The sequence below is a fragment of the Sciscionella marina DSM 45152 genome, from assembly GCF_000379465.1.
Classification (GTDB): Bacteria; Actinomycetota; Actinomycetes; order Mycobacteriales; family Pseudonocardiaceae; genus Sciscionella; species Sciscionella marina.
In genome coordinates, this window is sequence record NZ_KB905383.1 from 1 (window position 1) to 57144 (window position 57144).

At 67.6% G+C, this 57144-nt stretch carries 55 protein-coding genes and 1 tRNA gene; 25 read left to right on the plus strand and 31 right to left on the minus strand.

What is annotated here, in order from left to right:
- The 4 genes from A37U_RS0111110 to A37U_RS0111125 all read right to left on the minus strand — a co-directional run.
- Window positions 1-670, minus strand: a 670-nt coding sequence (locus A37U_RS0111110) for an IS3 family transposase (protein WP_020496718.1), incomplete at its 3' end; no start/stop codon positions are given.
- On the minus strand, window positions 667-975 hold the full coding sequence (locus tag A37U_RS52855; RefSeq protein ID WP_026197096.1) for a transposase: 309 nt from the start codon (window positions 973-975) through the stop codon (window positions 667-669). The genes A37U_RS0111110 and A37U_RS52855, both read right to left, overlap by 4 nt.
- 302 nt (window positions 976-1277) lie before the next feature.
- A complete protein-coding gene (locus A37U_RS0111120; protein WP_020496720.1) occupies window positions 1278-2369 on the minus strand; it encodes an inositol-3-phosphate synthase in 1092 nt (363 codons plus the stop codon).
- Window positions 2359-2925 carry a PadR family transcriptional regulator gene (locus A37U_RS0111125; RefSeq protein ID WP_026197097.1) on the minus strand — a complete coding sequence of 189 codons (567 nt, stop codon included), beginning with the start codon at window positions 2923-2925 and terminating at the stop codon, window positions 2359-2361. Before A37U_RS0111125 ends, A37U_RS0111120 begins: the two co-directional genes overlap by 11 nt.
- A 269-nt stretch (window positions 2926-3194) precedes the next feature.
- Here A37U_RS0111125 and A37U_RS0111130 point away from each other — a divergent pair, with 269 nt between their 5' ends.
- The 3 genes from A37U_RS0111130 (at window position 3195) to A37U_RS0111140 (ending at window position 8392) form a co-directional block, all read left to right on the plus strand.
- Window positions 3195-3611 carry a DUF5318 family protein gene (locus A37U_RS0111130; RefSeq protein WP_026197098.1) on the plus strand — a complete coding sequence of 139 codons (417 nt, stop codon included), beginning with the start codon at window positions 3195-3197 and terminating at the stop codon, window positions 3609-3611.
- 295 nt (window positions 3612-3906) lie between these two features.
- Window positions 3907-6651 carry a transglycosylase domain-containing protein gene (locus tag A37U_RS43165; RefSeq protein WP_020496723.1) on the plus strand — a complete coding sequence of 915 codons (2745 nt, stop codon included), beginning with the start codon at window positions 3907-3909 and terminating at the stop codon, window positions 6649-6651.
- A 205-nt stretch (window positions 6652-6856) separates the two neighbouring features.
- Complete coding sequence (locus A37U_RS0111140; RefSeq protein WP_240437546.1) at window positions 6857-8392, plus strand: glycosyltransferase family 87 protein; 1536 nt, start codon at window positions 6857-6859, stop codon at window positions 8390-8392.
- Between the two features lie 166 nt (window positions 8393-8558).
- Here the strand turns inward: A37U_RS0111140 and A37U_RS0111145 are convergent, their stop codons facing one another.
- On the minus strand, window positions 8559-9014 hold the full coding sequence (locus A37U_RS0111145) for a hypothetical protein (protein ID WP_020496725.1): 456 nt from the start codon (window positions 9012-9014) through the stop codon (window positions 8559-8561).
- A 490-nt stretch (window positions 9015-9504) separates the two neighbouring features.
- Between A37U_RS0111145 and A37U_RS48220 the strand changes: the two genes are divergently transcribed.
- From A37U_RS48220 to A37U_RS43175, 3 genes are all read left to right on the plus strand, one after another.
- On the plus strand, window positions 9505-10254 hold the full coding sequence (locus A37U_RS48220; RefSeq protein WP_157182752.1) for a ParA family protein: 750 nt from the start codon (window positions 9505-9507) through the stop codon (window positions 10252-10254).
- Window positions 10229-10621, plus strand: coding sequence for a hypothetical protein (locus A37U_RS0111155; RefSeq protein ID WP_157182753.1), 393 nt, complete (start codon window positions 10229-10231; stop codon window positions 10619-10621). The genes A37U_RS48220 and A37U_RS0111155 overlap by 26 nt, the downstream gene beginning before the upstream one ends.
- Before the next feature lie 71 nt (window positions 10622-10692).
- Window positions 10693-11943, plus strand: a complete 1251-nt coding sequence (locus A37U_RS43175) for a glycosyltransferase 87 family protein (protein WP_020496728.1) — start codon at window positions 10693-10695, stop codon at window positions 11941-11943.
- On the opposite strand, the gene A37U_RS0111165 is transcribed toward A37U_RS43175, so the two are convergent.
- On the minus strand, window positions 11839-13194 hold the full coding sequence (locus A37U_RS0111165) for a glycosyltransferase family 87 protein (protein ID WP_240437547.1): 1356 nt from the start codon (window positions 13192-13194) through the stop codon (window positions 11839-11841). The two genes, A37U_RS43175 and A37U_RS0111165, sit on opposite strands and share 105 nt — an antisense overlap.
- Window positions 13166-13933, minus strand: coding sequence for a deoxyribonuclease IV (locus A37U_RS0111170; RefSeq protein ID WP_020496730.1), 768 nt, complete (start codon window positions 13931-13933; stop codon window positions 13166-13168). The genes A37U_RS0111165 and A37U_RS0111170 overlap by 29 nt, the downstream gene beginning before the upstream one ends.
- Before the next feature lie 140 nt (window positions 13934-14073).
- Here A37U_RS0111170 and A37U_RS0111175 point away from each other — a divergent pair, with 140 nt between their 5' ends.
- The 9 genes from A37U_RS0111175 (at window position 14074) to A37U_RS43185 (ending at window position 21605) form a co-directional block, all read left to right on the plus strand.
- On the plus strand, window positions 14074-15063 hold the full coding sequence (locus A37U_RS0111175) for a hypothetical protein (RefSeq protein ID WP_020496731.1): 990 nt from the start codon (window positions 14074-14076) through the stop codon (window positions 15061-15063).
- A 59-nt stretch (window positions 15064-15122) separates the two neighbouring features.
- On the plus strand, window positions 15123-15974 hold the full coding sequence (locus tag A37U_RS0111180) for a hypothetical protein (protein WP_020496732.1): 852 nt from the start codon (window positions 15123-15125) through the stop codon (window positions 15972-15974).
- A gap of 119 nt (window positions 15975-16093) precedes the next feature.
- Entirely contained in the window at window positions 16094-16417 is a 324-nt protein-coding gene (gene rpsF, locus A37U_RS43180) for a 30S ribosomal protein S6 (protein WP_040587378.1), read from the plus strand.
- 2 nt (window positions 16418-16419) lie between these two features.
- Window positions 16420-16917, plus strand: coding sequence for a single-stranded DNA-binding protein (locus tag A37U_RS0111190; protein WP_020496734.1), 498 nt, complete (start codon window positions 16420-16422; stop codon window positions 16915-16917).
- A gap of 41 nt (window positions 16918-16958) precedes the next feature.
- Complete coding sequence (gene rpsR, locus A37U_RS0111195) at window positions 16959-17198, plus strand: 30S ribosomal protein S18 (RefSeq protein ID WP_020496735.1); 240 nt, start codon at window positions 16959-16961, stop codon at window positions 17196-17198.
- A gap of 14 nt (window positions 17199-17212) precedes the next feature.
- Window positions 17213-17677: a 50S ribosomal protein L9 gene (rplI, locus tag A37U_RS0111200; protein ID WP_020496736.1), complete on the plus strand. Its 465-nt coding sequence runs from the start codon at window positions 17213-17215 to the stop codon at window positions 17675-17677.
- 393 nt (window positions 17678-18070) lie between these two features.
- Window positions 18071-19444: a replicative DNA helicase gene (dnaB, locus tag A37U_RS0111205; protein ID WP_020496737.1), complete on the plus strand. Its 1374-nt coding sequence runs from the start codon at window positions 18071-18073 to the stop codon at window positions 19442-19444.
- A 128-nt stretch (window positions 19445-19572) separates the two neighbouring features.
- Complete coding sequence (locus tag A37U_RS0111210) at window positions 19573-20115, plus strand: TetR/AcrR family transcriptional regulator (RefSeq protein ID WP_020496738.1); 543 nt, start codon at window positions 19573-19575, stop codon at window positions 20113-20115.
- Window positions 20112-21605, plus strand: a complete 1494-nt coding sequence (locus A37U_RS43185; protein WP_020496739.1) for an MFS transporter — start codon at window positions 20112-20114, stop codon at window positions 21603-21605. The genes A37U_RS0111210 and A37U_RS43185 overlap by 4 nt, the downstream gene beginning before the upstream one ends.
- A 55-nt stretch (window positions 21606-21660) precedes the next feature.
- On the opposite strand, the gene A37U_RS0111220 is transcribed toward A37U_RS43185, so the two are convergent.
- A complete protein-coding gene (locus A37U_RS0111220) occupies window positions 21661-22140 on the minus strand; it encodes a GNAT family N-acetyltransferase (protein ID WP_020496740.1) in 480 nt (159 codons plus the stop codon).
- Complete coding sequence (locus tag A37U_RS0111225) at window positions 22137-22802, minus strand: DedA family protein (protein WP_240437555.1); 666 nt, start codon at window positions 22800-22802, stop codon at window positions 22137-22139. Before A37U_RS0111225 ends, A37U_RS0111220 begins: the two co-directional genes overlap by 4 nt.
- A gap of 703 nt (window positions 22803-23505) precedes the next feature.
- Here A37U_RS0111225 and A37U_RS0111230 point away from each other — a divergent pair.
- From A37U_RS0111230 to A37U_RS0111240, 3 genes are read left to right on the plus strand one after another with little or no spacing between them, the layout of a single operon-like run.
- Window positions 23506-24639 carry an AI-2E family transporter gene (locus A37U_RS0111230; protein WP_020496742.1) on the plus strand — a complete coding sequence of 378 codons (1134 nt, stop codon included), beginning with the start codon at window positions 23506-23508 and terminating at the stop codon, window positions 24637-24639.
- 2 nt (window positions 24640-24641) lie between these two features.
- Window positions 24642-25820 (plus strand): MacS family sensor histidine kinase, encoded by a 1179-nt coding sequence (gene macS, locus A37U_RS43190; protein ID WP_020496743.1) that lies wholly within the window; start codon window positions 24642-24644, stop codon window positions 25818-25820.
- On the plus strand, window positions 25813-26463 hold the full coding sequence (locus A37U_RS0111240) for a response regulator (protein ID WP_020496744.1): 651 nt from the start codon (window positions 25813-25815) through the stop codon (window positions 26461-26463). The genes macS and A37U_RS0111240 overlap by 8 nt, the downstream gene beginning before the upstream one ends.
- Window positions 26464-26523: 60 nt before the next feature.
- On the opposite strand, the gene A37U_RS0111245 is transcribed toward A37U_RS0111240, so the two are convergent.
- The 3 genes from A37U_RS0111245 to A37U_RS0111255 form a co-directional block, all read right to left on the minus strand.
- Window positions 26524-27729: an IS110 family RNA-guided transposase gene (locus A37U_RS0111245; protein WP_020496745.1), complete on the minus strand. Its 1206-nt coding sequence runs from the start codon at window positions 27727-27729 to the stop codon at window positions 26524-26526.
- Between the two features lie 419 nt (window positions 27730-28148).
- Entirely contained in the window at window positions 28149-29093 is a 945-nt protein-coding gene (locus tag A37U_RS0111250; RefSeq protein ID WP_020496746.1) for a D-alanine--D-alanine ligase family protein, read from the minus strand.
- Window positions 29094-29108: 15 nt separating this feature from the next.
- Window positions 29109-30428: an aminotransferase-like domain-containing protein gene (locus tag A37U_RS0111255; protein ID WP_020496747.1), complete on the minus strand. Its 1320-nt coding sequence runs from the start codon at window positions 30426-30428 to the stop codon at window positions 29109-29111.
- 143 nt (window positions 30429-30571) lie between these two features.
- On the opposite strand from A37U_RS0111255, the gene A37U_RS0111260 reads away from it, so the two are divergent.
- Window positions 30572-31216, plus strand: a complete 645-nt coding sequence (locus A37U_RS0111260; RefSeq protein WP_026197100.1) for a GCN5 family acetyltransferase — start codon at window positions 30572-30574, stop codon at window positions 31214-31216.
- A 20-nt stretch (window positions 31217-31236) separates the two neighbouring features.
- Here A37U_RS0111260 and A37U_RS0111265 read toward each other — a convergent pair whose 3' ends face one another.
- From A37U_RS0111265 to A37U_RS43195, 10 genes are all read right to left on the minus strand, one after another.
- The gene (locus A37U_RS0111265; RefSeq protein ID WP_020496749.1) at window positions 31237-32382 is read right to left on the minus strand and encodes an N-acetylmuramoyl-L-alanine amidase; all 1146 of its coding nucleotides are present in this window, start codon (window positions 32380-32382) and stop codon (window positions 31237-31239) included.
- Between the two features lie 296 nt (window positions 32383-32678).
- Window positions 32679-33005 (minus strand): thioredoxin, encoded by a 327-nt coding sequence (gene trxA / locus A37U_RS0111270; RefSeq protein WP_020496750.1) that lies wholly within the window; start codon window positions 33003-33005, stop codon window positions 32679-32681.
- Window positions 33006-33043: 38 nt separating this feature from the next.
- Window positions 33044-34069: a thioredoxin-disulfide reductase gene (gene trxB, locus A37U_RS0111275; RefSeq protein WP_020496751.1), complete on the minus strand. Its 1026-nt coding sequence runs from the start codon at window positions 34067-34069 to the stop codon at window positions 33044-33046.
- Window positions 34070-34282: 213 nt separating this feature from the next.
- Window positions 34283-34891 (minus strand): lytic polysaccharide monooxygenase auxiliary activity family 9 protein, encoded by a 609-nt coding sequence (locus tag A37U_RS0111280; RefSeq protein ID WP_020496752.1) that lies wholly within the window; start codon window positions 34889-34891, stop codon window positions 34283-34285.
- 115 nt (window positions 34892-35006) lie between these two features.
- Complete coding sequence (locus A37U_RS0111285) at window positions 35007-35798, minus strand: hypothetical protein (protein WP_026197102.1); 792 nt, start codon at window positions 35796-35798, stop codon at window positions 35007-35009.
- Complete coding sequence (sigM, locus tag A37U_RS0111290; protein WP_020496754.1) at window positions 35795-36424, minus strand: RNA polymerase sigma factor SigM; 630 nt, start codon at window positions 36422-36424, stop codon at window positions 35795-35797. The genes A37U_RS0111285 and sigM overlap by 4 nt, the downstream gene beginning before the upstream one ends.
- 28 nt (window positions 36425-36452) lie before the next feature.
- Complete coding sequence (locus A37U_RS0111295) at window positions 36453-38000, minus strand: protein kinase family protein (protein WP_026197103.1); 1548 nt, start codon at window positions 37998-38000, stop codon at window positions 36453-36455.
- Window positions 38001-38237: 237 nt separating this feature from the next.
- The gene (gene murJ, locus A37U_RS0111300) at window positions 38238-40358 is read right to left on the minus strand and encodes a murein biosynthesis integral membrane protein MurJ (protein WP_157182755.1); all 2121 of its coding nucleotides are present in this window, start codon (window positions 40356-40358) and stop codon (window positions 38238-38240) included.
- A 6-nt stretch (window positions 40359-40364) separates the two neighbouring features.
- Window positions 40365-42578 carry a DUF6049 family protein gene (locus tag A37U_RS0111310; RefSeq protein ID WP_157182756.1) on the minus strand — a complete coding sequence of 738 codons (2214 nt, stop codon included), beginning with the start codon at window positions 42576-42578 and terminating at the stop codon, window positions 40365-40367.
- A 17-nt stretch (window positions 42579-42595) separates the two neighbouring features.
- A complete protein-coding gene (locus A37U_RS43195) occupies window positions 42596-43117 on the minus strand; it encodes an NUDIX hydrolase (RefSeq protein WP_040587354.1) in 522 nt (173 codons plus the stop codon).
- A gap of 54 nt (window positions 43118-43171) precedes the next feature.
- Here A37U_RS43195 and A37U_RS0111320 point away from each other — a divergent pair, with 54 nt between their 5' ends.
- Both A37U_RS0111320 and A37U_RS0111325 read left to right on the plus strand, forming a co-directional pair.
- A complete protein-coding gene (locus A37U_RS0111320) occupies window positions 43172-44623 on the plus strand; it encodes a CCA tRNA nucleotidyltransferase (protein WP_020496760.1) in 1452 nt (483 codons plus the stop codon).
- A gap of 260 nt (window positions 44624-44883) precedes the next feature.
- The gene (locus A37U_RS0111325) at window positions 44884-45465 is read left to right on the plus strand and encodes a YqgE/AlgH family protein (RefSeq protein ID WP_020496761.1); all 582 of its coding nucleotides are present in this window, start codon (window positions 44884-44886) and stop codon (window positions 45463-45465) included.
- Window positions 45466-45603: 138 nt separating this feature from the next.
- Here the strand turns inward: A37U_RS0111325 and A37U_RS43200 are convergent, their stop codons facing one another.
- A complete protein-coding gene (locus A37U_RS43200) occupies window positions 45604-46032 on the minus strand; it encodes an SdpI family protein (protein ID WP_020496762.1) in 429 nt (142 codons plus the stop codon).
- Between the two features lie 186 nt (window positions 46033-46218).
- On the opposite strand from A37U_RS43200, the gene leuS reads away from it, so the two are divergent.
- The gene (leuS, locus tag A37U_RS0111335; RefSeq protein WP_020496763.1) at window positions 46219-49071 is read left to right on the plus strand and encodes a leucine--tRNA ligase; all 2853 of its coding nucleotides are present in this window, start codon (window positions 46219-46221) and stop codon (window positions 49069-49071) included.
- 145 nt (window positions 49072-49216) lie between these two features.
- Here leuS and A37U_RS0111340 read toward each other — a convergent pair whose 3' ends face one another.
- On the minus strand, window positions 49217-49627 hold the full coding sequence (locus A37U_RS0111340; RefSeq protein ID WP_020496764.1) for a DUF3151 domain-containing protein: 411 nt from the start codon (window positions 49625-49627) through the stop codon (window positions 49217-49219).
- Window positions 49628-49747: 120 nt separating this feature from the next.
- Window positions 49748-50782, minus strand: coding sequence for a class II fructose-bisphosphate aldolase (gene fbaA / locus A37U_RS0111350; RefSeq protein WP_020496765.1), 1035 nt, complete (start codon window positions 50780-50782; stop codon window positions 49748-49750).
- Window positions 50783-50919: 137 nt separating this feature from the next.
- On the opposite strand from fbaA, the gene A37U_RS43205 reads away from it, so the two are divergent.
- On the plus strand, window positions 50920-51180 hold the full coding sequence (locus A37U_RS43205; protein ID WP_020496766.1) for a DUF427 domain-containing protein: 261 nt from the start codon (window positions 50920-50922) through the stop codon (window positions 51178-51180).
- Between the two features lie 3 nt (window positions 51181-51183).
- Here the strand turns inward: A37U_RS43205 and A37U_RS0111360 are convergent, their stop codons facing one another.
- On the minus strand, window positions 51184-52026 hold the full coding sequence (locus A37U_RS0111360; RefSeq protein ID WP_026197104.1) for a TIGR03620 family F420-dependent LLM class oxidoreductase: 843 nt from the start codon (window positions 52024-52026) through the stop codon (window positions 51184-51186).
- A gap of 73 nt (window positions 52027-52099) precedes the next feature.
- On the opposite strand from A37U_RS0111360, the gene A37U_RS0111365 reads away from it, so the two are divergent.
- Window positions 52100-53035: an aldo/keto reductase gene (locus tag A37U_RS0111365; RefSeq protein WP_020496768.1), complete on the plus strand. Its 936-nt coding sequence runs from the start codon at window positions 52100-52102 to the stop codon at window positions 53033-53035.
- Here the strand turns inward: A37U_RS0111365 and A37U_RS0111370 are convergent.
- Window positions 53032-53889, minus strand: coding sequence for a TIGR03620 family F420-dependent LLM class oxidoreductase (locus A37U_RS0111370; RefSeq protein WP_020496769.1), 858 nt, complete (start codon window positions 53887-53889; stop codon window positions 53032-53034). The two genes, A37U_RS0111365 and A37U_RS0111370, sit on opposite strands and share 4 nt — an antisense overlap.
- Before the next feature lie 104 nt (window positions 53890-53993).
- Between A37U_RS0111370 and A37U_RS0111375 the strand changes: the two genes are divergently transcribed.
- Complete coding sequence (locus tag A37U_RS0111375; protein WP_020496770.1) at window positions 53994-54896, plus strand: SDR family oxidoreductase; 903 nt, start codon at window positions 53994-53996, stop codon at window positions 54894-54896.
- A 55-nt stretch (window positions 54897-54951) separates the two neighbouring features.
- Here A37U_RS0111375 and A37U_RS0111380 read toward each other — a convergent pair whose 3' ends face one another.
- The 4 genes from A37U_RS0111380 to A37U_RS50915 all read right to left on the minus strand — a co-directional run bounded on the left by A37U_RS0111380 (window position 54952) and on the right by A37U_RS50915 (window position 57082).
- Window positions 54952-55911: a sigma-70 family RNA polymerase sigma factor gene (locus tag A37U_RS0111380; protein WP_020496771.1), complete on the minus strand. Its 960-nt coding sequence runs from the start codon at window positions 55909-55911 to the stop codon at window positions 54952-54954.
- A 98-nt stretch (window positions 55912-56009) separates the two neighbouring features.
- A tRNA-Ser gene (locus A37U_RS0111385) sits at window positions 56010-56094 on the minus strand.
- Between the two features lie 41 nt (window positions 56095-56135).
- The gene (locus A37U_RS50910; RefSeq protein ID WP_020496772.1) at window positions 56136-56600 is read right to left on the minus strand and encodes a nucleoside deaminase; all 465 of its coding nucleotides are present in this window, start codon (window positions 56598-56600) and stop codon (window positions 56136-56138) included.
- Window positions 56597-57082, minus strand: a complete 486-nt coding sequence (locus tag A37U_RS50915; RefSeq protein ID WP_026197105.1) for a tRNA adenosine deaminase-associated protein — start codon at window positions 57080-57082, stop codon at window positions 56597-56599. The genes A37U_RS50910 and A37U_RS50915 overlap by 4 nt, the downstream gene beginning before the upstream one ends.
- Window positions 57083-57144 lie beyond the last annotated feature (62 nt).

Consider the following 57144-nt stretch of genomic DNA (forward strand, 5'->3'; position numbering starts at 1 on the left):
TGTCACCGGCTGAGCCGACCTGGCCCATCGAGCCGCGAATCTGGTGGCGCCACAGCGATTGTTGCGGCTTGCGCGAGCGAAATTGACCTCCTCGGTCGCTGTGCAGCGTGCACTCGGCGACGGTGCCGCCGCGTCGGGCGACGGCGGATTCCAGGGCGTCGAGGGCGAGCTGGGCGCTNATGCGGTCAGCGATAGAGTAGCCGACGATCCGGTTGGACCACACGTCCTTGACCGCGCAGAGGTAGACCTTGCCTTCGTTGCTCGGGTGTTCGGAGATGTCTGTCAACCACAGGCGATTCGGCGCGTGGGCGGTGAACTCCCGACGCACCAGATCATCGTGTGCGGGCGCGCTGGGCCGGGACTTGCGGCCGCGACGTTTCTTCCCGAACACGCACCACCACTGGTTGGTCGAGCAGATCTTCCACACCGTGCGGTCGGACACCTGGTGCCCAGCAGCGGTGATCTCGTCGCGCAACAGGCGGTAGCCGAATTCGGGGTCCTCGTGGTGGGCGTCGTAGATCGCGTTGGCCAGATACGCCTCGGCCAGCTCGGTGTCGGTGACCGGTCGGGCAAGCCAGGCGTAGTAGTGCTGGCGGTGGAGTTTCAGCACCCGACACGCGACCGCCACCGGCACCCGGATGCGGGCACCGGCAGCGACCAACTCCTTCACGAGCGGGTAGAACCTTTTCCCGGCAGATTGCCCTGCGACAAGTACACCGCCGCCCGGCGCAACACCTCGTTCTCCTGCTCCAACAGGCGATTACGACGTTTGAGTTCGCGCAGCTCGGCCACCGCATCGGAGCTAACACCAGGTTTCACGCCGTCTTCGACGTACGCCTGACGCAACCACTTCTGCACCGTGATTGGGTGAACACCGAAGTCCTTCGCGACCTGCTCGATCGTCACACCGGACTCGCGGTTGCGCGCGACCCGCACGACGTCCCCACGAAACTCACGAGGATAAGGCTTGGGCACAGCAACATCCTTCCACGCCTGCCTCTCGGCAAGCGAACTCGGATGTCACAGATCTATACAGCAGCCCCGTGGGCCACACAGCCGTATTGACAGAGGCTTGCCACCGGCAAAGAGACACGCTGACACGCCAGTGCGTGGCGGCCCGCCGATCGCCTACGACGACGGCAGACCGCCACGCCCAAGAACCCGGCAGATGCAACAGCGCTAGCATCGAGCAAGGTTTTCCGCAGGTCACAAATAGGTCACTAAATAGGTGTCCACCCTGACCAACACAACCACGCACGAGCACCCGTTTGCCCAGGTCAGCGTTCCAGGTCGCCCTGGATGAAGCGGTTGACGGCGTCGCGGGCTTCGGAGTCGGAGTACTGCACGGGCGGGGACTTCATGAAGTACGAGGCCGCGGAGAGGATGGGTCCGCCGATACCCCGGTCGAGGGCGATCTTGGCGGCACGAACGGCGTCGATGATGATCCCCGCGGAGTTGGGGGAGTCCCAGACCTCGAGCTTGTATTCGAGGTTGAGCGGCACATCCCCGAACGCACGCCCTTCGAGGCGAATGTAGGCCCATTTACGGTCGTCGAGCCACGGCACGTAGTCCGAGGGCCCGATGTGCACGTTCCGCTTGCCGAGGTCCCGGTCGACCTGGGAGGTGACCGACTGGGTCTTGGAGATCTTCTTGGACTCGAGCCGGGACAGCTCCTTCATGTTGAGGAAGTCCATGTTGCCGCCGACGTTGAGCTGCATGGTGCGGTCCAGCTGCACGCCGCGGTCCTCGAACAGCTTGGCGAGCACCCGGTGCGTGATGGTCGCCCCGACCTGGGACTTGATGTCGTCTCCGATGATCGGCACCCCGGCCTTGGTGAACTTCTCCGCCCATTCCGGGTCGGAGGCGATGAATACCGGAAGCGCGTTGACGAAGGCCACGCCCGCGTCGATGGCCGCCTGCGCGTAGAACCGGTCGGCCTCCTCGGATCCCACCGGGAGGTAGGAGACGAGTACATCGGCCCCGGAGTCGCGCAGCGCCTGCGCCACGTCGACCGGCTGCTCGTCGGACTCCTCGATCGTGTCGGTGTAGAAGGCACCGAGCCCGTCGAGGGTGTGCCCGCGCTGCACGGTCACGCCGAGCGGTGGCACATCGGCGATCTTGATGGTGTTGTTCTCGCTCGCCAGGATCGCCTCGGAGAGGTCGTTGCCGACCTTTTTGGCATCCACGTCGAACGCGGCGACGAACCGTACGTCGCGCACGTGGTAGTCGCCGAACTGCACATGCATGAGCCCGGGAACGATGCTCTCCGAATCGGTGTCGGCGTAGTAGTGCACCCCCTGCACAAGCGAAGCCGCACAGTTTCCGACTCCGACGATCGCGACCTTCACCCCGGGGGTGTTAGCGCCCATGACCGGATTCCTCACTTTCTTCGGTTTCCTGCTCCGCACGTTCGTGCGCGATCAGTTCGTTGAGCCAGCGCACCTCGCGCTCACTCGTCTCGAGCCCCTGTTTGTGCAGCTCACGGGTATAACGGTCGATCTGCTCTCCGGCACGGGCCAGCGCGCTGCGCAGTCCCTCGCGCCGCTGCTCGACCCGCCTGCGGCGCCCCTCGAGGATGCGCATGCGCGCGCTCGCGGAGGTGCGGGCGAAGAACACCATGTGCACGCCGAAGCCTTCGTCGTCGCAGGAGCTCGGGCCCGCGTCCTCGGCGAGTTCGGCGAACCGTTCCTTGCCCTCCGCGGTGAGCTCGTAGACCTTGCGCGCCCGTCGCTGCTGGCTCCGCGCACCCTCCTCCGGATCCCGCTCGGCGATCAGTCCGCGGCGCTGCAACCGGCGCAGCGTCGGGTACAGCGAGCCGAACGAGAAGGCCCGCAGCGAGCCGAGCAGTTCCCGCAAGCGTTTGCGGAGCTCGTATCCATGCATCGCCGAGTCGTGCAGGATGCCGAGCACGGCGAATTCGAGCATCGACACCTCCAAGGCGATCACGGCGGTTATATATCGGGACGATACATCGGCTCGAGTGGTCCCCAGCAGCGAAAGCGAACCTTCTCACACGTCAACGCCACAACCCCCGAAATACGTCCCGATCACCCGAAAAATCGCACACGAAGCGTGCCCGAGCCGGCACGAATCCACCCCGGATGCGCTCCCGGTTCAGCGAAACCGAATGCGAATCGGACCATAAATCGAATCGGCCGGTTCAGATCACAGGATGGACACGTACCCTGTAGATCGTGCGAACCCAACGACAGCTGGTGGACTACGCGCTGCGCCGCCGCGCGCTGCTCGCGGAGGTCCGTGTCGGCCGCACCTCGACCATGGATGTCTGCGATGCGAACCCCTACCTGCTGCGGGCCGCTCGGTTCCACGGCGAGCCGGGCCAGCAGCCCTGTCCGCTGTGCGACGGCGAGCTGGTCAACACCAACTGGATCTTCGGGGACGTGCTCGGGCCCGCCTCCGGCTCCGCACGCTCACGAACCGAGCTCGAGAAGATGACCGAGCTGTTCAGTGAGTTCAACGTGTACGTCGTCGAGGTCTGCCCGAGCTGTCATTGGAACCACCTCGTACAGTCATACGTCCTCGGGACCGGTGCCACCTCGGACGGTGAGCGCGGTACCAGGAACCGGAAACGGAAGACGGCGGGACAGTGATGCCACGAAGTACGCCACGAAAACCCGTCGCCGAACACCAGGGCGCCGGCTGCCGGACGGGTGAGCCGCCCATGGAGGTCAACTCGTGAACGACCAGCGTAGACCGTCTTGGCCGGGTGACGATCCCGACGGAAGGCAGGGACGGCCGGCCGCTCAGAACTCCGGCGGCGCGCACCGACATCGCAGCGAGGAACCCCAACCCGGCGCCGGTACCCATGGTTCCATCCAGAACGTTCTCGGTGGTGGAGCCACGCCGAATGGAAACGGGTCGAACACGCAGCAACCGGGACGGCCGGTGCGCCAGCCGGTGCCCACGAGCGCCCGCCCGGTGCCGCCGCCGTGGCAGCGCCAGGCCGGGCCGACCGGTCAGCAGCAGCCGCCGCGCGGACCCCAGCAGCCACCGCGGCCCGGGGGGCGGCCGAACAACTACGCCCCACCGCCGATCCCGCCCGTCGAAGGGGAGACCGAGCTGCTCCCGCTGGTCGACGAGGACAAGCACTACGACGACTACCGCGAGCCGGAACTGCTCACCCACCGGGACGGTTTCGACGACTTCGACGAGGAACCGCTCGAGACCGACGGCCGGCTGAACACGCACTACCTCGCCGAGGAGGACGAGTACGCGGACGAGGAGCCCGAGCCGGAAGCGGGGGACGATCGCGAACCGCCGCAGCGACCCCGCTCCACCAGCCTCGAGCGGGCCCGGATGCGGCGCAAGCGGCGGTGGAAACGCATCCGCCGGGGCATCTACATCGCCGCGGCCGTGCTGATCATCGGGCCGATCCTCGGGTTTTTCATCACCTATCAGGTCGTGGACGTGCCCTCCCCCGAGGAGGCACAGGCCAAGCTCGCGCAGCCGGTGAACTACTACTTCGCCGACAAGTCGGTGATCACCACGGACAAGACGGACGGCGGCAACCGCACGATTGTCAAGCCGAACCAGATCACCGACACGGTCAAGCACGCCACCGAGGCCGCGGAGGACGCGAGCTTCGAGACCAACTCCGGTTTCGATATCAAAGGCATCCTCGGCGCCGTGTGGAAACAGGTGAGCGGGCGCCAGGGCGGTGGTTCGACCATCTCCCAGCAGTACGTCAAACAGGCCACCGGTAACGACCAGCACTCGTACTGGCGCAAGGCGATCGAGCTCGTCCAGTCCTTCAAGATGACCAACGAGCAGTCCAAACAGGACATCATCACCGCGTACCTGAACACGATCTATTACGGGCGCGGCGCCTACGGCATCCAGGCCGCGGCCAAGGCCTACTTCAACACCGATGCCGAGAAGCTGACCAAACCACAGGCCGCCGTGCTCGCCGGGTTGATCCAGGGACCGGGCCGTTCGGAGAACGAGAAATACCGGGCGGATCGCGCGAACTACGTGATGGACCAGATGGTCGACCACAAGTGGATGACCAAGGAGGAGCGGTCCCAGGCCGTGGTGCCGACGCCGATCGAGGCGGGGAGCAACAAACAGGAGACCCAGCTCCAGAAGAATCCCTATCTGCTCGCGGTCAAGCGGCAGGTCGACAGCGAGCTCGAATCGAAGGGACTCGACGCCAACCAGCTGCGGCACTCCGGCGCGAAGATCTATACGACCATCAACCCCAAGGTCCAGCAGATGGCCGTTGATGCGAACAACAAGATCATGAGGGCCAACAAGAACGACAAGAACCTGGTCAGCGGGCAGGTCTCGGTCAACCCGAAGACCGGGAGCGTCCTCGCCTACTATCCGGGGCAACGGGACAAGTCGCAGTACGACCAGGCCGCCCAGGCGCACCAGCCAGGGTCCTCGTTCAAGCCGTTCACCTTCCTTTCTCTGCTGGAGAACCGACCGGGGGCAGGGCTGGGAAGCACCTTCGACGGCACCGACAACCAGGTGATCAAGGGCACCAGGGTGCACAACGCCGATGAAGAGAGCTGTGGCACCAGCTGCACGGTCAAACAGGCCATGACCGAATCGGTGAACACCGTCTTCTACAACATCGCCGCCCAGATCGGCACCCAGAAGGTACGCGACGCCGCCTGGCAGGCCGGCATCTCCAAGAGCACGTCGCGGGCGGGCTGCGAGAACGTCCCCAGCCTCACCGAGGTCGACCCGAAGACCTGTAAGCCCAAGGAGATCGGCGGCGGTATCGCGCTCGGCCAGTACCCGGTCTCGGTCAAGGACATGGCCCAGGCCTATGCCACCTTCTTCAACAACGGCACGTTCATCCCCGCGCACTTCGTCAGCAAGGTCACCGACTCCTCCGGCGAGGACACGCTTTACCAGGCGCAGACCACGGGCAAACCGGCCTTCGACAAAAACGACCCCAAGCGCAACGCCCAGCTCTCCAGCACCGTCCTCGACTCGATGAAGGACGTGCTCGGCTACAGCGGCGGTTCGCTCGGCGGCCGGCCGAACGCGACCAAGACCGGTACCGCGCAGGCCTACGCCGCGGGCGACGAGGGCAGCAACACCGCCGCCTGGATGGTCGGCGGCACCCCACAGGTGGTCAGTGCCGTCTACGTCGGGGACAAGCGCAACAGCGGTAAGGCCATCCACGGCAACTACTCCAACCCCAAGGGCAGTTCGACCAACTACGACATCTACGGTCGTGAGGAACCGGCCTTCATCTGGCAGGAGTTCTCCAAGGACTACCTGCAGGGCAAACCCGTCGAGCAATTGAGTGAGATCCCGCCGATGGGGGAGCAGTCCGACTACTCGTACTCCACCTACACCCCGCCCACGCAGACGAACTCGTCCAACGATCAGACCGATGCGACCGACGAGACCACGCGTAGCAGGCACCGGCGCACGACCCAGCACACCACCCATAACCAGGACACCAGCGAACCGGACAACAACACCGGTTCGAGTCCACCGACACATGGGGGCGGTGGCGGCGGCACCGGAGGCGGTGACACCGGCGGTGGCGGAGGTGGCCACGGCGGAGGCACCGATGGTGGCGGCACCGGCGGTGGCGGCGGTGGCGGTGGTGACACGCCGGGTGGCCACTCCGGAGGCGGCCACACCGGTGGCGGCGGCACCGGCGGCTGACCCGAACAACCCGCTCTGACCAGGTTGAACAGGCCCTTGTGAGTGGTTGTGTTGGTTCTAACCAACACAACCACTCACAAGGGCCTTCTGGCGTTGCTCGTACCATGCGGCGGTGACCGATAGCGCCGAGTCAGACACCGAATCGGGCGAGCCAACGCGAACGGTGCGGAAGGGTTCGCGAGGGGGCACTGAGGACACGGACTCGTTGACGCCGGACGAGCGCGTGATCCCGACCTGGACGCAGACGATCGCGCGGCAGGCGTCGGCGGTGATCGGCGGACCCCTCGGCAGACATGCGGCGATCGGCCGGCACTGGTTCTTCTCTCCGCTCCGGGTGGTGCTCGCCATCGGGATCCTGGCGCTGCTGCTTTCCTGGTGCGGGAAGGCCGCGTGCATCCAGTCCAACGATCAGGGCACCGGGCTCGACTGGTCGGGACACCGTCAGTACGTGTCGATGTGCTACTCGGACATCGTGCCGCTTTACGGGAGCGAGCAACTGGACAAGGGCGCGTTCCCGTACCGCGACTCGTGGGCCGAGGAGACCACCGATGACTCCGGCAAGCAGGTCACCGAGCGGCGTTATATGGAGTACCCGGTGCTCACCGGTCTCTTCCAGTGGGTCAACGCCAAGATCGCCGACCTGTGGACGAGCCTCGCGCACTCCGGAATACTGCCCGCCGCGCTGCCGGTCGCGGTGTATTTCAACGCATCGGCACTACTGCTCGGGCTCGCCTGGCTGGTGACGATCTGGGCGGTCGCCCGCACCGCGCGCCGCCGAGCGTGGGATGCCGTGCTCGTCGCGGCTTCTCCACTGGTGCTGGTACACGCCTTCACGAACTTCGACACGCTTGCGACCGCGTTCGCCGCGACCGGGCTACTCGCCTGGGCGCGCAGAAAACCCGCGCTCGCCGGGATACTGCTCGGACTGGGCGGGGCCGCGAAGCTCTATCCGCTGTTCCTGCTGTTCCCGATTCTGTTGCTGTGCCTGCGATCCGGGAGACTGCGAGACGGTCTGCGCACCACGGGCACCGCGGTGCTCGCCTGGTTCGTGGTGAATCTGCCGATCATGCTCGCCTATCCGGAAGGCTGGGCGCAGTTCTTCCGGCTGAACGCTTCGCGGGCGGCGGATCCGGACTCCCTCTACAACGTCGTCTCCGGCCTCACGGGCTGGACCGGGTTCCCCAGCGTCGAAGCGTTGAACGGGTTCAGCGGTGTCGTACTCGCCCTCGCCTGCGTCGCGATCGGCTGGCTCGCCCTCTGCGCGCCGACCAGACCGCGGCTCGCACAGCTGTGTTTCCTCCTCGTGGCCGCGTTCCTGCTCACCAACAAGGTGTGGAGTCCGCAGTATTCGCTCTGGCTCGTCCCGCTCGCCGTGCTTGCCCTGCCGAACTGGAAGCTGCTGCTCGGCTGGATGGCGATCGACGCACTCGTCTGGGCGCCGCGGATGTTCATGTACCTGGAGCAGGAGACGATCAAGGCAGGCGAACCGGATCGAGGCCTGCCACCGCAGTGGTTCCTCGGCGCCGTCACGGTTCGCGATCTCGCGGTACTCGGCCTGTGCGCACTGATCGTGCACCACATCCTGCACCCGCAGCGGGATCCCGTCCGGATCAGCGGGGACGACGACCCCAGCGGTGGGCCGGTCGCGCAACGCCTCGACCGCTTCCTCCTACCGAGCCTGCCGAAGCTGCTCTCCGCACGCGGGAAAAGCGGAACGACACCACAGTCCAGTTCGGACTGAAGAGCCGGTCCAGACACTGAAACGCCGGGTGCGCCGGACACAGTGACTGTGTCCGGCGCACCCGGCAGATTTCCGTTCAATTAGCGGTGACGGTGGTGATCGCGCGATTCAGGGCCCATGATCCGCTCCGGCCCACCGGTTTCGCCAACAGACCTCAACGGGTCACTCAGTTGGTGGCCGGCTCGTTGCCACGCTGCTGGTGGTCGGTCACCGAGACCGGACCCGGGTATGCGGGCACGAGAGCGTGCACGCCCTTCAGGCCTTCGGCAACCGGGTTCGCCACAACACCGGTGAACGCCCCGGCGACGACCGAGCCCGCACCGGTGCCAACGCCCTGGAGCGCCTCGGCTGGCTTGCCTTCGAGCAGCTTGCCGGCCTGCCCGATCTGCGTGCCACCACGGATGAAGTCCTTGTGCGCCTGCTCGTAGGAGGGCACAACGTTGCACGGTGAGTTGGTGGTGCCGTCGTCCGGCCCGTTGGTAGTGCTGCTGGTCTGCGAGCAGAACTGGTCCGGGCTGGCGGTGTCCATGGTGGACGCAAAGCTGCTGGCGGTGCCGCCCAGGAGGGCGAGTCCAGCGGTGGCCGCGGCGACCGTGATGGCCCGCTTCATGAAGGTCTTCATGTGGAAATACTCCCGTTCGTTTCTTGATAAAGCGCCGCTGGTGTTAACCCGCACGCAAGTAGCTATTTCGTTCTTCGGTTCCTCGAGGTTCGATCCGCGCAGATCAGGAATTCCGTAATGAACATTAAACACGCTATGGCCGAGAACGAAAGTCGCATGCGACCATCAGGTGACAAGGGAGTGCCATGTTCCCTCATTCGTGTTGCCAACTCGCCAGTAAGGCAGCAAAAGACGCATGCAGGGCGGGCATCCATGTCGCCTGAACGTGTTGCCACGCCCGTTAGCTCGGGTTTTCAATTACCCTTCGAAAGGTACCTGTCGACCGGGTATTCCGGCGTTACCCGATCGAAGGATAGTACGGAAGTTTAATGTTTTCCCATCAATACCGGCAGTCGTAATTGAATGAATGATGGCCAACCATTAAACCGCTAACACAATTTCCCGCTATACCGTATTAGCATGAAACCGTTCGCTGGTTTATGCTGGCCCGGTGACAGTCGTGATCGGAGTAGGCGGGCCGAAGGGCGGCGTGGGAAAGACAACTCTCGCGCTGAACATGGCGACCCATTGCGTTCGCGGCCTCGGCGAGCAGACCCTGCTCGTCGACACCGATCCGAACCGTTCCGCGCTCGACGCGGCAACCGCGGCGGGCGCGGCGATGCCCTTCCAGGTCGCGGTGAGCACCGATCCGGCCGAGCTCGGCGGCCTGCGCACCGCGGGATTCGACGTGGTGCTCGTGGATCTGCCCGGCGTGCGCGAACACAGCGCGCTCGATGCGCTGCTGTGCAAGGGCGCACTGGATGTACTCGCCTTCCCCACCCGGCCGGAGCTGATGGACCTGCGCCCGCTGCTGTCCTTCGTGGACGAACGCGTGCGACCGAACAACGTGCCCTATCTGATCGCGCTCACCCGGGTGCACCGCGATCGCTGTCGCGCCGCCGAGGAACGAAGAGATGAGTTGCGTTCGCTCGGTTATCGCGTCGCAAGCACCTATACCCGCGCACTCGTCTCGCACGACGACGCGCTCGAACTGGCCAAGCCGGTCTGTGACCTACCTGGGGGCCGGCATTCGACGGCCTCGGCGGCGACCCGCGAGTACCGCGCGCTCGTCGCCGAGTTGCTCGCCATGTGCGGGCACAGATACGACCCGGACCACACCACCGCACCCGTGTCCCGCATCCCAGCCCGACCGACCGGAGCAGCGGAGGTCATCCATGGCAACTCAACGTACGCTTGCTGAACTCCTCGGCAGGACCCCACAGGTCGCGCCGATACCCGAAGAGCAGCCACCATCCGAACAGCAGGCTGCCCCCGAAGGGCGACGGGACGAACCCGAACAGACCGAACGGATGCGCCCGCCCGGGGCGGTGCACCCGCCTGCGCCCGAACCGAACGAATCCGCGGCCTCCGCCGAGCTGCGCACTCCCGCGCCCGGATCGGCCGACCGGATCACCCTGTACCTGCATCCCGACGATCACCGCGCCCTCGGCCTCGCCAAGCTGGACGACCGGATCGACCACAACACCCGCATCCGCGCGATGATCGCGCTGTGGCGCAGCGACCCGGACGCGGTCAACGAGCTCGCCGCCCGGCACAAGGCGCCGTAGCCGCAGGCGAGCGGGGCACCGCCCGGTAGGGTCGCCGCGAACCGGGAACGCGACTACGTGGTGGCTAGAGAATGATGACGCGAGCACAAGCACTACTGACCAGGCTGCTCGCCATCGGGCCGGCACTCTGGATCGCACTCGGCGTGGTCGAGCTCGCCGCCGCGGTCGTGGTGCTGATGGTGATCCCGATGCCGATCGACCTCGAGGTCTACCGACTCGGTGCGCAGGCACTGGTCCGGGGCGCACCGCTGTATCACGATCTGCCGCCCACCAGCGCGGGCATCGCGCTGCCGTTTCTGTACCCGCCGCTGGCCGCGCTGCTGTTCACCCCGCTCACCCTGATAGAACTGTATCCCTCCGAGGTGCTGTTCGGCACCGTCTCCACGATCGCGCTGCTGGCCACCCTCTACGTCTTCGTGCGCGAACTGCACCAGCGCGAGGGCCGTGAGCTCCCGCGCGCGCTCGCGATGAAGCTGGCCCTGCTCGGCCTTCCGGTCGCCGCCCTCGCCGAGCCGGTGCGGGAGAATCTGCAGTTCGGCCAGATCAACACGGTGCTGATGGCCCTGGTCGCGGTGGACTGCCTCGCGCTGCGCAACACCCGCTACCGTGGACTGCTCACCGGTATGGCGACCGCGGTCAAGCTCGTTCCCGGTGCCTTCCTGCTGTTCTTCCTGCTGCGCAGGGACTGGCGTGGGGTGCTGGGCATGGTGGTCGGCGGGGTGGTGTCCTCGGCCATCGCGCTGATCGTCGCGCCCGGGCTGTCGATCCAATTCTGGACCAAACAGGTCTTCGACATCGCGGGCAATGTCACCTTCGCGACGAACCAGACTCTCAAGGGGTTCTTCGCCCGGCTGATCGCCGATGAGACCGCGCAGAACGTGTGCTGGGCGGTCTCGGTGATCGCGCTGCTGGTGGTGATCGTGATCGGGATGCGGCGTGCGCTCGCGGTGCGGGACACCGCCTCCGCGCTGGTGATCAACGCGATCGGCGGGCTGCTGATCTCGCCGATGTCCTGGTCGCACCACTGGACCTGGGTGGCCCCGGCCTTCCTGCTGCTCGCCGTCAACGCGTGGCGGCTGCGCCAGCCCTGGCTCGCGCTCGGCACGGTGGCGGTCATGGCGATCGGCTACATCGGGCCGTTCTGGTTCGCTCCCCGGGACAACGGGGCCGAGGTGCACTGGACGGTGTGGCAGCAGATCTACGGGAACTCCTACGTGCTAGTCGGGGTGATCGCGCTGGTCATCACCGCGATCAAGATCGGCACGCGGAATCACGTGATCAGCGTCGACGAACCCGGTGTGCCAGCCGGGCGCGGCGCGTAGGAAGGCCGGGAACAACCCGGCGAGCAGGGCGGCCCGGCCCCAGACGCCGATCATCACCGCCTGCGCGGCGAATCCGTCGTAGATGCCCGAGTCGATCTGGTAGTACCAGCGGAACAGGCCGATCCCGAACACCACGTCCACGAGCAGATAGCTGACGATCCAGCCGGGGTGCACCCGCAGCAGCGCGAAGAACGGCAGCAGCCAGAGCACGTACTGCGGGGAGTGCACCTTGTACAGCAACAGGAACGCGCACAACATCGCCGCGCACACCGCGACGAACGGGTACTCGCCGGTGCGCAGGCAGCGGCGGTGCCCCAGATACAACGCGAGCGCGCAGCCGAGCAACACCGCCAGTGGTGCCGCCAGGCCGACCGCGTCCTGGAAGGCCTGGTTGTCCGGATTCGAGTAGGGCCGAAAGGCCCAGAACCAGATCGAGTTCGTGGTGATGTCCACCTTGCGAGCGGCCTGGAAGGTGAACGAGGCCAGCCAGCCGTCGAAGCCGAGCGCCACGAACGGCAGGTTCACCAGCACCGCGGGCGCGATCGCGGCGGCCAGCACCCGGCTGACCCGCGCGCCCCGTGTCCAGGTCAGCGCGAGCAGCGGCAGCACGAACAGCGCCGGATAGAGCTTGAGCGCGAAGCCCAGACCGAACAGGACCGCGGCGAGCACCGCGCGCTGTTCGAACGGGCGCCGCCAGCGCAGCAGGGCGAGGAACCCGCTGGTGCTCACCGCGACGACCGCGAGGTCCCAGTTGTGGAAGCCGTACAGCACCAGAGCGGGGGCCAGCGACCAGCACAGCGCACGCCAGCGGGTGAGCTTGCCCAGTGCGAACGCGGTGAACAGGCCGAACGGGGCCAGCAGCAGCGCCGAGACCAGCAGGAACTGCCCGTCGTTGCCCGCGAACACCGAACCCAGCCAGATCAGCATCCCGGTCAGCACCGGGTATTCGACGCTGCCCCCGGTCAGCTCACCGCGCGCGTCGAGCCCGCCGTCGGTATAGGGGAAGCGGTGCCGGTCCAGTTCGCGGGCCTGCCACAGGTACTGGATGTCGGAGTAGCAGACCTCGGCGTACTGCTTGGTCCCGATCGAGGGCTGGGTGACCCCGTGCGCGTCGTACCCGGGCCCGGCGCAGCGGTCCTTGTTCGCGAACCCCGCGACGAGCATGAGCCCGCACAGGGCCACGAGTACCGCGAGGACCAGGCGTTCCGGGCGGCGGGACCGCTCAGCCGGTGTGTTCGCGTAGGTAGGCAATGTCCTCGGCGATCCCGGTCCACGGCGTCTCGCACACCACCGGCGCATCGGCGGCGCGCACCACATCGGCGAGCTGGCTGACCTCGATGGTGCCGTTGCCCAGATTCGCGTGCCGGTCCCGCCAGGAGCCGAACGAGTCCCGCGAGCTGTTCAGGTGCACGAGATCGATGCGCCCGGTGATCGCTTTGACCCGGTCGACGATCCCGACCAGGTCCTCACCGGCCGCGAAGGCATGGCAGGTGTCGAGCACGAAACCGGCCTCGAACTCGCCGACCTCGTCCCAGAGTCTGGCGAGCATGTCGAATCCGCGCGCCATCGCGTTGTCCCCGCCCGCGGTGTTCTCGATCAGCACGCGGGTCGGGAAACCCCCCTCCTTGGCCTGCCGTTCGAACAGCTTGCGCCAGTTGCCGAGCCCTTCCTCGGGCGCGTCATCCTTGGTGACGTGCCCGCCGTGCACCACGAGCCCGGTCGCGCCGACCTCCGCGGCCACCTTCGACTGCTCGAGCACCTGCTTGCGGCTCGGGATCCGGATCCGGTTGTTCGTCGATGCGACGTTGAGCACGTACGGGGAGTGGATGAAGACCTCGAGATCGCTGTCCTTGATCTCGGCCGCGTTCTCCGGGGCCTTCGGCGTCTTCCAGGACTGCGGGTCGGAGAGGAAGAACTGCACGACCTTCGCGCCGACCTCGTCCGCGGCGTCGATCGGGTCCTCCTGGCGTACATGTGCTCCGATTCGCATGGCCGTCAGCGTAACCACCCCCACCGACGAACATCACCCGCCCGTTTTGTGGGGGTGCCACGGGACACCGAACGCCGGTATCGTGACCGTCACCTATCGGCTACTGGGTCGTTAACTCATTCGGCAGGAGGGATGAGTACATGGGCGCGCGTGTTGGACGGATCGCCGCGAGTGCGGTGCTCGCGGCGGGTGTCGGCTTCGCATCGACGGCCATCGCGGCACCCGTCGCCGATGCCGCGCAGCCGGTGATCGTCGGCAGCTGCAATGCCACGGTGACCGGGTCTCCCGGCGAGCCGGTCTCCATCGATCTGGGCGCGGTGCTCGGTATCGGCAAGGGCCCGGTCGTGCCGATCGGTGCCATCCCGCAGGCCGGTGCCCGCGCGCTCAACCCGGCCGGTGCGGCCAAGGCGCACAAAGGCCCGCTCGCCGACCTCATCGGCGGTATCAACAGCGTGCTGCAGAAGCTGCTCACCGGTGGCTGCTCGATCATGGCCAAGACCACGAACGCGATCGCGGCGCCGATCCAGGACGCCGGAAAACCGGTCACCGACGCGCTCGCGCCCGCCTCGAAGCAGCTCGCCAAGGGCCTGACCGGCCTGCACATCGCCAAGCAGAACCCGCCGGACCGGCAGAGCCCGGGCAATCCGGGTGGTTCGCCGAGCCAACCAGGCAACCAGGGCACGACGCCGCCGCCCAAGGAAGGGCTGCCCGCCCCGCCCGCGCAGAGCGGCCCGCAGGGTGTTCCCGCGGGGATTCCGCTCTACGGCCAGCTCGGCTACGGCTCCGCGGCACCCATGTCCCCGGCCTCGCTGTACAGCGCGGTTCCCATGGACGCGCCCGGATTCGGCGTCGGGTACGGCGCACCGGGCATGTACGGTTCGGATCAGGGCGCGCAGTACGGGTCGCAGATCCCGGGCAACGCACCCTCGTTCGGTCAGATCCCCGGACAGACCACCAGCGACTCGATGGGTGACCCGGTGCGCACCGCGGGCCGGGCGACCGCACTCGCCGAGCCGGTGAAACAGGGCGGCAACGACATCGGCGTCCCGCTGCTCATCGCCGTCATCGCGGCGACCGGAGTCACCGCGGGGCTCGCCCGCGCTTGGGTAATGAAAAAGGCAACGCGTTGAACAGTGAAGGGGTGACCGGGTTGAGGAAAGGTCTCCGTAGAACCGCGGGACTCGCGACCATGGCCGCCATTGTCGGCACCACGGCAGTGCTCGGCGCCGGAAGCGCGTCCGCCGCGACCGTGACCTACGGATCGTGCACCGGACAGCTTCCCGTGCACATGGGAGACACCGTCTCCATCTCCGGTGCGGCCGTGGCCGGTCAGGCCAAGCAGGCCATCGCGGAGAACCCGGGCCTGTTCACCAATCCCGATGACGCGTACAAGCAGATGAGCAACATCCCCGCCATCACGGTGGGGAGCATGCCGCACGGCGCCTCCACCCCGATCACCGGCGCGGCCATCGCGGACGCCGTGAACAAGGCGTACAAGAACGGGATCGTGGACGGCCTCGGCCTGGACAAGAACAAGTCCCGCCAGAACATCGAGAACAAGATCGCGGGCACCTGCGGGTTCACTGCGGCCGCCGTGGACTACAAGCCGCCGCAGCAGCCCTCCTCGCCACCGTCCTCCTCGCACCCGGCCACACAGTCCCAGGCACCGAAGACCGCGACCGGTGCGCCGACCGCGCCCGGCGGAGCGAGCGGCACCGCGCAGCCGCCGCAGGAGCGGTACGGCTCCGGGGCGATCCCGGCCATGTCCGCACCGCCCTCGGCCCGCTACGGCACCCCCGACTCGCTCGCGGCTCCTCCCGGGGAGCGCTACGGCGTGCCCGGTTACGCTCCGGCCACCGGCCAGCTCGGCCCGGACAGCGCCGCGAACAACCCGGTGCACCAGGCGGGCCGGGCCACCACGCTCGCGCAGGACCCGAACGGCGAATCGAGCAAGGTCGGTATTCCGATGCTGATCGCGGTCATCGCCCTCGCCGGGGTGTCCGCCGCGCTGGTCCGCACCTGGGCGCTGCGCCGGCTGTAAGAACCCGGCTGGCCAGCCCCGTCGGCGCCTGTACAAGCCGCTGCCGTATCCTGGACCGGTTGACCCTCCTGTCACGGAACGTCCGTGACCGCCAAGTCCAGAGGAGGTGAGTGGTCTTCATGCGTCATTACGAGGTAATGATCATCCTCGATCCGAGCCTTGACGAGCGCAATGTCGCTCCATCGCTCGAGAACTACCTGCAGGTGATCCGCACCGGGGGTGGCTCGGTCGAGAACGTGGACATCTGGGGCCGTCGCAGGCTCTCCTACGAGATCGCCAAGCACAGCGAGGGCATCTACGCCCTTGTCGACGTGAACGCCGAGCCGACGACCGTCGACGAGCTCGATCGGCAGCTCTCGCTGTCCGAGACCGTGCTCCGTACCAAGGTGCTGCGCCGCGACGCGCAGCGTGTCCGCGGTTCCGCGACGGCGAAAGCGAACTGAGCATGGCTGGCGAGACCGTGATCACCGTTGTCGGCAACTTGACCGCCGACCCGGACCTGCGGTTCACCCAGTCGGGAGCCGCGGTCGCGAGCTTCACAGTCGCGTCGACCCCGCGCACCTTCGACCGCGCCAGTGGCGAGTGGAAGGACGGCGAGGCGCTGTTCCTGCGGTGCAGCATCTGGCGCCAGGCGGCCGAGAACGTCGCCGAGTCCCTGACCAGGGGCATGCGCGTGGTCGTGCAGGGCCGCCTTCGCCAGCGCACGTTCGACACCCGTGAGGGCGAGAAGCGCACTGTCGTGGAGATGGAGGCCGACGAGGTCGGCCCCTCGCTGCGGTACGCGACCGCCAAGGTGAACAAGGTCAGCCGTGGATCCGGTGGCGGCGGTTTCGGTGGTGGAGGCGGAGGCGGCCAGTCCGGTCCGTCCGCGCCCGCCGACGACCCGTGGGGCTCCGCACCACCGGCGAGCACCGGCGGATTCTCCGACGAACCGCCGTTCTGATCAACCTGTCCCATTCCACGTGAGCAAGTAGGAGAAAGACCGTGGCCAAGCCACCCGTACGCAAGCCGAAAAAGAAGGTGTGCGCCTTCTGCCGGGACCGCAACGCGCACACCATCGACTACAAAGACACCAACCTGCTGCGCAAGTACATCTCGGACCGCGGCAAGATCCGCGCGCGCCGGGTCACCGGCAACTGCAGCCAGCACCAGCGGGACATCGCCGTCGCGGTGAAGAACTCGCGCGAGATGGCGCTGCTGCCCTACACGTCCACCGCGCGCTGAGGAAGGAGCACGTCATGGCGAAGATCATTCTCACGGCAGACGTGGCCAACCTCGGCGGCCCCGGCGACATCGTCGAGGTCAAGGACGGCTACGCGCGCAACTACCTGCTCCCGCGGTCGCTCGCGATCACGGCGACCAAGGGCGCCGAGCGGCAGGTGCACACCATCCGCAGGGCGCAGGAGGCGCGGCGCATCCGCGACCTCGACCACGCCAACGAGGTCAAGCAGCGGATCGAGAGCCTCCCGGTGATCGCCCTGGTCGCGAAGACCGCGCCGAACTCCAAGAAGCTGTTCGGATCGGTCACCCCGGCCGATGTGGTCAACGCGCTCAAGGCCGCGGGCGGGCCGACGCTCGACAAGCGGGTGATCGAGCTCGGTGGGCACATCAAGACCACCGGTAAGCACGCGGTCACCGCGAACCTGCATCCGAAGGTCGAGGTCACCTTCGCGCTGCAGGTGCGCGCCGCGGACGCGGAGTAGTCCGCGAAAAGCATCCCGGGCCGTCCCGTCCGACTTGGACGGGACGGCCTTTTGCTGCCCACCTTCTGCTGTCCGCGCCCCCGCCCAACGACACGCCGAGGGCCCGCACGGCGCGACACGCCGAACCGATTTACCCGAAAGTTGTCCACAGCTGCTCCACAGGGTTTGACCTGCGCGAATGATGAGGTATCCCATCACTGTCCCCAGGTTGTCCCCAGTGGGTCCACCTCTCGGCGACATGCTGTCCCGCCTTGTCCCCACCGGGTCCACGCCTTGTCCCCAATACTGTCCCCATGGTGGGTTGCCCGGCCCGTGGCGCGGACCTAACGTCGCCGCAGGGGACATACCTTTGCGGTATCATCGAACGTATGTGCGAATGGAGGGACTATCGCGGTGACGGTCGCTGACGAGCGAGAAGCGCAAGCACCCGGAGCTCCGGCGGCGTACGAGAAACAGCCGCCGCAGGACCTGGCCGCCGAGCAGTCGGTGCTCGGCGGGATGCTGCTCTCCAAGGACGCCATCGCCGATGTCGTCGAACTACTCAGCCCGGGGGATTTCTACCGTCCGGCCCACGAGGCCGTCTACGACTGCATTCTCGATCTCTACTCGCGCGGGGAACCGGCCGATGCGATCACCGTCTCCGCCGAACTCGAGCGGCGCAGCGAGCTGTCCCGGGTCGGCGGCGCCCCTTACCTGCACACCCTGATCGCGACCGTGCCCACCGCGGCGAACGCCGGGTACTACGCCCAGCTGGTCGCCGAGAAGGCCACCCTGCGCAGGCTCGTGGAGGCCGGCACCCGGATCGTGCAGCTCGGTTACGGCGGTGGGGACGGCGCGGAGGTCGACGACATCGTCGACCGCGCCCAGTCGGCCATCTACGACGTCACCGAGCGGCGCACCGCCGAGGACTACGTGATCCTCGAGGAACTGCTCCAGCCCACCATGGACGAGATCGACGCCATCGCCTCGCGAGGCGGGATCTCCAAGGGGGTGCCGACCGGGTTCGCCGATCTCGACGAGGTGACCAACGGCCTGCACCCCGGCCAGATGGTCATCGTCGCGGCCCGTCCCGGTGTGGGCAAGTCCACGCTGGGCCTGGACTTCGCACGGTCCTGCTCCATCCATCACCAGCAGGCGAGCGTCATCTTCTCGCTGGAAATGAGCCGCACCGAGATCGTGATGCGCCTGCTCTCCGCCGAGGCCAAGATCCGGCTGCAGGACATGCGCACCGGCAAGATGTCCGATGACGACTGGATGCGGCTGGCCCGCAAGATGAGCGAGATCTCCGAGGCCCCGCTGTTCATCGACGACTCGCCGAACCTGACCATGATGGAGATCCGCGCCAAGGCGCGGCGGCTCAAACAGCGCAACGAACTGCGCCTGATCATCGTCGACTACATGCAGCTGATGACCTCCGGGAAGAAGGTCGAGTCCCGCCAGCAAGAGGTCTCCGAGTTCTCCAGGCAGCTCAAGCTCGTCGCCAAGGAACTCGAGGTCCCCGTGGTCGCGATCAGCCAGCTCAACCGTGGGCCCGAACAGCGCACCGACAAGCGGCCGATGCTCTCCGACCTGCGTGAGTCCGGAAGCCTGGAGCAGGACGCCGACATCGTCATGCTCATCCACCGCCCCGACGCGTTCGAGCTCGACGACCCACGCGCCGGAGAGGCCGACCTCATTCTCGGCAAGCACCGTGCGGGTCCCACCCCCACGATCACGGTCGCCCACCAGCTGCACTACTCCCGCTTCACCGACCTCGCCCAGGGCTGAGCAACCACTCCCGACCTGCACGAACCGGGCCGGTCGATGGGGTTGTGCGTGGTTGTGTTGGTTCTAACCAACATTTCCGCACACGACCTTTTGAGACATTTTTGTCTCAGGTGAGCTATGATCGTCTCATGTCGAGTCGGGAGACGATTTTGCGCGCGGCGGCCACCCTGCTCAGCCGCAACAACGGCGCGACGATGGACGAGGTCGCGAAGGCGGCCGGGATCAGCCGGGCGACGCTGCACCGGTACTTCGCCGGGCGGAAAACGCTGATCAAGGCGCTCGAGGAGCTCGGCATCGAGGAGGCGGAACGGGCATTCCGCGCGGCCCGGCTCGACGAGGGCACCGCGACCGAGGCCCTGCACCGGGTGGTCACGGAGACCGAGTCGACGGCGCCGCTGCTGTCTTTCCTGCTCAGCGAGGACCAGCTGTACCTCGAGGAACCATCCGAGGGCTGGCAGCAACTCGAGGACCGGCTGGTGGAGTTGTTCCGCCGCGGCCAGGCGGACGGCGAGTTCCGGATCGATATGAGCACAACCTGGCTCTCCGATGCCCTGCTCGCGCTGATCGCCGCGGCCGCGTGGTCCGCCCAGTTCGGCCGCATCGCGAGCAAGGACTACCGGGCGATGATCCTCGGCCTGTTCCTCGACGGCGCGCGGCGGGAGCAGCCATGAGCAAGAGCCTGCGGTGGTTCGCGCTCGCGGTCGTCGTGCTCGCCGAACTGCTCGTCACGATCGACGCGACCGTGCTCGGGCTCGCGATCCCGTTCCTCAGCGAGGACCTGCACCCCTCGAACACCCAGCTGCTCTGGATCGCCGATGTCTATTCGTTCGTGATGGCCGGGTTGCTGATCTCGATGGGCAGCGTGGGGGACCGGTTCGGCCGCAAGCGGATGCTGCTGATCGGCGCGGCCGGATTCGGGCTCATCTCGGTGCTCAACGCCTATGCGACGAGCCCGGAGCTGCTCATCCTCGCGCGCGCCCTGCTCGGTGTCGCGGGTGCCGCCCTGCTACCCGCCACGCTCGCGATGGTGCGCACCCTGTTCGATGATCCGGCACAACGCAGCTTCGCGATCGGCGTCTGGGGTGCGATGGCCTCGGTGGGCATGGCCATCGGACCACTGCTCGGTGGTGTGCTGCTCGAACACTTCTGGTGGGGTTCGGTCTTCCTGATCAACCTGCCGGTCATGGTGCTCGTGGTCCCGCTGGCGATGAAGCTGCTCCCGGAATCGCGGAACCCGAACCCGGCGCGGTTGGACCCGGGCAGCGTGGCGCTGTCCATGATCGGCCTGGTCGGGGTGGTCTACGCGATCAAGGAGGCCGCCCAGTTCGGCGCGCGGCTCGATGTGCTGGTCGCGGCGGTCCTCGGGATCGGCGGGCTCTTCTGGTTCGTGCGCAGGCAGCTACGACTGCCGAACCCACTGCTCGACGTCCGGTTATTCGCCAACCGCGGGTTCACCGGGGCCGTGCTCGCGGACCTGTTCAGCATCCTCGGGCTCGGCGGGACCGTGTTCTTCCTTTCCCAGTACCTGCAGATGGTCCAGGGCCGGAGTCCGCTGCAGGCCGGGCTCATCGAACTGCCGGTGACCGTGGGAGCGGTCATCACCGGCCTGCTCGCCGGACAGCTCGCACGCCGGTCCGCAGTACGCGTCATCGTGGCGGGCGGACTCGTACTGCTGGGGCTCGCGCTCGGCGGGATGTGCCTGTTCGTGGAGGACACCTCCGTCCTGTTCATCGGCATTCAGCTATTCGTACTGGGTGCGGGTGCCGGGCTGGCCTTCACGGTCACCGCGGACATCATCCTGTCCAGCGTGCCCACCGAGCAGGCGGGCGCCGCGTCCGCAGTATCCGAGACGGCGTACGAACTCGGTGGCGCGTTCGGCATCGCCCTGCTCGGCTCGGCGCTGTCCGGTGTCTACCGCGGGTTTCCCACCCCGAGTGGAGTACCCCGGCAGCTCGCGGACAGTGCGCACAGTTCGCTCGGCAACGCGATCACCGTGGTCGGCCAGCTGCCGGAGCGCACCGGGTACGCCCTGCTCGGGGCCGCGCGGTCCGCCTTCCTGAACGGGCTGCAGCTCGCCGCCGGGCTCGGCGCGATCCTCGTACTCGGCACCGCGGTGGCCGCCTGGTTCCTGCTGCGCCGCCAGCGCCTGCATCAGTCGTGAGTGGTTGTGTTGGTTAGAACCGACACAACCACGCACGAGCACCCGTTTGTCCAGTTCAGGCCATACGGCGAAGTACTACGCGGGTGCCGAGCGCGTCCAGGCCGAGTGCGCGCTCATGCTCGCGCAGTTCCTCGAGGCCGGGGGTGAGCTCGGTCAGTTCGGTGAACCCGTGCTTGGCGTAGAAGGGCTGGTTCCACGGGATCTCGGCGTAGGTGATCAGGGTCATCGCGGTGTACCCCTGCTCGACGGCGTGCGCGAACGCGGCCTCGACGAGGGCCCCGCCGTGTCCCCGGCGCCCGTGATCGGGGTGCACGGCGAGCTGTTCGAGGTGCGCATGCCCGTCCACTTCCTCGACGCGCGCGAACCCGACCGGGGGCCGGCCGGTGACGTGCACCCAGTCGGCGGCGCGCAGTTCCTCGAGGTCACCTGGCGGAGGCAGGGGACTCCAGCCGATCTCGGCGAACAGTTTGTCGGAGGCGGCCTCCAGCTCCGGGAGGGCGCGCAGTTCTTCGGAAGTGGCGAGCCGAACGGTCATGACATCCGTGATGCGGTTCCGGAGGAGCCGAGCTCACCCGGGGCGTCCTCGTGTACGTCGAGCTTCTTGGACTTGGCCAGCCAGCGGCGGACGATCTCGATCACGCCGAGGATGCACAGCACGATCGCGAAGGCGAGCAGCAGCCCGTAGAAGGGCTGGTTCTCGAAGGCCGAACCGCCGATCCAGCCGACGAGCCCGGCCTGGACCGCCCAGATCGAGCAGCCGATCGCGTCGAGATAGAGGAACCGGGCGAGCGGAAACCGCATCCCGCCCGTGGCCAGCGCGGTCGCGACCCGGCCACCGGGCAGGTAGCGGCAGGCGATGATCATGGCGGTGGCATAGCGGCGCACCATGCGCTGAACCCAGTCGTAGAACTCCTTGCCCCCGTCCCTGCGCTGCAGGCGGTGCAGGATCGCGGCACCCGGTCCGCGCCCGATGACGTAACCGACCGTGTCACCGAGCATCGCCCCGGCCGCCGCGACGACCGCGAGAATGAGCAGTTTCAGCGGGTGACCGTCGAGCAGCACGGCGACCGCGATCACGGTGGCCTCGCTCGGCATGAACGGCACGAGCGCGTCGAGCCCGGCCATGAAGAACACGATCAGCCACAGCCACGGAGAGTCGATCGAGTGCGCGACGACCTCGGTGAAATGGTTCAACATCTCGAACACGCGCCCGCACCCCCTTCGCACCGGCGATGGATCGCGAAAGCCGCCCTCTGCTGGCCATCGTGCCCGAATGATCCTTCCCGCATCCTACGTTGACCTGCCAATTCGTCGCACCCGCATCCACTCGAGAGCCGGCGCGGGCAGCTCCCTTGTGCGTGGTTGTGTTGGTTCTAACCAACACAACCACGCACGACCGGGTCCTCATCCCGGACGTTCACGCTGGTCACACCCCGGATGTGTCTCGGCCCCGCGGAGGCGGCTCGAGAGCCCGTGCATCGTTACTGGTCAGGCGATGTGGCTCACAGTCTCGCGGGACACCCGCAGCGGGGATGCTGTTCGTCACACCGTCCGTGGTGGCCTTTGCTCGCGGGCGGACTGGCACGCACCGCCCCTGGAGCTCGCCATCGATTTTTGAAGAGCTCCATTTTGCCCACCCCCGCCCGCGACCAGAAATTCGCCGATTCCGGGAGGGCGGAAGACGTCCGCGCCGCATTGTCCACTGTGGACTCACGCTTCTCGGTCGGTTGCGGCGTAACGGATTTCGGCGCGGCGATCGCGCCACGGGCGAATCCCTCGATCGGGGACCACCGCCCTGCCTGCACCGGACACCGTCCGTAAGAATGTCGGAGTCGCCGACCACTCACCCGGGTGTCTTTGATTGCTCGGTCTGAGCAGTCATACCGGATACTGTGTGCACGTGAAAGCCCGTGATTTCCGTATCGAACCCGATGTGCCGGTCGTGCTGCGCGGGGCGGCCGCGTACAGCTGGCGGCTGCTCATCTCGCTCGCGGCCGTCGTGGTGCTCGCCTACCTGATCAACTACCTCGCCGTCGTCACCGTTCCGGTCGCGATCGCCTTGCTGCTCTCGGCATTGTTCGCCCCCGTGGTACGCAGGCTGGTGAACTGGCGGGTGCCGCGCGGACTGGCGACGGCGATCGCGGTGATCGTCGGGCTCGCGGTCGTCGGCGGGGTGCTCTATCTGTTCATCTCCACTGTCATCACGGGTCTGCCGGATCTGACCAACCAGGTCTCGGCGAGCATCGAGCAGATCAACACCTGGTTACGGGATGGGCCGCTGCACATCTCCCAGGATCAGTTGCAGGGCTTCCTCGACCAGATCGTGCACTGGTTACAGACGAACAAGAGCGTGATCACCAATGGCGCACTCAGCACGGCGGCCTCGGTCGGTGAGGCGCTGACCGGGATCCTGCTGTGCCTGTTCACCCTGATCTTCTTCCTGCACGACGGGGACGGCATCTGGCGGTTTCTGGTGCGGGTCCTGGTTCCGGGCGCCAATCGGGACAGGGTGGAGCGCGCGGGGCGCCGCGGGTTCATCTCGCTCGAGCACTACGTGCGGGCCACCGTGCTCGTCGCGCTGGTGGATGCGGTCGGCATCGGGATCGGGCTGGCGATCGTGGGTGTTCCGCTCGCGGTTCCGCTTGCCGCGCTGGTATTCCTTGGCGCGTTCATCCCGATCATCGGCGCCGTGCTTACCGGCGCGGTCGCGGTACTGGTCGCGCTGGTGACCAAGGGCCTCGTCGCCGCGCTCATCGTGCTGGCCATCGTGGTGCTGGTGATGCAGCTGGAGAGCCATGTGCTGCAACCCCTGCTGCTCGGCCGTGCGGTGAAGATCCACCCGCTCGCGGTCGTGCTCGGGGTCGCGGCGGGCATGGTGATCGCGGGCATCGCGGGCGCCCTGCTCGCGGTTCCGCTGCTCGCCGTGGCGAACGCCTCGATCCGCAGCTTGTGGAATGACCGCGCGCCATCCGCGAAACCCGAGGGAGAAGCGGAGAAGGACACCGGCGACGACGAGCCCGAACCGGTGAGTTGAGCATGACGATCCGGGTACAGGACGCCACATCCCCGATGTGGCTCGGTACGGGGCTGCTCCGGGTCGTGACCTATCCGTTCGCAATCGCGGCGGTGGCCGTCAACTACGACACCTACGCCCGCCCGTGGCTCGGTGTCACGGTGCTCGTGTTCATGGGCCTGTGGACGCTGGTCACGCTCGCCTACAGTTTCCGGCCCGCGTTACGCCGCGGTTGGCTGGTCATCGCCGACCTGCTGGTCACCTCCGGGCTGATGCTCACCACCTTGGCGATCTTCGATCTGAGCATTCCGGAGCACGTGCCGAGCGTGATCACGACCGTATGGGGCAGCGTGCCCGCGGTGGCGATGGGCGTGTACGGCGGCTGGCTGATCGGCGCGTCCGGTGGCCTGCTGCTCGCGGTGTGCACCGGGCTCGCGCGGCTGACCATCGACATGTCCCTGTTCACCGATGCGGTGCTGCTGATCGGTTCCGGACTGGTGATCGGGATGGCGTCCACGGCGGCACGGCGTTCGATGGTGACCATGCAGCGGGCGCTGCGCACCGAGGCGGCCACCGCGGAGCGGGAGCGGCTGGCCAGTTCCATTCACGATTCCGTGCTTCAGGTGCTCGCGCACGTGCGCAGGCGCGGCGGGGAGCTCGGCGGGGAGGCGGCCGAACTGGGACGGCTCGCGGGGGAGCAGGAGGTCGCGCTTCGTTCGCTCGTTGCTTCCGGGCCGGTCTCATCCGCCGGTGAGTCAGGGGAGGTCGATCTGCTCGGACTGGTGCGCCCGCTCGGCACCTCGCGGATCAGCATTTCCGCACCCGCGGGTCCGATCCTGCTGCCGCACGACACCGCGAACGAACTCACCTCCGCGATCCGGGAGGCCTTGGTCAACGCGGAGCGGCACGCCGGCCCCTCGGCGCAGGTATGGGTACTCATCGAGGACCTCGGTACCGAGGTGGTGATTTCGGTGCGGGACGACGGGGCCGGAATCCCGCAGGGGCGGCTCGAGGCAGCCGCGGAGGAGGGGCGGCTCGGGGTTGCGAGCTCCATCACCGCCAAGATCCGGGCCCTCGGTGGAACCGCGAGCTTGGAAACCGCGCCCGAAGAGGGTACGGAATGGGAGTTGCACGTTCCGCGTGTGCGCCCGGAACCCAGCACGGGTTTGGCTCGATTGGTCAAGCGGAGGCAGCATGGCTAGCGAACCGATCTCGATCGTCGTTGTCGACGACCACCCGATCTGGCGCGATGGCGTCGCCCGCGACCTCGGGGAACGCGGCTTCGAGGTCCTGGCGACCGCGGGGGACGTCGAGACCGGCGTTCGCGCGGTCCGGTCCACCACCCCGGACGTCGTGCTGATGGACCTCAACCTCGGCGCGGGCAGCGGGGTCGACGCCACCAGAAAGATCACCGAAACCGCGCCCGGCTGCCACGTGCTCGTGCTTTCCGCGAGCGGTGAGCAAGAGGACGTGCTCGAGGCCGTCAAAGCGGGCGCGACCGGCTACCTCATCAAGTCCGCATCCGCCGAGGAACTCGTCGAGGCCGTGCGCGCCACCGCCGAGGGGGACACCGTGTTCACCCCCGGGCTGGCCGGTCTCGTGCTCGGCGAATTCCGCAGGATGGCCGCCGCCCCGAGCGCGGACACCCCCGCGCTTTCCGAACGCGAGACCACCGTGCTCCGCTTGGTCGCCAAGGGCCAGTCCGCACGCCAGATCGCGACCAAGCTGTCGATTTCGCACCGCACCGTGGAGAACCACGTGCACTCGACGCTGCGCAAACTCCGGCTGGAGAACCGGGTGGAGCTGACGCGCTACGCGATCGAACACGGCCTCGCAGAGGAATAACCGAACAAAAAGCCCCGTCGACATCCCCCACCCTCACCGGGGGGTGTCCCTATCTGGTTGTCAAGCAGCGGCTGGGGTGGGAACGGGTTCGGTTGTTCGGTAGTGGGTCTTGTTGCGCAGCATCGCGTGGAGCACGTCGCAGCGGCGGCGGGCCAGGCAGATCAGCGCGGCGTTGTGCTTTTTGCCCTCGGCTCTCTTGCGGTCGTAGTAGGTCCTGCTCGTGGGATCGGACAGTGCGGCGAAGGCGGCGAGGAAGAAGGCTCGTTTGAGGCGACGGTTACCGGTCCGGGCAGGATGTTCGCCCTTGATCGAGGAACCCGAGCTGCGGGTCACTGGGGCGATCCCGGCGTAGGCCGCGAGATGTGCCGAGGTCTTGAACGCCGAGGCGTCGCCGATCTCGAGCAGGATGCGGGCGCTGGTCCTGACGCCGATACCGGGCATCGATGTCAGGACCCCGGCGAGAGGGTGCGCATCGAGTATCTCCTCGACCTCGGTGGCAACCTGTTTCCGTTGCTGGGAAACAGCTTTCAGGCTGTTGGCCAACCGTGGGAGCACAGTGTCTGCCGCCGTGGCGCCAGGGACGGTCACGGTTTGCTCGTCGAGGGCGGCCATGATCGCATCGACCAGCTTGTGCCCCATGCGCGGCGCGTACACGGTCGCGATAGCGGTGAGTTTGCGGTGGCCGGCTTTGCCAAGTCCGGCTGGTCCACCGCAGCGGGACAAGATCTCCAGCACCGCTGGGTGGGCGATTCGCGGGCCGAGGGCACGTTCCAGGGCAGGATGGATGCCGGTGAGCAGGCCACGGAGGCGGTTGGACAGCCGGGTGGCCTCGGCGGCGAGATCGTCGTCAAATCCGACCAGTACGTCCAGTTCCGCGAGGGCATAGTCACCGACGTCGACCTGGCGCAGTGTGTGGGGCAGCGAGCGGGCGGCGTCAGCGATGATGAACGCGTCTCGTGCGTCGGTCTTCGCTCGACCCGGATAGAGGTCGGCGATACGACGCATGGCCAGGCCGGGTAGGTAGGCCACCTGATGCCCGGCCGCGCGGGCCACGGCAACCGGCAGCGCGCCGATCGTGGCTGGCTGGTCGACCACGACCAACAGCGACCCGTGGACAGTGAGCTTGTCGAACAGCGTCCGCAGCTTCAGTTCGCTGTTGGGCAGCGGCCCATCATGCAATCGCTTCCCACCCGCGTCCAAGGCCACGGCATGGTGCTCGCCCTTGCCGACATCCAGGCCCAGGAACACCCCGAAATTGCTGTTCATTCACCATGCCGTCCGGTCGTCACCAGTGGTCACCAGTCAGGCATCGACGGCCAGCACCCACGTTACGACGAGACCTACCCAACGGGCGGCCGTGTCCCTATTCAGCGGTCCCTCGATGCCACCAGGCCCGGCGACACCACCCCCCGGATCATGCGTTCGACTGGGGGACTCAGTCATACCGGACCTGGTGACCACAGCTCCTTGATCAGGAACTACGAAAACGGTAACGGGGGGCGACCCCGCATCCAGTATATCGGCGCACGGCAGCGAATGGCGGGCTGCGAAAAATCTGGGGATAACCGCGAGATCTGTGGATAACCGCGCAGACGATCAAGCCCGGCGAACGGCAGCGAAATCCTCGTGCGTGGTTGTGTTGGTTAGAACCAACACAACCACGCACGAGCACCCGTTTGACCAGGTCAGCGGGTCAGGGATTGTTCGATGAGGGCGGCGAACACGTCGCCGAGGGACCGGCCCGCTGCTTGGACCGCCATGGGCAGCAGGGATGTCTCGGTGAGCCCGGGGGATACGTTGACCTCGAGGAAGTAGACCTCGCCCTTGGCGGTGACGATGGCATCCGTGCGGGAGACGTCGCGCAGGTCGAGCTGTTTGTGCGCGGAGATGGCGAGTTCGACCACGGCGTCCGCATCGGTCTCGGTGAGCCGGGCGGGCGCGTGGAAGGTGGTCAGCCCCGCGGTGTACCGGGCGGTGTAGTCGTAGAGCGGTCCCTGTGGCGCGATCTCGACGGGTGGCAGGGCGACGGGGCCCTCACCGGTGTCGAGCACGGTGACGGCGACCTCGGTTCCGGTGATGTACTGCTCGGCGAGCACGGTGTCGCCGTAGGCGAAGCAGCCGACCATGGCCGCGGGCAGTTCCCCTGCCTCGTGCACGACCTGCACCCCGAGCGCGGAACCGCCCTGCTCCGGCTTGAGGATCAGCGGCAGTCCGAGCTTGGCGACCATGGCGTCGAGTACCGCCTGCGCGCCGAGCTCGCGGAAGGTGCTGTGCGGCAGGACGACCCAGTCCGGGGTGCGGATGCCTGCGCGGTGCAGCTCGGATTTCGCGGTGGGCTTGTCCCAGGCACGCCGGCATGCGTGCGAGTCACTGCCGACGAACGGGACATCGTGCATCTCGAGGATGGTCTGGATGGACCCGTTCTCGCCCTGACCGCCGTGCAGCGCGATCGCGACGGCATCGGGACGTTCACTGGCCAGCCGGCCGATCAGCGCGGAATCGGCGTCCCATTCCAGGGTGGTGATGCCGACCGAACGCAGTGCGGCCGAGAGCCGCCGCCCGGAGCGCAGGGATACCTCGCGTTCATGGGATAAACCACCGGAGAGCACGGCGACCACGTGATCGGACAATTGAAGGAAGGCTCCTTATGCGGTGTCGGGCGAAGGCGACTGCGGCCCGCTGATCTCACGCCGCGCCGTCGGCCCGAAGGTTTCGTAGAGCTCGAGCTCCGACTCGAGCACCCCGGCGAGCCTACGCACCCCTTCGGTGATCCGCTCCGGGGTCGGGTAGCAGTACGAGAGCCGCATCTGCCTGCTCCCGAAATCATCCGCGTAGAAACCGGTTCCCGAAGCGTAGGCGACCCGCGCGGTGACCGCACGGGGAAGCATCGCCTTGGTGTCCACACCTTCGGGAACGGTGAGCCAGACGAAGAACCCGCCCGCGGGCCGGGTCCAGCTGCACCCCTCCGGCAGGTATTGCTCGAGCGCCCGCAGCATCGCGTCCCGGCGCTCGGCGTAGTTCCGGCAGAACTGCTTGATGTTGCCCTGCCAGTCGTGCGTGGCCAGGTACCGGGAGACCACGAGCTGGTTGAAGGTCGGCGGGCACAGGGTCGCCGACTCCGCGGCGAGCACCAGCTTCTCGCGCACCGCGTGCGGGGCCAGCGCCCAGCCGACCCGCAGCCCGGCGGCGAAGGTCTTCGAGAACGAGCCGAGATAGATCACGTTCTCCGGATCGAGAGTGCGCAACGCCGGGTACACCTGGCCGTCGAAGCCGAGCATGCCGTACGGGTTGTCCTCGATGATCAGGATTCCCGCGCTACGGCAGATCTCCACGATCTCGGCACGCCGCTCGATGCTCAGCGTCACCCCGGCCGGATTGTGGAAATTCGGGATCGTGTACAGGAACTTGATCCGCTGCCCGGACTTGCGGCAGGACTCGATCGCCGCGCGCAGTGCCTCGGGCTGCAGGCCATCGTCGTCCATCGCCACGTGCACGACCTGGGCCTGATAAGCGGCGAAGGAACCGAGCGCGCCGACATAGGACGGTCCCTCGGCGAGCACGACATCGCCCGGATCGCAGAACAACCGGGTCACCATGTCCAGGGCCATCTGCGAACCGACGGTCACCACGACATCGTCCGGGTGTGCCGAGACCCCCTCGAGCCCCATCACCTCGCAGATCTGTTCGCGCAGGGCCACCACGCCCTGGGCCGAACCGTACTGCAGGGCGGTGAGCCCCTCGTTCGCGATCAGGTTCCCGATCTCGGTGGAGAGCGAGTCGAGGGGGAGCGCCGCGAGATTGGGCATGCCGCCGGCCAGCGAGACCACCTCGGGGCGGCTCGCGACGGCGAACAGAGCTCGGATCTCCGATGCGGTCATCCCCGTGGTGCGCGCGGCGTACCGGTGCAGGTGGGGGTCGAGATCATGCTGGCTCGAGTCCGGTCTTGCCGGCCGCTGTTCGGTCATCCGGCGCTCCAAGGTCGCGCTTCGAGATTGGCGGGCATACAGTGGTACCGGCCGAGTGTAACCGTCGTGCCTGGGGGAACCGCGCCGCGAGCACGCCCGGCTAAGCTCGTATCGCTTCATTCGTGCAGCTAAAGGGAGGTCTGTTGACTCGCCGCGTGGTTGGCGTCACGCTCGACAATCTCGACGGGCTCCCCAAACAGTGCAGAAGGTGCGTGTTCTGGGAACTGGCCCCGCACCTGCGCGAGGAGGCCGAGCAGTACGGCGATGTCGAGTTCGAGAAGGAAGCCTGGATCTCGAGCGTGCTGCTCGACTGGGGCTCCTGCGGACGGATCGCCTACGTGGACGAGGTGCCCGCGGGATACGCGCTCTACGGCCCGCCGAACATCGTGCCGAGGGCCGCCGCCTTCCCGACCGCCCCGGTCAGCGCGGACGCCGTGCTGCTCACCGCGCTGCGCGTGGTCACGGACTTCGGGGACGGCGGGGTGGGCCGGATGCTCGTGCAGGCGGTCGCCAAGGACCTCACCAAGCGCGGCGTGAAGGCGATCGAGGCTTTCGGGGACGCCGACCCGGTGGACGGGTCGACCTGTGTGATCCCCGCCGATTTCCTGCTCTCGCTCGGTTTCAAGACGGTGCGCCCGCACCACAAGTGGCCGCGGCTGCGGCTCGAACTGCGCAGCGCGATCTCCTGGAAGGAAGACGTCGAAGCGGCACTCGAGCGCCTGCTGTCCACGGTGACCATCCAGCAGGGCGCGCCGGCACTCGGCCAGCCCTTCCGATCGGAGCGCTGAACTGGGCAACAGCCAGGTGGTTACTCGGCCTTGGCGAGTTCGTGCCGGAGAATGTCGGCGAAGGTGAACGTGCCCGTCGGCTGGTCGCCCTCACCCAGCAGGTAGAGCCGCTTGACCGCGATGAGCATGCCCTCCGCGATCCGGTCCAGGAACGCGGGATCACGCAGGTTCGCCCGGTCACTGGCATTGGTGAGGTATCCGGCCTCGACGCGCACCGCGGGGCAGCGGGTGAGCCGCAGCGAGTCCCAGCCGCGCCCGTGCGAGCGGCAGTCCAGCAGCCCGGTACGCGCGGTGACCTCGCGCTGGATGAACCCGGCGAGCGCTTCCCCGATGGTGGATCCGGTGCGCCCGTTGCCCGCGCCGAAGTGGAAACAGGCGACCCCACGCGCATGCGGCGAACGGTGCCCGTCGACGTGCAGGGACAGGAACAGGTCCGCACCGGTCTCGTTGGCGAACCTGGCCCGCTCCGGCTCGGTCGGGCAGTGCTCGGGTCCCCTGGTCAGCAGCGCGTCCATCCCGGTCGCCTGCATCCGGCCCTCGAGCCGGCGCGCGAGGTCGAACACGATGTCGGCCTCGCACACATCCTCGGCCACGACGCCCCGGTCCGGCCCGCCGTGCCCGGGGTCGATGATGATCCGCTTGCCGCGCAGCCGCGGACCGGCGGTGCGCATCCGCTCCTGCTCACGCAGCAGCACCGGGCTCCCGCCGCGCACCTTGGGGGCGAGCTGGCGCAGGGTGCGCACGGTCACCGCGCCGCAGATGCCGTCCACGGTGAGCTTCATATCGCGCTGGAAATCCCGCAGCGCCTGCTCGGTCTGCCCCTCGAACACCCCGTCCGGGCGCCCCGCGTCGTAGCCGAGCTCGAGCAATCGCTCCTGCAGCGCGAGCACGTCGTCCCCGCTCATCGGGGCCGAGACGGTGTAGGCAAGTGGGCGCGCGCCGAGCGTGTACGTCGCATCGAGCATCGCGCGGTAGGTCGCGGGGCCGACCACGCCGTCGGTGATCAGGCCCTTGCGCTGCTGCAGTTCGCGCACGGCGTGCTCACAGGCGGCGTCGAACACCTCGTGCGAGCCGTTGTGCGACTCGGTGAGCAGGCCGAGCTTGACAAGGATCGACCGCACTTCGGAAACGGCGGGGCCAGCGTCACCGCGGTGAAGTTGCGGCATGCACTCCTCGCTTCGCTCGGGCACCGATGCATCGCACGCGGCGCGGTCGTCAGTTCGCTCTACCGGGGGATACGCGGTAGGGCTTCACCCGTGCTTGACCCCGATATCCACTTATTGTGCCTTGTCGCCCCGCGCCGGTGACGCAAGGGTGACCCCGTGCGTCGGCGCACGTGAGGAACGCCGAAAAGGCCCGGCGCTCGGCTCGCGCGCACCGTGACCGGGACGGTAGCAACACGCGGGAGCGCCGGGCCTTGTTGTCCGCGTGGCGAAAACCACGCCGAAACGTTATCGAGTGATCAGATGTACTCGGAAAGATCCGAGAGCAGCGCCGCCTTCGGCTTCGCGCCCACGATCTGCTTCACCGGCTGACCGCCCTTGAAGACCATCAGCGTCGGCACGGACATGATCTGGTAATCGCGAACGACCTCGGGGTTCGAGTCGATGTCGAGCTTGGCGATCGTGAGCTTGTCCGTGTTCTCGTCGGCGATCTCCTCGAGCACCGGCGCGACCATCTTGCACGGGCCGCACCAGGTCGCCCAGAAGTCCACGAGCACCGGCTTGTCGCTGTCGAGCACGTCGCTCTTGAAGGACTGGTCGGTGACCTCGACGGTGTTTCCAGCCATGTTTGCTCCTTACCCGTTCTTCTCGATGCGCGAGCGGATCAGCCCGCACTTGGTCCGGTCGAGCCCGCCAGCACGGCGGCCTCCGGCGCCACGTTCTCGGCCAGCCAGCGCTCCGCGTCGATCGCGGCCGAGCAACCCGAACCCGCGGCGGTGACCGCCTGGCGGTAGGTGTGGTCGACGAGGTCGCCACACGCGAACACCCCGGCCACGTTCGTGTAGGTGGTGGGGGACTGCACGCGCACGTAGCCATCCTCATCGGTGTCGACCTGCCCGCGCACCACGGCCGAGCGCGGATCGTGGCCGATCGCCATGAACAACCCCGTGACGTCAGCGTTTGATTCCTCACCGGTGACCGTGTCGCGCAAGGTCACACCGGAAACACTCGATTCTCCGCGCACCTCGGTGACCTCCGAGTTGAGCTGCCAGCGGATCTTCTCGTTCGCCCGCGCACGCTCGAGCATGATCTTCGAGGCGCGGAACTCCGCACGGCGGTGGATGATCGTGACCGAGCGCGCGAACCTGGTCAGGAAGGTCGCCTCCTCCATGGCCGAGTCCCCGCCGCCGACCACGGCGATGTCCTGGTCGCGGAAGAAGAACCCGTCGCAGGTGGCGCAGGCCGACACCCCGTGGCCGAGCAGCTTCTGCTCCCCGGGGACGTGCAGGTACCGCGGTTCCGCCCCGGTCGCCAGGATCACCGCGCGCGCGGCGTACCGCTCACCGCCGACGGTGACGTACTTGGTCGGGCCCTCGAGCTCGACCGATTCCACGTCACGGGCGAGCAGTTCGGCGCCGAACCGCTCGGCCTGAGCACGGAACTGTTCCATCAGGTCCGGGCCCATGATTCCGTCCCGGAACCCCGGGTAGTTCTCCACCTCGGTCGTGTTCATCAGCTCGCCACCGAACTGGGTGCCCTCGAACACCAGTGGTTCGAGCTGCGCGCGCGCTGCGTACACCGCGGCTGTGTATCCCGCGGGCCCGGATCCGACGATGATCAGATCGCGTACCTCGTGCTGCCCTGCCACTTCACCCTCCAGTCGCTTTCGGATCACCCCGGTCGAGCTCATCACGTACCGGTGTCAACGCGATCGTATGCGGTGGATGTTCCACGCCGTCGTGTGCGCCCCGTCGCGCCCGGAATGGTCGTGAGCCGAGCTTGCGAGGCGAACCAGAAGACACGGCAGCGCCCGCTCGCGGAGGCCGAGCGGCCGGCGAAACCTGCGTGAGCGGTTGTGTCGGTTCTAACCGACACAACCGCTCACAAGGGATGTTTCAGCAGGTCAGGAGAGGTTCACATCGGCGCAGGAGTAGAAGGCGTTCCCGGTGTCCGCGATGTCCCAGACCGCGTAGATGAGGTGTTGCCCGGTCTTGCCCGCGGGCAGCTGGACGTTGTGACTGACGGTCTTCGGTGGCTGCTTACCGCCGTAGTCGACGCTGGCGAAGGGTTGCGGATCCAGTGCCGCTCTGGTCAGTGGTTTGGTGGGATCCCAGCCGTCCTTGGTGATGAAGTACCGGAAATCGGTCGTGGCATGCGCCGCGGTCAGGGTCCAGGTGAACTGGGTCTGCCGGCCGCTGGGCAGGTCGGTCGCCGGCCACTTGCCACCGCGCGGATCATCGAGCTGGCTGTAGTCCGCATGGTTGGCCGCGCACAGTTTCCCGTCGTCCGGACCGGCCTTCGGGAACCCCTTGGGTCCCTCCACGCTCTGCGGTTCCCACTGGATCGGTCCGCAGTTCTGCACCTTGCCGAGTTTGCACTGGTACGACCTGCTCGGCGGGTCCTGGGTATATCCATGTGCCATCGCGCTGCCCGATGAGGCGAACACGAGGGCCAGCGGGGCCACGCCCACGGCGATGATTCCGGCGACTGTCTTCGAGCGATTTTTTCGCACCTTCGCGCTCCTTGTCCTTGCAGCATTGCCGTAATGCGAAAGAACAGGTTTACGCGCGGTAGCTCAAGATCAGCAGATCCGTTGGTATGAAAGAAAGCTGTCGAGTTCGCGCTACTCAGCGTGTGGGTGGGACGGGCACACTCGAACCGATGACGCTGTTGCTCATGGTCTCCGGCTTGCCCGCCCCGCATTCCGGGCTGACCACGAGCATCCGGAACTGCGCGCTCTTCCCGGTGGTGAGCAGGATCAGCACGCCGGGCTTGCCGTCCAGCTCGAGCTGTTTGATCCCGGCGACCGAACTGGGCGAACCGGCCTTGTTGGCCGCGAGACAGCCCGCGAGGCGCTCCGGTTTCTCCAGCGGGCCGTAGTCGCGCGCGCCGAGTGCCGCCGAAAGGCCCCGCTTACCGAGTTCCTCCCGGCCCAGGTGCAGCACACCGGGTTTCACCGGCCCTTCGGCGACCGGTTTGCCCTGTTCGGTGTTCCCGCCGAGGTTCGTGACCCCGACCGCGGCGATGGCCGCGACAGCGGCGGCCGCGGCGACCACCCCGGAGATCCAGCCGACCCGTTTGTTCCGCTTCCGGCGCGCCTCGGCGAGGTCGACCACCTTGCCCCGGCCGGTGTCCGCCGGGCTCGCGCGCTGGGCGAGCTCCTGACCGATGACCGCGTCCAGCCGGGCAGCGACGTCGTCCGGCATCGGCTCGGCAGGCGGTGCCTCGGCGAACACGGACAACGTGCCGCGGGTCGATTCGAGCGCCTCGAGTATCGCGCGCGCCTGCGGATCCGCGTTGGCCTTCGGCCACAGCTCGGCGGCCGTCCCCTCGTCGAGCACGCCCGCGTGCAGGTCGGAGAGCAGGTCGACAGACCACGCGCCACCATCATGGCCGCCGCGCCCCACTGTGTCTGTCATCGTGGTCCCTCTCCACGCCGCGGTGCCCCCACCACGCCCGTCGAACTGTTCGGACCTGTGACGTTCGCGGAGTCGTCCGGGTTCCGTAAGTGACCGAGAAGTTTCGCCAGCTTGACCCGGCCACGCGCGCAGCGGCTCTTGATGGTGCCCTGCGCCAGGCCGAGCCGCTCGGCCGCTTCGGCGACCGAGTACCCCTCGACATCGACCAGCACGATCGGCAGTCGCTGGTCCTCGGGCAGTTCGGCGAGCGCCACGCGGACCTCGAGGGTGGTCTCACGCTGGGCCATGTCATCGGTCCCGGTCGAGGGTTCGCCCGCATCGTGCTCGGGAAGCGGAACGGTCGGCCGGGCCTGGCGGCGCCGGATCCGGTCCAGGCAGGCGTTCACCACGATGCGGTGCAACCAGGTCGTGACCTGCGACTGGCCGCGGAACCGGTCGGCACCGCGGAACGCCGAGATGCACGCGTCCTGCAGCGCGTCCGCGGCCTCCTCCGGGTCCCGCATGGTGCGCATGGCCACCGCCCACATCCGGTCCCGGTGCCTGCGGACGAGCTCGTTGAACGCGTGCGGGTCGCCGTCGACATGCGCGGAGAGCAGCTCGGCGTCGGTTGGGGCGGCCGTTGTCACCAGAACAGGATAGCGAGCCCCGGCGACACTATTTTCCGGAGAGGAAGCTGATCTCGCTGATCTTCGATGCGTACTGCCCATCGTCGCTGGCGAGCTTGTTGACCCACACGATCAGGTACTGCGTCGGCGGGTAGTCGTTCAGCTTGAGCTGGCTCTGCCCGTTGGTGAGGTCACCGCCGCCGACGATCTTCGTGTCGCCGAGGGACGGGTCCTGGGAGTCGGCCGTGCGGATCTGCACGCTCGTGCCTTCGCTCGGCGAATCGACGTTGACCTGGGACAGCGCGACCGGCTTGTCGAACTTCGCGATGATGCCGACGCCCGGTTTGAGTGAGGGGAAGTTCTGCTTGTAGCTGTAGGTCTTCCACTCGGTACCCGGGTCGCCATCGTTGACCCGGGCAACCGTGCCCGGATTGTCCGGGTCATCGGCGACGTTGAAGATCTGCATATCCGTGGGTTTCACCGGTCCCGGCGCCTGGTTCGCGGGCGCGGACGGCGGTGGGGCCTGCTGTTTGGGTGGTGCGGGCGCGCTCGCGGTCAGCTTTGGCCCGCTCGGTGTGCCGCCACCGTCCGAGAAGAACCCGATAACCCCGGTGACCAGCCAGATCAGGATGGCCACGGTGGCGACCGCGAGGATACCGATGGCGATTGCCAAACGTTTGCGGCGAACCGGATCGCGCTGCGGTTTGCGCGTGGTCCACACCGTATCGTCCCCGCCGTCCTCGGGTTCCACGACCTGGGTGACCGGGATCTGCCCGGTCTCGTGATTCGCCGCGTCGTCATCGGCGACCCGCTCGAGCACCGCGAGGATCGCGGCCGAGGTACGGATGCCGCTGACCGTGTTGCGATTGTCCGCGAGGCAGCGCACCGCCAGATTGGACAGCTCGGAGGGCACCGTGGGCTGCAGCGTCTTCGGCGCGACCACGCTCCCGTCCGGCGCGGTCGGTGCGGCGGGCAGTGCCCTCGGCCCCTCCGGCAACGGCCAGCGCCCGGTCAGCAGCAGGTAGAGCAGCGCCCCGAGACCGCGCACGTCATCGCGCAGGGTCGCATCGGGCTGGGCGCCGGGGAAGGCCAGGCGCAGCGCACCGTCCCTGGTGACTCGCACCCGCTGCGGATGGCCGACACCGAGCACGATTCCGGTCTGGTGGGCCTGTTCCACGGCACTGGTCAGCGGTTCGAGCAGGGCGGCTGCGGTGTTCGGGCGGACCGCCCCGTCCGCGACGAGGTCCACCAGATCGGTGCCCGGCGACCAGTCGGCGACCACCATGCCGAGCACGCCCTCGCTCGGGGATATCCCGTTGCCGAGGCTGAGCACATCGATCACGCGGGACACGGTCGGATGCGAGAAGGTCGCCGAGTGCATGGCGCGGTCCAGGGTCCGGCGCGCCTGGCTCGCGGCGTTGCGGTCCGCCGGGTTACCGAGCAACACCGAGAGCGCGACATCCCGGCCGAGCTGATTGTCCCGGGCGCGCCAGAACAACGCCCCGGCCTGTTCGTCCGCGCCGAACTGGGCGAGTAACCGATAGCGGCCGTCGCCGATCACGCCGCCAGGCGAGAGCTGCCCTTGGTTCGGGGACATTCCACGTCCACCGGGCGACGAAGATTCAGTTGGCCTGGTCAATGCGCACACTCCCACTCGCCGGCGCCCACTACCGGTCGACTGCCTCCTCCTGCGAGACGTTCGATCCTAGGGTACGCGACTTCGCAGGTGTGCGTACTCGTGCGACCGCGTGTCGCTGACCGTGATCGAAGAGGTTGTGCGTGGTTGTGTTGGTTAGAACCAACACAACCACGCACGAGCATCCGTTTGCCCAGGTCAGCGCTTGACGAGGCGGACGATACGGTTGACGGCCGGGGTGAGCTCGGCTACGCGCAGTACCCACATTCCGCCGAGGGTGACGGCGAGGCCGACGATCGTGCCGATGATCAGGGTGGGCCAGGCCACGGACAGCGCGCTGCCGAAGTTGTGGAAGAGCTTCACGACCAGGAGTGCGGCGGCCGCGCCCCAGATGGTGGCGAACAGGGTCTTGCCCATGGTGATCAGGACCGGTTTCGAGTCGAGGTCCCCGAGCCTGCGGCGCAGCCAGAACTGGCCGACCACGGCACCGATCACGAACCCGAAGGCGTTCACGAAGGTGACCCCGTAGATGAGGTGGTCGCTGTCCAGCAGCAGGCACAGCAGGAACAGCGGGATCTTCACCAGCACCATGAGCGCCATGATCAGCGTGGGGGTGCGCGAGTCCTTCATCGCGTAGAACACCCGCATCTGCACCATCGTGATCGTGTACGGCAGCAGGCAGAACGCCGAGGTGGTCAGCGCGAGCCCGAGACGGGCGGCCTGATTGGGATCGGACTGCCCGAGCGAGAACATGGCAAGCCCGACCTGCGGGCCGAGCACGGTCATCACGGCCGAGATGGGCCCGAGCATGACCGTGGTCATCCTGGTCGCGAAGGAGAGGTCCCCGAGCACGCCCATCGTGTCCCCGTCCGCGGCCGCGCGCGACATCCGCGGCAGGATCGCGGTCAGCAGGGAGAACCCGATCACCGCGTACGGCAGCTGCACGAGCAGCCAGGAAAGGTTGTAGATGGTCAGCCCACCGGGGGCACCGGTGGTCGAGACCCTGCTCAGCACGATCACTGCCACCTGGCTGATCCCGACGTAGGCGATCGACCACAGGGCGAGCTTGCCGAACTCGGACAGCCGGGAATCGAGCCCCCAGCGCCAGCGGAACCGGAACTTGGACCGGCGCAGCGAGGGCACCACCACGAACGCCTGGATGACGATCCCGAGCGTGGTACCGACTCCGAGCACGAGCAGTTTCGGATCCGTGATGCTCGCCGGGTTCAGGCTCGGTTTGCCGGGCATCGCCATGTAGATGGCCAGCGTCGCGATCGCCACGATGTTGTTCGCCACCGAGGACCACGCGGTCGGGCCGAACACATCCCGGGCGTTGAGGATCGCGTTGAACAGCGCGGAAAGGCCGTAGAAGAAGATCTCCGGCAGCAGCAGGTAGGCCAGCACCCTGGCGACATCCGAGCTCGGCCCGCTGCTCACGGTCAGCTTGATCAGCAGGGGCGCCGCGATCACGCAGATGATCGTCGCGGCACCGAGCACCGCGATCGACATGGTCAGCAACCGCTGGGTATAGGCCTCTCCGCCGTCCGGGTCCTCCTTGCGCGCCCGCACCATGACCGGGACCGCGACCGAGGTGAGCACGCCACCGAGCACGAACTCGAGCAGCATGTTCGGCAGGTTGTTCGCCGCGTTGAACCCGTCGTTGAGCGCGCCGATCCCGAGCGCGGCGGCCAGCAGCACCTTCTGCAGGAACCCGGTGAGCCTGCTGACCAGGGTGGCGATCGCCATCGAACCGCCGGCCTTGGCGATCGAGGTCCCCGCTGCCTGGAGCATCCCGCCGCGGCGCTCGGCCCGGCGTTTGGTCGCGCTCGCGGCTGCGGCGAGCGCGGCCTCCCTGCGGGCGGCCGCCCTGCGCTCGTTCGCGGTGCGCGGTGCTCCCGGCTGGTGCTCCAGCGGCACCCCGGGAATCGGACCGGACGGCGGGTCTGGAGCCTCGACCTTCCTGGTCGGCTGGCGCGCCCACTGGTCGGCCGTGCGCGTCGGGACGATCTGGGTTTCGTCCATCGACGGTGGGCCGAGCACGGTCGAGGAGCCGTAGTTCCGGCTCGGGTGCTGCTGTGGCCTGCGCTGCTGGCGCGTTGGTTGCCTGCGGGCCGGTTGCCCGCCGGTCGGCTGCTGGGGTTGTTGCCCCTGCTGCGGGCGACGGCGCTGCGGCTGCTGTTCGCGCGGGCGCTGTTGCTCCCGGGGCGCCTGCTCGCGGGGCCGCTGCTGCTCGCGCGGGGGTTGCTGACGCGGCGGCCCACCGCCCTGTCTCGGGGGAGGTTGCCTTCGCCGCGGATGGTTCGGGTCGTTGGGGTGCACCGCCTGCTACTTACTCCCGCTCGCTGTCGCCGATGTCCGGGCGGCCCGGATCCTCCGGTAGATCCGACGCCCGGCAAGAAGTATCAACGCTACGAACGCCGTGATGGTGATCGCCACGGTCACCATGCCGAACGCGCTCGAAGACACATCCACCCGAGTGGGTTTACCGAGCGGAGTCTGCCCCGGTGTGGTCAGCTTGATGTCCACGTTGAACCGCCCGGAACGCTGCACCTTGACCGGAATGAGCACGGTGCGCGAGTTGTGCGCGGGAATCCGTTTTTCCGTGTATCGCTGGTCATCGCGCAGACCGGGGGACTCGAGGTGGATCCGCACCGTCACGTTGACCGGGAGCGCATTGGACACCGCGACCGGGATCTGGCTGTCCTTGGAGGCGAGCGAGAGCGGCAATCCCGAGGAGCTCACCCGGATCCGTTCGGTGAACGCGCGCAGTCGGTTGGTTCCCTCCCGCGCCGCGGTGCGCGCGGCATCGTCGTTGCCCCGCCAGGCACCGGATGTGGCGCGCAGCAGGCCCTGTTGCAGGCCGGTGATCGCCTCCTCGGGCGCGGTGCTGCCCGCCGAGTCCTTGCTCAGCGCGCCGCGCAGGTCCCGCACCTCGGTGTTGTCCTCGGTGATCTTCGCGGTGACCGAGCGCGGTGTCTCGGCGGCGGCCGCGCTCGGCGGATAATGCAGCGAGCTCGGCGGCTGGTTCGGCTCGGCGCTGAACAGGGTGCTCGGCGGGACCGGATTGGCCGTCCCGTCGGAGAGCACCTCATCGACCATGTCCAGCCAGGCCTTCACATCCTCGGTGCTGGTGTTCCACCGCGCCGGGGGGGCGACGAGCATGCGTTTGGGCGGGTCCGGATCGAACTGATCGCGGTAGACCAGGGCAGCGATCCCGTTCTCGCTGGCCACCGCTGGGGTACTGGCCGGGGTGAGCGCGCCTTCCTCGGCCTTGACCGGCTGCCCGCGCAGTGCCCTGGTGAGCAGCGCGTCGGTGGTGATCGCCTTCGGACGGTCCTGGCCGCTGGATTCGAGCCCGCTCACCGCTTGGATGCCGGTGCCTGTGCCGTTGCCGATATTGGCCGGGGACACGATCGCGGTCTTCTTGTCCATCCCGGCGAGGTCGGACATGGTGCGCGCATCGAGCATCCCGGCGTCGGGCACCGCGATCTCGTCGTGCAGCTGGGCCCCGGACAGGTACTCGTGCAGGACGCTCATGCCGAGCGCCTGCTGCTCCAGATCGACCGCGCCCGCCCTGGCCAGCGCCACCAGATCGGCTTGGGCGTAGGGGAGCGGGACGACACAGCGGCCCTTGGTGACCTCGGCGAGCCCGGACAGCCACTGGCGCGCGGCCTGCGCCCCGGTTCCGGCGACCGTGCCATCGTTGGTGCGCACCTGATACCCGCCGCGCATCCCGGCGACCGCCTGGACCAGTTCCGGATCGACCGCGAAGCAGGTGCTCTGCCGCAGGCTCTGATCCACCAGGATCCGCCGCGCCCCGTCCAGCAGCGCGGACAACCGGCCACCCGGGCGCAGGGCAACGGCGAGCGAATCATCGGCCATGATCGGTTTCCCGCTCGGTGTCCTGCCCAGCTGGCCCGGTGTCCCGGCGAACGGCCACAGCATGGTGAACCCGGAGCTCTTACCGGGGGTGGGGGCGCTCTTGAAGCCGAGGTGCCCCGGCGGGGAACTCACCGGAAGCAGCGTGTTCAGTGAGGCCAGCCGCGCGTCCCCGCCGTAGTCCGGGCGCCCGTTCACGTTGACGGTGAGCGGATAGATCCCCGCGGTCGGCAGCTTCAGGCTGCTGGTGTGCAGATCGACCGAAACCCGGAAGTGGGTCGACTGGCCCGGTTCGAGCTGTTGGCGCGGCAGCTGATGGAAACCGGACTTGTACAGTGCGGTGACCGGCGGCTTGGCCATCGCGGTCATCAGCTGGTGCTCGCTGCTCACCGGATCGGCGACCTGAAGCCGCAGCGCGATATCGCTGACCTTGCGGTCCCCGGTGTTGGTCACGCTCCCGGAGACGACGAGCTTGCCCGAGGTGCCGGTGACCACCCGCGGCTGCATGCTGTCCACCGCGAGATAGAGACGTCCGCCACCGTTCTCGGCGTGCGCGGGGCCGGGGACGAGCACGGAGCACAGCATGACCACGAGCGCGCACACGAACGCCGGTACCGCACGTGCGCTGCGCGCGGGTGACCTGTCGAATCTAGAGGTCACGCAACCTCTTACCTGTCTCACTCACTGTCGAGGCGCTCGATGTCGACACCGAGTTCCTCGGCGGCCTGCCGGACCAGATGGCGCTCGTCAGGGTAGGCGAGCCGCCCGAGCAGCTCCACGATGGGCACCCATGCGACCTCGGTGACCTCCACGTCCTCATCGGAGAGTTCCCCAGAGCACCATTCGAGCAGGAAATGGTGCACCGTCTTGTGGATCCGCCGCCCGTCCGCGATGAACCAGTAGTCGATGCTGCCGAGCGGGCCGAGTACCCGGGCGGTGACCCCGGTCTCCTCCTCGATCTCGCGGATGGCCGTCTGTTCCCGGCTCTCGCCTTCCTCGATGTGCCCCTTCGGCAGAGACCACAGCAGGCGCCCCTTGCGGTCGAGGCGGCCGATCACCACGGCCTGCTCGCGCGCGTGGTCGACGACGAGTCCACCGGCCGAGGTTTCGTCCACCGTGCGCAGTCGTCCGGAGCCGCCTTTACGCTTCGCCCGGCGTCCGCCACGTGATCGGCTGCGGCGAGACGGCGAGGCGGACATAGCTTCGATGGTAATCGCAGATCGCCACATTGCATTGCGATAAGCTATTTCGCCGTGTCAGGACCACGATCAACGTCGCAGCGCGCGCAGCAGAACGCGGTAGCCGAGCTGACCCGGATCTCCGGGGTAGCCGACTCGCTCGCCGCGCGGTTCCACGAGGCCGGCTTCGATCTGTACCTGGTCGGCGGCAGTGTGCGCGACGCCCTGCTCGGCCGGCTCGGGACAGACCTCGACTTCACCACGAACGCCCGCCCCGCGGACATCAAACGGCTGCTCTCCGGCTGGGGGGACGCCGTGTGGGACACCGGGATCGCGTTCGGCACGGTCGGCGCGAGCAAGGAGGGCAAGACCTGTGAGGTGACCACCTTCCGGGCGGACAGCTACGACAAGATCAGCCGCAATCCCGAGGTCACCTTCGGCGACTCGCTCGAAGAAGACCTCGTCCGGCGCGACTTCACCGTCAACGCGATGGCAGTCGATTTGTCGACAAAGAAATTCATCGACCCGCTTGATGGCCTGACCCAGCTGCTCGCCGGTGAACTGGACACACCGGCCACACCGGAGCAGTCCTTCTCCGACGACCCGCTGCGCATGCTGCGGGCCGCCCGGTTCGTCTCCCAGCTGCGCCTGGCCCCGGCGGACCGCGTGGTCACCGCGATGACCGGGATGGCCGAGCAGATCACCCGGATCACCGCCGAGCGCGTGCAGGTGGAGATCTCGAAGCTGCTCTGCGGATCCGCCCCGCGCCCGGCGATCGAGCTGCTGGTGCACACCGGGCTCGCCGAGCACGTGCTGCCCGAAGTGCCCGCGATGCGGCTGGCCATCGACGAGCACCACCAGCACAAGGACGTCTACCAACACTCGCTGACCGTGCTCGAGCAGGCCATCGACCTCGAGGAGAAGGACAGCGAGCCCGATCTGACGCTGCGGCTGGCCGCGCTGCTGCACGACATCGGCAAGCCCAAGACCCGCCGCTTCGAGTCCGGCGGCGGAGTCAGCTTCCACCATCACGAGGTCGTCGGCGCCAAGATGACCCGTACCCGGCTGCGCGCCCTGCGGTACTCGAAGGAGATCGTCTCCGATGTGAGCCAGCTGGTGTTCCTGCATCTGCGGTTCCACGGCTACGGAACCGGGGAGTGGACCGACTCCGCCGTGCGCCGCTACGTCACCGACGCGGGCCACCTGTTGCCGCGGCTGCACAAGCTCGTGCGCGCCGACTGCACCACCCGCAACCGCCGCCGGGCGCTCGCGCTGCAGCGCACCTACGACGACCTCGAGGCCCGGATCGCGCGCATCGGTGAGGAAGAAGACCTCGCCAAGGTCCGGCCCGATCTGGACGGCAACGAGATCATGCGGCTGCTCGGCATCTCCGCGGGGCCGATGGTGGGTAAGGCGTGGAAACACCTCAAGGAGCTCCGCCTCGAATCCGGGCCGCTCGAGCACGAGGACGCGGTCGCCGCACTGCTCGACTGGGCCCGCGAGCAAGGCCTGAACCCACCGTCCTGAACAGGCAAAACGACGGTCGTGCGCGGTTGTGTTGGCTAGAACCAACATTTCCGCGCACAACGGGAACACCAGCGGGCCCGTGCTCGTTGTACCCTGCGGCAGGCACGTCACCGTGTCCCCCGGGCCCACTAGAGAAGAGCCTTCGTGGAATACCGTCCGGCTGGAACCACGTCGTGCCACGCCGCCGAGAGGCGACCGGACGTGCCTGCCCCTGATCAACCGGTTTCCGGATCCCAGGCCTGTCAGTCGATAATGCGATCATGGACGGCGTGCATGTCGAACCCACGGTGGAGCCCGGCACCCTGCTCGTTGCGGCACCGACACTGACCGAGGACAACTTCCGGCGCACCGTCGTCTACGTCATCGATCATCGAGATTCGGGCACCCTCGGCGTCGTGCTCAACCGGCCGAGTGAGATCGCCGTGCACGATGTGCTGCCCAGCTGGGGACCTCACGTCAGCCGCCCGCAGGCAGTGTTCGTCGGCGGACCGGTCGAGCAGAAGACCGCGATCTGTCTCGCCGCGCTGCACACCGGTGAGGATCCCGAGGAAGTGAGCGGAGTCATCGGGGTGCGCGGCCCGGTCGCGCTGGTGGACCTGGACACCGATCCGGACTCGATCGCTCCGCGGACCCGTGGCATGCGGGTGTTCGTCGGCTACGCGGGATGGGACTCCGGCCAGCTCGACCGCGAGATCGAACGCGAGGACTGGATGGTGTTCCCCGCGCTGCCGCACGACGTGATGACCCCGGCGAACGCGGACCTGTGGGGACGGGTACTCCGCCGCCAGGGCATGCCGACCGCGCTACTGGCGACCCATCCGGTGGACACGGCGCGGAACTGAGGGGGCGTCCGTGATCCTCCGCCGTCGCAGGCAGGGGCTCGTCAGCAACGGCGCTGCGCCGTTGAAGCCCGGACGTTGAAAGCCCAGCGGGAGGAGGACAACGCCCACCGTGCCCGCCGGCACTCGAGGCCATGACGCCTAGTTGCCGCTGAGCACCGAGCACCCGTCGGCGCCACCGCCACACAGGCAACCGGCGCACGGGCTCGAGGTGGCCACGGGAACCGAAACCGCCGCGGCCGCGCGGTGCCCGAGCAGTCCGCCTGCCGCCGCGATCGCCAGTGCCCCGACCACGGCGATGACCAGCACCGTCAGCACGGCCCCCACGCTCGGCAGCGCCAGACCGAAGATCCCGCCGACCGCCGCGATCGCTCCGCCGATCAGCCAGGGCATCCCGGCGACCCGGTTGGCCAGGCGGAACGCCTCCTCGCTGCGCTGGGCCTCCGCGGTACGCACCCCGCCGCGGCGCAGCGTGCCGCGCAGTCCGGCGATCCCGGAGACGACGAGGGGACTCGCGAACAGGAGCCCCAGCACGAGAGCGAAAACGCGCAGCCAGATCGGAACGGTCACCCCTCGAGGATAGTTGGCCGGATTTCCGGCTTTCCGCACGTGGGGTAACCTCGAGTGATATGAGCACCATGCGGTTGCTGCTTAGCTAGCCGCATCGGCGAACAGCGACCGCCGATGCGGCCATCCCCTCACGTCCGCCAGTGGACGGAGGGGATTTCTTGTGAGAAGGCGCCGAAGGGATTTGTGATGAGCGAGGACCGTACCGAGGAAGCACCCGCCTACCGGTACACCGCGAGCCTTGCCGGTGAGATCGAAACGCGCTGGCAGGAGAACTGGGAGAGCGAGGGCACCTTCCACGCGCCGAACCCGGAGGGTTCGCTCGCCACGGGTGCGCCCGTTCCCGAGGACAAGCTCTTCGTGCAGGACATGTTCCCCTACCCGTCCGGGGCCGGGCTGCATGTCGGGCACCCGCTCGGGTTCATCGGTACCGATGTGTTCGCCCGCTACCACCGGATGACCGGGCGCAATGTGCTGCACACCATGGGTTTCGACGCCTTCGGCCTGCCCGCTGAGCAATACGCGGCGCAGACCGGTCAGCACCCGCGCACCACCACCGAGAACAACATCGCGACCTATCTGCGCCAGATCCGCAGGCTCGGGCTCGGGCACGATGAGCGCAGGCGGATCTCCACGATCGACCCGGAGTACTACCGCTGGACCCAGTGGATCTTCCTGCAGATCTTCAACTCCTACTACGACACCGAGCAGGACAGGGCCCGCCCGATCAGTGCGCTGATCGAGCAGTTCGAGAGCGGCGAACGGGTCGCCGAGGACGGGCGCGCCTGGAGTGCGCTCTCCGCCGCCGAACGGCGTGCCCTGCTGAATTCCTACCGGCTGGTCTACATCTCCGACGCCCCGGTGAACTGGGCCCCGGGCCTGGGCACCGTGGTGGCCAACGAAGAGGTCACCGCGGATGGGCGCAGCGAGCGCGGCAACTTCCCGGTGTTCCGCAAGAACCTGCGGCAGTGGACGATGCGGATCACCGCCTACGCCGACCGGCTCATCGACGACCTGGCGCTGCTCGACTGGTCCGACCAGGTCAAGACCATGCAGCGGAACTGGATCGGCCGTTCGCACGGTTCCCATGTCCGGTTCGCCGCTGGGGAGCGGACGATCGAGGTGTTCACCACCCGGCCGGACACCATCTTCGGCACCAGCTACCTGGTGCTGGCCCCCGAACACGAGCTGGTCGACGAACTTGTCGCGGACGCATGGCCGGACGGCACCGCTTCGGTATGGACCGGTGGCGCCGCCGATCCGCGTACCGCAGTCGCCGAGTACCGCGCCGCGACCGCGCGCAAGTCCGACCTGGACCGCCAGGAGAACAAGGACAAGACCGGGGTGTTCATCGGCTCCTACGCGCGCAACCCGGTCAACGGGCGACCGCTTCCGGTGTTCGTCGCCGACTACGTGCTCACCGGATACGGCACCGGAGCGGTGATGGGCGTGCCCGGCGAGGACCAGCGTGACTGGGACTTCGCCAGCGCCTTCGGGCTCGAGATCATGCGCACCATCGCACCGCCCGAGGACTTCGAAGGCGAGGCGTACACCGGGGAAGGACCGATGATCAACTCGGCCGATCCCGAGCTGGGCATCGATCTCAACGGCAAGCCGAAGGACGAGGCGATCGCCGAGATCATCGCCTGGCTGGAAACCAACGGGCACGGCAGCGGAACCGTGCAGTACAAGCTGCGCGACTGGCTGTTCGCCCGGCAGCGGTACTGGGGCGAGCCGTTCCCGATCGTCTACGACGAGAACGACCTTCCGGTCGCGCTGCCCGAGGACCAACTGCCGGTCGAGCTGCCCGAGGTCGAGGACTACTCCCCGCGCACCTTCGACCCCGAGGACGCGGACTCCGAGCCCTCGCCGCCGCTTTCCCGCGCCACGGACTGGATGTACGTCACTCTCGACCTCGGTGACGGGCCCAAGCAGTACCGCAGGGACACCAACGTCATGCCCAACTGGGCCGGCTCCTGCTGGTATCACCTGCGCTACACGGACCCGGCGAACGAGCAGGCCTTCTGCGACCCGCGCAACGAGCAATACTGGCTCGGCCCGCGCACGAGCGAGCACGGCGCGAACGATCCCGGCGGGGTGGACCTCTACATCGGCGGGATGGAGCACGCCGTGCTGCACCTGCTCTACGCCCGCTTCTGGCAGAAGGTGCTCTTCGACCTCGGCCACGTCTCGGCACACGAGCCGTACCGCAGGCTGTTCAACCAGGGCTACATCCAGGCCTACGCCTACACCGACAGCCGTGGCCAGTACGTGCCAGCCGACGAGGTCACCGAGTCCGATGGCAAGTTCTTCCACAACGGCGCGGAAGTACGGCGCGAGTACGGCAAGATGGGCAAGAGCCTGAAGAACGTCGTCACCCCGGACGAGATGTGCGCCGACTACGGCGCGGACACCTTCCGCTTCTACGAGATGGCCATGGGCCCGCTCGAAGCCTCCCGGCCGTGGGCGACCAAGGACGTCGTCGGCGCGCACCGGTTCCTACAGCGGCTGTGGCGCAACGTCGTCGACGAGCAGAGCGGCAAGCACCGGGTCAGCGAGCAGCCGGCCACCGAGGAGGACCGCAAGGCACTACACCGCGCGATCGCCGGGGTGCACGAGGACTACGCGAACATGCGGTTCAACACCGCGGGCGCCAAGCTCATCGAGCTCAACAACCACATCACCAAGGTGTACGCCAAGACCGAGGCCACCCCGCGTGAGCTCGTGGAACCACTGGTGCTCATGCTCGCGCCCGTGTGCCCGCACATCGCCGAGGAACTGTGGGCGATCCTCGGCAAGGACGGCTCGCTCGCGCACGGCCCGTTCCCCGCGGCCGATCCCGCCTACCTGGTCGACGAAACCGTGGAATACCCCGTTCAGGTGCGCGGCAAGGTCCGCTCCCGGATCATCGTGCCCAGCGAGGCGGGCGAGGACGAAGTGCGCGCCGCAGCGCTCGCCGACGAGAAGATCGCCGCCTGCCTGGACGGCGAACCACGCAAGGTCATCGTGGTCCCGGGACGCCTCGTGAACGTCGTCCCGTAGCCGTCCTCACCCGATCAGCGGTTGATCCGGACAAACTAGACGAAACCCCTCGTGAGCGATTGTGTTGGTTAGAACCAACACTTTCACTCACGAGGGGTCGTTTTGCCAGCTCAGAGACTTGTGGATTAGCTGTATGCTGCAGCTTTCACAGGTCGAGTTCGATGAGTGCTTCAGGGTCGCAGTCGGCGAGCAGTTCGCGGCAGCGGTCGTATTCGTGGATCTCGTCGATCCGCTGGGCGGCCCTGGCGAGGGCACCGACCGCGCGCAGGAATCCGCGGTTCGGTTCGTGTGACCAGGGCACCGGGCCGAAGCCCTTCCACCCGGAGCCGCGCAACTGGTCGAGTCCACGGTGATAGCCGGTACGCGCATAGGCGTACGCGGCCACCACGTCACCGCGTTCGAGCGCCCCTTCGGCGAGCTGCGCCCAGGCCGCGCTGAAGTCCGGGTACGCGGCCACCACGGCGGCAGGGTCCTCACCGCCGGCAAGGCGCGCCGTCGGCTCCTCGCGCGCGGGGAGCAGGGTCGGGTCCGGTCCGAGCAGGTTGCCGTGTGTCATACCGGCAATCCTGCCCCAACCGGATCACAGCAGAGCCAGCAGCCCGCTGCACACCCCGAGCAGGAGCAGCACGACGACCACAGCGCCGACGAACCGCTTCGACATCATCGGTGTACGCGCCTACTTGGCGACCGCGCGGCCCGCCGACTCGAGGTTCGAGCAGGCGAGCGCGACCCGGTCGGCCATGGCCTGCTCGGCGACCTTGAGGTAGCTGCGCGGGTCGTAGGCCTTCTTGTTGCCGACCTCGCCGTCGATCTTGAGCACCCCGTCGTAGTTGCCGAACATGTGCCCGGCGATCGGCCGGGTGAACGCGTACTGGGTGTCGGTGTCGATGTTCATCTTCACCACGCCGTAGGAGACGGCCTCGGTGATCTCCTCGGGCAGCGAGCCGGAACCACCGTGGAACACCAGGTCGAACGGCTTCGAATCGGCGGCGAGCCCCAGCTTCTCCGAGGCGACCTGCTGGCCGCGCTTGAGCACATCGGGACGCAGCTTCACGTTGCCCGGCTTGTAGACCCCGTGCACGTTTCCGAAGGTCGCGGCGAGCAGGTAGCGGCCGTTCTCCCCGGAACCGAGCGCGTCGATCGTCTTCACGAAGTCGCCCTCGGCGGTGTACAGCTTCTCGTTGATCTCGTTCGCGACGCCGTCCTCTTCACCGCCGACGACGCCGATCTCCACCTCGAGCACGATGTTCGCCGCCGCCGAATCCGCGAGCAGGCCCTTGGCGAGCTCCAGGTTCTCGTCCAGGTCGATCGCCGAACCGTCCCACATGTGCGACTGGAAAAGCGGGTTCTGCCCGGCGCGCACCCGCTCGGCGGACAGCGCGATCAGCGGGCGGACGAACCCGTCCAGCTTGTCCTTAGGGCAGTGGTCGGTGTGCAGCGCGATGTTCACCGGGTACTGCTTCGCGACCACGTGCGCGAACTCGGCGAGCGCGCTGGAGCCGACGACCATGTCCTTGACCTTGGTCCCGGACGCGAATTCCGAGCCGCCCGTGGAGACCTGGATGATCCCATCGCTTTCGGCATCGGCGAACCCGCGCAGCGCTGCGTTCAGTGTCTCCGAGGATGTGACATTGATGGCCGGGAAGGCGAACTGACCGCGCTTCGCCGTATCCAGCATCTCCGCGTAGACCTCGGGGCTTGCGATGGGCATTTCGAACGTCCTCCTCGGGCGGCCGACAGTGTCTTCAAGATGGGTCTTTTGGCCAGATCGTACCCGGAGGCCCAGCGCATCGACCCAGGGTCAAAGTCCACTGGCGAACAGCTACGTGACCGAGATAACGTGTGAGTATGACCATAGCGCGCCTCAATGGCGAGGTACTCGCCGAAAGCTCCGAAACCCTTGTGCTGGACGGGAAGCATTACTTCCCACGCAGGTCCGTCCGGTCCGGCTACTTCCGTCCGATTCGCTCCGACGAGAACGGCGCAAGCCACTATGCCGTGACGATCGACGGCAATACGACCGAGTGCGCCGAGCTCTATGGCAAGGTTCCCGATCCCCGGCTCGCCGACCACGTTCTGTTCAGCGGTCCCGTGGAGATCGAAGACTGAACGTCACAGCGCTGTCAACGCCGGTGCGAGCGCGCGATAGGCGGATCGCGGCTCGCCGTCCCCGGTCAGCACCTGCACGGCGACCTGATCGGCTCCCGCGTCGAGGTGCGCACGCACTCGCCGGGTGATCGCTTCCTCGCCGCCCCAGACGACGAGCGCATCGATGAGCCGGTCGCTGCCCCCTTCGGCGAAGTCCTGTTCACCGAATCCGAACCTGCGGAAGTTCGCCACGTAGTTCTCCAGTCCCAGATACGGCACCACACGTTTGCGCGCGATGGCTCGCGCGGTAGCGGGATCGGTCTCCAGCACCACCTTCTGCTCGGGCGCCAGCAACGGCCCCGCGCCGAGGATCTCGCGCGCTGCCGCCGTGTGTTCCGGCACGACCAGATACGGGTGTGCTCCCGCAGTACGCCGGGCTGCGAGTTCGAGCATGCGCGGGCCGAGCGCGGCCAGTACGAGCTGGGCCGCGGGAATATCGGTGAGCTTGTCCAGGTATTCGCCGATCGCCGTCTTCGGTGTCGAATATCCCTGTCCGGTATTGCGTTCCCGGTGCCCCGCCCCGATACCGAGCAGTAACCGATCCCGGTACGGACTCGCGTGGAAGGCGGAAATCAGTTCGGCTGGCGACTCGGTCCAGATGTTCACGATCCCTGTGGCGAACACGAATTCCTTGGTAGCACCCAGAATCGGCTCGGCAATCCCGAGATCGGCCTGCGCGACGCTCGCCCACAGCGCGCCGTAGCCGAGCTGTTCGAGCTCGGCAGCCAGATCCGGTAGCTCCGCTCCGTACGCGGCGAGCTCCGGCCAGGGCGCGAAAACTCCCACACGTTCGATAGCTGGTGTCATACCGCGCACAACGCCGGCCTGCGGCCCGCTATTTCCCGCGACCATATCCTGGACCCGGTGTAGGTTGGTGGATATGGCGCTTATACCACGCACCGATCTCGACGTATTTCCACTCAACCTCGGGGGAAATGTTTTCGGCTGGACTGCGGACCGGGAGCAGTCCTTCGCGGTACTGGACGCATTCCTGGAAGCGGGCGGCAACTTCATCGACACCGCCGACGTCTATTCCGCGTGGGTGGACGGGCACAGTGGTGGGGAATCCGAAACCGTACTCGGCGAATGGTTCGCGAGCCGGGGAAACCGGGACAAGGTCATCCTCGCGACCAAGGTCGGCATGCTCGAGGGCCGCCACGGACTCGGCAAGGTGAACATCCACGCCGCAGTCGAGGATTCCTTGCGGCGACTGCGAACCGACTACATCGACCTGTACTACGCGCACTGGGACGACGAACAGTCCCCGCAGGAGGAAACCCTTTCCGCGTTCGACGAACTCGTGCGCGCGGGTAAAGTCCGGCACATCGCCGCATCGAATTTCACTCCGGATCGGCTGAATTCCGCACTCGATATTTCTGAACGCGATGGATTGGCCAGGTATGTGGCGCTGCAGCCGCATTACAACATGGTCGAGCGCGTCGATTACGAATCCGGTCTCGCGGACATCGCCGCGGAACGGGAACTCGCCGTATTCCCGTATTTCGCACTCGCCGCTGGATTCCTCACCGGAAAACACCGCAAGGGCGGAACGTCCAGTGCGCAGCGCCGGGTGGAAAGGGTGCGCAAATACGACGACGAGCGCGGCAACAAGGTGCTCGACGCACTCGGCGAGGTCGCCGCGGAACACGGCTGCACGCCGACCGCGATCGCACTCGCCTGGTTGCGCGCTCAGCCGGCGATCCTGGCGCCGATCGCGAGTGCGCGCAACCTCGAGCAGTTACCCGAACTGTTGCGCAGCACCCGGATCACGCTGACCGAGGCCCAGCTCGACCAGTTGACGAAGGCGTCCGCCTAGAGCTCGGTCAACGCGGGTGCGAGCGCCCGGTAGCCCGGCCTCGGGTCGCCGTCCTCGGTGAGCACCTGCACCGAAACATGGTCTGCGCCCGCATCCAGGTGGGCGCGGACCCGCGCGGCGACCGCGTTCTCGTCGCCCCAGCCGACAAGAGCGTCGACCAGCCGGTCACTGCCCCCATCGGCGAAGTCCTCCTCGGCGAACCCGAGCCTGCGCAGGTTCGCCAGATAGTTCTCCAGCCCGAGATACATCGCGATCCCGGAGCGCGCGATCGTGCGTGCCCGTTCCGGATCGGTCTCCAGCACCACCTTCTGTTCGGGAAGCAGCGCCGGACCGGAACCGATCGCCTCACGGGCACTCGCGGTGTACTCCGGATTGATCAGGTAGGGGTGCGGGCCGAGCGTGCGCTCCGCGGCGAGGGCGAGCATGCGCGGCCCCAGCGCGGCCAGCGCCAGCTGCCCGGACGGAATCGCGGTGAGCTCGTCGAGGTAGTTGATCACCGCGGTTCGCGGGGTCGCGTATCCCTGCGCGCTGTTGCTCTCCCGGTGCCCCGCGCCGATACCGAGCAGCAGCCGGTCCCGGTGCGGTGCCTCCTGGTAGGCCTGGACCAGGGTGCTCGCCTGCTCGCTCCAGACGTTGATGATCCCGGTGGCGAACACGAACTTCTTGGTGGCCTCGAGCACTGGGCCGGCGAGCCCGAGTTCGGCCTTGGCCGCGGCGAGCCACAGCGCCCCGTAGCCGAGCTCCTCCAGCTCGGCGGCGAGTTCGCCCAGCTCAGTCCGCTCGTAGCGCTCGAAGTTGAACCAGAACCCGAAGACACCGACCCGGCCGAGGGCCGGACTGTTTGCATTAGTCATGTCCAGGCCAACACCACCGGTTCCGTGCGCATTTCATAACCCGCCAGTAGCTTACTGGCGGTAAGTTCCGCTATGGTTGCCGCATCCGAAGGCAGGAGGGCGTCATGCTGCTGGACAAGAAGACAGACGTGCGCGACAAGGTCGTGCTCATCACCGGCGCGGCCCGGGGGATCGGCGCGGGTGTCGCCGAGGAGCTCGCCGCGCGCGGGGCCAAGCTCGCGCTCGTCGGGCTCGAGGGTGAGCAGCTGCGCGAGGTGGCCGCCCGCTGCGGGCGCGATTCGCAGGCCTGGGAAGCGGACGTGACCGACTGGGCCGCGCTCGAACGGGCCATCGGAGAGGTCGCCGAACGCTACGGGCGCATCGATGTGGTGCTGGCCAACGCCGGGATCGCCGCGGCCGGGTTCATCCGCTCCATCGACCCGGAGGCCTTCGAACGGGTCGTCGAGATCGATCTGCTCGGCGTGTGGCGCACGGTCCGGGTCGCACTTCCGCATCTGATCGAATCCCGCGGGTACTGCCTGATCGTGTCCTCCATGGCCGCGGTACTGCACATTCCGGGCAATGCGCCCTATAACGCCGCCAAGGCGGGCGTCGAGGCCTTCGGCAACACCCTGCGCGCCGAGGTACGTCACTTCGGGGTGAGTGTGGGCGTCGCACACCCGACCTGGATCGCCACCGACATCGTGTCCGGCGCGGACGAGCACCCCGTGTTCGGGCCACTGCGCCGCAACGCGCTCGGCCCGCTCAGCAAGACCTATCCACTCAAAGTAGCCGTGCAAGCGTTTGCGGACGCGGTGGAACGCCGTTCGCGCACCGTGCACGTCCCGCCATGGCTACTCGCCGTCAAACTCGTGCGGGCCCTGCTCCCACCGGTCGTGGAAACCCTCGGCGGCCGGTTCATCCCCAAAGCCGACGCCGACGCGCTCACCGATGTCCAGCAGCGGGGAGCGGAGTCCTCCGCCCCGGTCGGCGCGGGCGGCCGGGCAAGCCTGCGGAAACAGTCGTGAGCGGTTGTGTTGGTTAGAACCAACACAACCGCGCACGAGCACCCGTTTGCCCTGGTCAGTCCAGGGTTTCTGGGAGCTCGAAGTGGGCGAACAGCTCGGGGGAGCGGAAGTTCGCGACATGGGCGATCCCGTTCGGGCCCAGGGTGAGCACCTGCAGGTTGAACGCCCGGAATGCGCCGTCGAGATGGATGTACTGGGCGAAACCGGTCCGCCCGTTCGCCGCGATCGGAACCATCCGGATCAGCCCGGGGCCACCGGGGCAGCGCAGCCGCAGATGGGTACCGACCGCCTCGGGGCCGAGGTACCACTCCGGATAGGGCGGCATCTCCCACACGATGTCCGCGCTGAACAGTTCCACGAGCTCGGGGATGTCCTTGCGCTCGAAGGCGGCGACGTACCGGTCGAGCAGCTCGCGCCGCTGCTGTTCGGCCGGTTCGCGCACCCCGTCGTAGCTCGGCGTGACCTCGGCCAGCTGGGCCCGGGCGCGCTGCAGCATGCTGTTCACCGCGGCCACCGAGGTGTCCAGCAGCTCGGCGACCTCGGCGGCCTTCCACTGCAGCACCTCGCGCAGGATCAGCACGGCCCGCTGGCGCGGCGGCAGGTACTGCATGGCCGCGATCAGGGCGAGCCGGAGTCCCTCGCGCTCGGTCGCCGCCGCCTCCGGATCGGCCACCCGCGCATCGGCGACCGGTTCGAGCCAGGGCAGTTCGGTGTCCTGCACGGGCACCCGGTCCGGATCGGCGTGCGCACCGAGGTCCACCGGCATGGGCCTGCGCCGTTTGCCGTCGAGCGCGCTGAGACAGGCCTTGGTCGCGATCGTGTGCAACCAGGTGCGCAGTGAGGAACGTCCCTCGAACCGGCCGTAGGCGCGCCAGGCCCGCAGATAGGTCTCCTGGACGAGATCCTCGGCGTCGTGCACCGAACCGAGCATTCGATAGCAGTGCGCGAACAGTTCCCTGCGGAACGGATCGGCAAGCCGGAGAAACTCATCGTCGGCGAGGTTCGCGATCGACATACCCCAGCTCCTCCCGGTCGAGATCGCCCAAACCTAGCCGAAACGGGTGTCCGAGCACAGTAAAAACCCCCGGCGGAACATCCGCCGGGGGTTCGCTGCGGTAGCGGTGGGATTTGAACCCACGGAGGGTTTCCCCTCACTCGCTTTCGAGGCGAGCTCCTTCGGCCGCTCGGACACGCTACCGCCGACCAGGGTACCGGAGGACCGATGCGCACCGAGCACCCCTACCGGTGCGCGGCGAAGTGCCGTTCGAGCAGCTCAGCGCATTCGTCCTGGAACACCCCGCCGACCACCTCGGTGCGGTGGTTGAGCCGCCGGTCCCGGAGCACATCCCAGAGCGAGCCGACCGCGCCGGTACGCGGTTCCCACGCGCCGAACACCACCCGTTCCACTCGCGCGGCCACGATCGCACCGGCGCACATGGTGCACGGTTCGACGGTGACCGCGAGGGTGCACCCGGAGAGCCGCCAACCGTCCCCGTGGATGGAGGCGGCCTCCCGCAGGGCAAGGATCTCGGCGTGCGCGGTGGGATCCCCGAGTGCCTCGCGGGCATTGCAGGTGCGGGCCAGCCGGGTACCGCCGGAGTCCACGAGCACGGCACCGATCGGCACATCCCCGGTGCGCTCCGCCGCGCGCGCGGCTTCGATGGCCTCGCGCAGCAGCGTCTCGTCCTCCGGTCTCGGCTTCACGAACTGATGCGCTCCAGGGCGTTGTCGAACTCGTCGGCGAATCCGCACCGCTGCGCGACCATGCGCAGTTGCTCGTCCGGATACAGGTCCACCTCGTCCACGATCACCTGCATCTCCGCCTCGGGAAGGCCGAGGTCGGCCAGCAGCGCGAGATCCCCCGCGGGCCAGATCTCGTCGTCCTCGTCCTCCGGGGGTTCGGCGCGCAGCAGATCGAGCACATCCGCGGCGATGTCGTAATCCAGCGCGGCGGCCGCATCGGAGAGCACCGTGGCGACACCCTGCGGGCTCGGTCGCAGCAGAATGAAGAATTCGTCGTCCACCGCGAGCATCCCGAACACGGCGCCCGTCGAACGCAGTTTGCGCAGTTCGTCGATCGCCGCGTCGAGTTCTTCGAGCCCATCCTCGAGCACGCTGCATCGCCACCGGCCGTCCTCGAGCACGGCGGCTATCGCGAACCCGGTCAACGGTTCACTCGACACCATCCGCACACCGTATTGGTCGTGCCCCTGATCGGGGAAGGCACCGGCCACCAAGAACCTCCAAA

Coding starts and splice junctions, on each gene's coding strand:
- A37U_RS0111120 (WP_020496720.1), bottom strand. CDS start 2,369: ATGGGCGCTAACACCCCCGGGGTGAAGGTCGCGATCGTCGGAGTCGGA.
- A37U_RS0111125 (WP_026197097.1), bottom strand. CDS start 2,925: ATGCTCGAATTCGCCGTGCTCGGCATCCTGCACGACTCGGCGATGCAT.
- A37U_RS0111145 (WP_020496725.1), bottom strand. CDS start 9,014: ATGAAGACCTTCATGAAGCGGGCCATCACGGTCGCCGCGGCCACCGCT.
- A37U_RS0111155 (WP_157182753.1), top strand. CDS start 10,229: ATGGCAACTCAACGTACGCTTGCTGAACTCCTCGGCAGGACCCCACAG.
- A37U_RS43175 (WP_020496728.1), top strand. CDS start 10,693: ATGATGACGCGAGCACAAGCACTACTGACCAGGCTGCTCGCCATCGGG.
- A37U_RS0111170 (WP_020496730.1), bottom strand. CDS start 13,933: ATGCGAATCGGAGCACATGTACGCCAGGAGGACCCGATCGACGCCGCG.
- A37U_RS0111175 (WP_020496731.1), top strand. CDS start 14,074: ATGGGCGCGCGTGTTGGACGGATCGCCGCGAGTGCGGTGCTCGCGGCG.
- A37U_RS0111180 (WP_020496732.1), top strand. CDS start 15,123: ATGGCCGCCATTGTCGGCACCACGGCAGTGCTCGGCGCCGGAAGCGCG.
- rpsF (WP_040587378.1), top strand. CDS start 16,094: ATGCGTCATTACGAGGTAATGATCATCCTCGATCCGAGCCTTGACGAG.
- A37U_RS0111190 (WP_020496734.1), top strand. CDS start 16,420: ATGGCTGGCGAGACCGTGATCACCGTTGTCGGCAACTTGACCGCCGAC.
- rplI (WP_020496736.1), top strand. CDS start 17,213: ATGGCGAAGATCATTCTCACGGCAGACGTGGCCAACCTCGGCGGCCCC.
- A37U_RS0111210 (WP_020496738.1), top strand. CDS start 19,573: ATGTCGAGTCGGGAGACGATTTTGCGCGCGGCGGCCACCCTGCTCAGC.
- A37U_RS43185 (WP_020496739.1), top strand. CDS start 20,112: ATGAGCAAGAGCCTGCGGTGGTTCGCGCTCGCGGTCGTCGTGCTCGCC.
- A37U_RS0111220 (WP_020496740.1), bottom strand. CDS start 22,140: ATGACCGTTCGGCTCGCCACTTCCGAAGAACTGCGCGCCCTCCCGGAG.
- A37U_RS0111225 (WP_240437555.1), bottom strand. CDS start 22,802: ATGTTGAACCATTTCACCGAGGTCGTCGCGCACTCGATCGACTCTCCG.
- macS (WP_020496743.1), top strand. CDS start 24,642: ATGACGATCCGGGTACAGGACGCCACATCCCCGATGTGGCTCGGTACG.
- A37U_RS0111240 (WP_020496744.1), top strand. CDS start 25,813: ATGGCTAGCGAACCGATCTCGATCGTCGTTGTCGACGACCACCCGATC.
- A37U_RS0111245 (WP_020496745.1), bottom strand. CDS start 27,729: ATGAACAGCAATTTCGGGGTGTTCCTGGGCCTGGATGTCGGCAAGGGC.
- A37U_RS0111255 (WP_020496747.1), bottom strand. CDS start 30,428: ATGACCGAACAGCGGCCGGCAAGACCGGACTCGAGCCAGCATGATCTC.
- A37U_RS0111265 (WP_020496749.1), bottom strand. CDS start 32,382: ATGCCGCAACTTCACCGCGGTGACGCTGGCCCCGCCGTTTCCGAAGTG.
- trxA (WP_020496750.1), bottom strand. CDS start 33,005: ATGGCTGGAAACACCGTCGAGGTCACCGACCAGTCCTTCAAGAGCGAC.
- trxB (WP_020496751.1), bottom strand. CDS start 34,069: ATGAGCTCGACCGGGGTGATCCGAAAGCGACTGGAGGGTGAAGTGGCA.
- A37U_RS0111285 (WP_026197102.1), bottom strand. CDS start 35,798: ATGACAGACACAGTGGGGCGCGGCGGCCATGATGGTGGCGCGTGGTCT.
- A37U_RS0111295 (WP_026197103.1), bottom strand. CDS start 38,000: ATGTCCCCGAACCAAGGGCAGCTCTCGCCTGGCGGCGTGATCGGCGAC.
- A37U_RS43195 (WP_040587354.1), bottom strand. CDS start 43,117: ATGTCCGCCTCGCCGTCTCGCCGCAGCCGATCACGTGGCGGACGCCGG.
- A37U_RS0111325 (WP_020496761.1), top strand. CDS start 44,884: ATGGACGGCGTGCATGTCGAACCCACGGTGGAGCCCGGCACCCTGCTC.
- leuS (WP_020496763.1), top strand. CDS start 46,219: ATGAGCGAGGACCGTACCGAGGAAGCACCCGCCTACCGGTACACCGCG.
- A37U_RS0111340 (WP_020496764.1), bottom strand. CDS start 49,627: ATGACACACGGCAACCTGCTCGGACCGGACCCGACCCTGCTCCCCGCG.
- fbaA (WP_020496765.1), bottom strand. CDS start 50,782: ATGCCCATCGCAAGCCCCGAGGTCTACGCGGAGATGCTGGATACGGCG.
- A37U_RS43205 (WP_020496766.1), top strand. CDS start 50,920: ATGACCATAGCGCGCCTCAATGGCGAGGTACTCGCCGAAAGCTCCGAA.
- A37U_RS0111360 (WP_026197104.1), bottom strand. CDS start 52,026: ATGACACCAGCTATCGAACGTGTGGGAGTTTTCGCGCCCTGGCCGGAG.
- A37U_RS0111365 (WP_020496768.1), top strand. CDS start 52,100: ATGGCGCTTATACCACGCACCGATCTCGACGTATTTCCACTCAACCTC.
- A37U_RS0111370 (WP_020496769.1), bottom strand. CDS start 53,889: ATGACTAATGCAAACAGTCCGGCCCTCGGCCGGGTCGGTGTCTTCGGG.
- A37U_RS0111375 (WP_020496770.1), top strand. CDS start 53,994: ATGCTGCTGGACAAGAAGACAGACGTGCGCGACAAGGTCGTGCTCATC.
- A37U_RS0111380 (WP_020496771.1), bottom strand. CDS start 55,911: ATGTCGATCGCGAACCTCGCCGACGATGAGTTTCTCCGGCTTGCCGAT.
- A37U_RS50915 (WP_026197105.1), bottom strand. CDS start 57,082: ATGGTGTCGAGTGAACCGTTGACCGGGTTCGCGATAGCCGCCGTGCTC.